The following is a 56,863-nucleotide window of genomic DNA, read 5'->3' on the forward strand; positions in this document are numbered from 1 at the left end:
GCAGCGGACGTCACCACTTCTTTCCCAGCAGATCCTTCAGCGCGACGTTGTCCAACATGGCGTCGGCGAGCATGCGCTTCAGCTTGGCGTTCTCATCCTCGAGCGCCCGCAGCCGTTTGGCCTCCGACACATCCATCCCGCCGAAACGGGCCTTCCACTTGTAGATGCTGGCGTCACTGACCCCGTGCTTCCGGCACAGGTCCGAGACCGGCACCCCAGCCTCGTGCTCCTTCAGGATGCCGATGATCTGCTCTTCCGTGAAGCGGCTGCGCCTCATGTCCTGGTCCTCTAAATGGGCCAGAACGAACTTCAATCTGGATTAGACAGGAGGGGCAACGTCACGTGCGCCGGCGCGAACAGCGCCGGGACGCAAGGCAACGGTAGGGCCGGTCAGCACCGTCGACCGGCGCAGCAGGGAGGACGCCGAAACGGCGTGCGGAAGGACAGGATCGGGGCGACTTGGCGTACCATAGGTTTGCGGAACACGCCTCCGTCCGGCGCGCCATACGGCGCACCCCTGAGTGGTCCAGGTTTGTCAGACGAGGGCGCTGCGCGAGGCGGCACCGTTGTCAGACGAGAGAAAACACCAGCGGCGGTTCGCACGGATGATGCGCGTCGCGGGACGGCCAGACCGGTCGGCGGCAAGGGGCAGCCACAGCCAAGTAGACGGGAGCATACAACGCCGGGCAATCAGCTCGGCGACCAGGACCGGCGGCAGGGCGAGATCGACGCGCAAGGTGAAGAGCGGGCAATGGGGAACGGCGCGCACTCCCAGCCAATTGCTTCCCCAATGCCCAGCCATTCCCAGAACCCCGCAGGGATCATGGCATCGGCAGCAGCGCTTGCACAGGGTTAAAAGACCCTTGAGCGGCCCCTTGGACATTACGTCCAAGTCCGCGTAGCAGCGTTATGCAGGCGGTGATCAGCAGGGAAACGGGAGGCGCAAGGCGCCTCCCTGCCGTAGCTGTCACGCCGCGTCGTAAAGCCGACGCTCGAACAGCGGGGTGCCGCGCAGGCCATGCAGCGCCTTGGCGGCGGCCAGCACGGCGAGGTCGACCAGCGGCTCGACGATGATCACCAGCATGTAGGCGGCGCCGAACGTGCCGATCGACGCCGCGTTCTCGACCGTAAGCCCGTGGCCGTAGAGGGCCCAGAACGCCACCCAGACAACGATTCCGGCCTGGTAGGTGGTCGAAAGTGCCAGCGCCTGCCTGTACGTGATCTCCACATAGGGCGTGTTCGGCTGGACCAGTCGGGAGGACAGTGAGGCCAGTGCGAACAACGGCACCAGCAGGGTGGTGACGTTCATGCCGTATTGCGGCAGGTCGAACGGCGCGAAGAACACGCCCTGGATCGCGAGGCCGGCGGCAAGGCCGATGGCGGCGGGCGCCACGCCGAAGATGAGGAACAGCGTCGAGCCGAGGATGAGATGCACCTCCGACACGCCGACCGGATGGTGCGGCAGAACCTCGAAGAAGCCGAAGACGAGTGCCGTGGTGGCGAGGCTGCGGGCGATGAGCGAGACGACGCCGCGCTCGGCCACGGCGTCGGCCGCCAGCTTGAGCGTGTAGGCGCCGGCACCGGCCGCCGTCACGTAGCTGAGCCAGATCTTTCCTTCGGCCACAAGGCCGGGTTCGATATGCATGATGTTCTCCTGCGCCGTCTCACCCGACGGCACGTGTTGGATTTGTCATCCATGGCCGGTCTCCTGACTTGCGGGTCACAGCATGCCTTCCGCCTTCCCGGTCCGCGCCCGAGGGCGTGGTCCAGTGGCACAGTGGAAGGCCGCTCACCGCTTACAGTCGCGGGGGCGGTCGGGGCTTCGGGCGAGGGACCTCGCGGTCCTCGTGCCCTACCCCGTTCCCGTTTCATCCGGAAAGGTTTCCCCTCCGGACACCATGGAGAATCGATGGGTGCATCGACACCATGCATAAAACAGCGGGCTGTCACCTTACGCAAGCGGCGCTGATGTCGGCGGCGACGGGAGACACGGGCTCCGCCATTTTCACCGCGCGGCTCGCGGTCTATGCTGGCGCCATGTGCGCGGCCGAGGCCATCCTGCCGATGCGCCGGCCGCCGGCCCGCTCCTGAAAGGGGAAAGCCGCCATGCCCCACCTCGTTCGCTTCCTGATCCGTCACGCGCTGATCGGCGTCGGCCTCGGCGCCCTCTTCGTCGGCACGCTGGTGCTGCTGGACGTGGCGCGGCTCGGCACGCTGATGACGCAGTCCTCGTCCGGCCTCATCGCGCTGATCGTGCTGATTTGCGCGGTAGGCATCACCTTCGGCAGCGTGCAGATGGGGTTCGCCATCATGCTGATGGGCGATGACGAGGAGACCCCCGGCAAGGGCCGCCGGGCGCGGGCGCACGCCGCCCTGATGAAGCCGGTACTGGCGCGCATCCGATCCCGCAGCGGAGCCACCGGGCATGAGTTCCATCGCTCCCGACACCTGTAGCGGCGGGCGAGGGCGCCCGTTATCTGCGGGGACGCCCTGGGCACCGGCTGGACGGGCGCCCCACCTCGCTGAAGAACCTCGAAGCGGAGCGGATCCACGAGACGCTGGTGGAGGCCGACTTCAACATCTCCGAGACCGCGCGGCGGCTCGGCGCACCGGCGCACGCTGGCGCGCTGGCTGGAGAAGCGGCAGGTGAAGTGAAGGGCGCCGCGCGTTCAGCCCTTCAGCCGGTACAGCCCGACATCGATGGCGCCGGCGCGGAAGCCGCCTTCGCAATAGGAGAGGTAATATTCCCACAACCGCCGGAAATCGGTGTCGAATCCAAGCGGCTCGATCTGGGGCCAGGCGCTGAGGAAGCGGGCACGCCAGGCGCTGAGCGTCTGCGCATAGCCCTCGCCGAAGCACTGGGTTTCCACCAGTTCGAGCCCGGCCTGCCGGGCGTGCTCGGCGATATGCGCCTTGGTCGGCAGCATGCCGCCTGGGAAGATGTGGCGCTGGATGAAATCGGTGTTGCGGCGATAGGCTTGGAAGCGGTCCTCGGCGATGGTGATGACCTGCAGCACCGCCGTGCCGCCCTCATTCAGGCAGGCACGCAGCTTGGCGAAATAGGTCGGCCAATAGGCTTCGCCCACTGCCTCCAGCATTTCGATCGAGACGACGCGGTCGTAGCGCTCGGCGACGTCGCGATAATCCTGCAGCCGCAGATCGGTGCGCCCCTCAAGGGCGGGATCGGCGGCGAGCATTTCCTGCGCATAGGCAAGCTGCTCGCGCGAGAGGGTGATGCCGGTGACCTGCGTGCCCGCCCGCGCCAGCGCGGCGGCGAGCGCGCCCCAGCCGCAGCCGATCTCCAGCACGCTCTGGCCGGGCTGAACCTCCAGCATGTCGACGATATGGGCGAGGCGGGCCTGCTGCGCGGCCTCCAGCGTCTGGCCGGGCGCGACGCGGATGGCGGAGGAATAGCTCATGCCCGCATCCAGCCACGCTTGGTAGAACGCGTTGCCGAGGTCGTAGTGGAACGAGATGTTGCGGCGGCTGCCGGTACGGGAGTTGCGGCGCAGCCCATGCCGCAGACGGTTCCACAGCCGCACCGGCGGCAATGCGTCGATGCGGCCGGCGAGAACGGGCAGGTTGTGGGCGGCCAGCTCGATGAGGGCCGGCAGGTCCGGGCTCGACCAGTCGCCGGCGATGAAGGCATCGGAAAAGGCGATGTCGCCCCCCGTGACCAGCCGGCGCAGCGCGCGCCAGCGGTGCAGCACCAGCGTTGCCTCCGGCCCGGAACGGCCCCCGCGCCCGATGAGCCGGCGGCCCTCCGGCGTCACCACGATGAGGCTGCCCACCGCAAGCTGGCGCAGCAGCCGCGCCAGCACGGCCTCGCGCCAGCCATGGCGCACGCTCCTGGCACCGGCGCGCGCCGCCGGCGATTCGAGGGTGTCGGGCACGTCGGTCGGGAGATGGGCGAGAGTATCGGCGTCACGCGGCATACGGCTCTTTCCTCAGGGTCGGTGCGCGGGCGAAATGCTGACGGGCGAATCGGGTGCTTTCGGGCGCGGGCGCAGGCCGATGCCCTTGGCCCATATCCTCAACGCCTCCCAATGGATTCCGGCGATCACTTTAAGCGTCAACAGCGGATAACTTAGCATGACCCGCAAAAGCTGGCGGTCGTTCAAGGGGCGGCGCGTGGCGGTCTGCACCGCGCTCAGCACCGGCCCCTGCGCATCGCTGGCCAGGATGGCGATGCGCAGGCCCTGGCCGGGCGGGGTGATGCGGAAGGAATAGGTCAGGCCCATATCCATGAAGGGCGAGACATAGAACCGCTTCTCCGCCTTCTGGCGCAGGGGTGCCGTCTCGTTCGCGCCGACCGGGATCAGGTAGGAATGGCGCTGGCCGAAGGTGTTGTTGACCTCGTAGAGCAGCGCGATCAGCGAACCGTCGCGGCGGTAGCAGAAATACACGCTCAGCGGGTTGAAGGCGTAGCCGAACAGGCGCGGCAGGGTGAGCAGCCGGATCGCCCCGCCATCGGGCTCCAGCCCGGCATCGGCGAGCAGGTGCTCGACCTGCGCCTTCAGCGGCCCGGCCTCGGGATCGGCGTAGTCGCGGTCGTGGAAGCTGAACACGTTGAAGCGGTTGCGGGAGAACAGGCGCAGCCTGGCGTCCAGCCCGGCGATCTCGTCGAGATCGAGCAGCAGCGAGAACAGGCGATAGGCCAGCCGGTGACGGCGCGGCTTCAGCCGCACATGCATCACCTCGCCGGCATAGAGCGCCGAGGCCTCGCTCATGCGACAAGCTCCGCCAGGGGCTGCACCGCCGCGTCGCGCGGCAATGCGATGCGGCCGGATTCGTCTGCCACCGTCCATGGACGCCGTACTCCACCCAGCGCCTCGGCCACCGCGAGCCCGGCCTGCAGCCCATCCTCGTGGAAGCCGGCGCCGAAATAGGCCCCACAGTACCACATCCCGCCTTCGCCCTGCAGCGACCAGAGCCGCTGCTGCGCCGCCATCGCGCCGCTGTCGAACAGCGGGTGCTCATAGCTCGCGCGGTAGAACACCTTGTCGTCGGCGGGCGGCTCCACCGGGTTGAGCGTGACGAAGAGCGGGTTGCTGTCGGGGATATCCTGCAGACGGTTCATCCAATAGGTGACGCACAGCTTTTCCCCGGCACGCCGGTCGGCGAGGTAGTTCCACGCCGCCCAGGCCGCCCGGCGCCGCGGCATCAGTTGGGGATCGGCATGCAACACCGCCTCGTTGCGGCTGTAGCGGAAGGCACCGAGCAGGTCGTGCTCGCGCGCGGTCGGCGCCTCCAGAAGCGCGAGGGCCTGGTCGGCATGGGTGGCGATGACGACATGGTCGAAAGGCCGTTCATGGCCGGACGCGTCGGTCACGCTGACCCCGCCGGCGCTGCGGCGCACCGCGCGCACAGGGCCGCCAGCGACGACGCGGCCGCCAAAAGCCTCGCGCAGGCGGGCGACATAGCAGCGACTGCCGCCGGTCACGGTTCGCCACACCGGGCGATCGGTCAGCTGGAGCAGGCCGTGATTATCGCAGAAGCGGACAAAGGCCGCGACCGGGTAGCGCCCGACGTCGGCGGCCGGGGTCGACCAGATCGCCGCCGCCATCGGGTACAGGTGATCGTGACGGAACGCCGCGCCATAGCGATGGGCGTCGAGATAGGCCTCGAGGCTCTGGTCGCCCATGGTGGCGAGATGGCGCGGCGCGTTGCGGTAGAAGCGCAGCAGGTCGGCCAGCATCGAGCCGAAGCGGGGCGAGGCCAGGTTGCGGGGCTGGGCGAACAGGCCGCGCAGCCCCGAGCCGGAATATTCCAGCCGGCCGCCATCCAGCGACACCGCGAAGGACATGTCCGAGGCGTTCGTCATCACGCCGAGATGAGCGAACAGCGCGGTGAGATTGGGATAGGTCTTTTCATTATAGACGATGAAGCCGGTATCGACCGCAACGCCCTGCGCCTCCACCGTGTTGGAATGGCCGCCGAGCCGGTCCTCGGCCTCGAACAGCGTCACGTCGTGGGCCTTGGACAGCAGCCAGGCCGCGGACAGCCCGGAGATGCCGGCGCCGATCACGGCGATGGTTTGCGCCGCGCCGGGCACGAAGTCCTGACGAATGTTCATGGAGCGAAAAATCCAGACGGTGGAGCCGGAAGCGAAGGTTGTCTAATGTGTACGCCACCGGCACGGCGCTGGATCACTCGCGAGCGGAATGATCCAGCGGCAGAGCCGGTGCGTAGAAGGGTGCATGAATGCCTCGCTCGAACATGTCCGGCCCACGGAGCCACGCGCAACTTCGCCCCAGCGGCGGAGGCCGGAGGTGACGCGTCTCATGAAAGATGATGGCGTGCCGGATGGCGCGGAGCTGGCGCGGCTGATCGACAAGGTCGCCACGGAACGCGACCGCCAAGCCTATGCCCGTCTCTACAGCTATTTCGCCCCGCGCCTGAATGCCTTTCTGCGGAAATCCGGCCTGCCGCCCAACACGTCAGAGGAGATCGCCCAGGAGGTGATGCTCTCGGTCTGGCGCAAAGCGTCCTATTTCGACCCGACGCGGGCCGGGGCGGCGACGTGGATCTTCACCATCGCCCGCAATCTGCGGATCGACCATCTGCGGCGGATCAGGACCGCCGCCGCCGGCGAAGACGAGCAGGGTGAGGTCGAAACCGCCCCGTCGGGGGAAACGCTGCTGCTGACGGCCGAGCGCGAGGCGCGGGTGCGCGAGGCGCTGAAGACCCTTTCCGACGAACAGGCTACCGTGCTGCGCCTCTCCTTCTTCAGCGAAAAAGCGCATTCGGAGATCGCCCGCGAGCTCGGCCTGCCGCTCGGCACCGTCAAATCCCGCGTGCGCCTTGCCCTTGGGCGGCTGCGCGTTCTGCTGGAAGGCCAATCATGACGATCCGTCATCACGCGACCGACGAAACACTGATGCGCTATGCCGCCGGGCAACTGCCCGCCGGGCCGGCGCGGGTGCTCGCGGTCCATCTTGCCGGCTGCCCGTGCTGCCGTTCGCGCCTCGGCGAGTTCGAGGCGGTGGGCGGGGCGCTGCTGGAGGCGATGCCCCCCGCCCCCATGGCGCCGGACGCGTTTGCCGCCGCGCTGCGCGCGATCGACGCGCAACCGCAGCCGCTCGCCACTGCGCCGCTCGCGCGCGCCCGCACGAAGCCGGACGCCCCGGTGACACTGCCCGGTGGCGCGCCCCTGCCCGCCGCGCTGCGCGATTGCGAGATCGGTCCCTGGCGCTGGATCGGCCTCGGCGTGCGCGCGAGCACGGTGAGGCTGCCGGAGGATCGGCAGGCGCGGCTGACGCTGCTGCGTGTCGGGCCGGGCCGCAAGCTGCCCGAGCACGGCCATGTCGGCACCGAGTTTACCCAGGTGATTTCCGGCTCCTTCTCCGACGGCTATGGCCGCTACGGGCCCGGCGATCTGAGCGAGATGGACCAGGAGATCGAGCACCAGCCGATCGTCGACCCCGAAGGCGAGTGCATCTGTCTCGCCGCGCTGGAGGGCAGCATGCGGCTGAACGGCTTCTTCGGCCGGCTCGTCCAGCCCTTCGTCCGGCTCTAGGCATGCGCGCGGCGCTGCTGCTCGCCTTCGCCCTGTTGATGATGGCACCCGCCCGCGCTGCCGAAGGCCCCGTTGCCCTGCTCAATGCGCTGGCGCGGCTTGAGCCGGTGCGCGTTACCGAAGACCTTGCTTATGCCGACGGCGCCCGGCATCGGCTCGACGTCTACGCGCCGGTGTCGGGCGTTACGAAGGGCCTGCCGGTGGTGGTGTTCTTCTATGGCGGCAGCTGGGATTCCGGCGAGCGGTCCATGTACCGTTTTGTTGGCTCGGCGCTGGCGAGCCGGGGCATGGTCGTGGTCATTGCCGACTACCGGCTCTATCCGCAGGTGCGCTTTCCGGCCTTTGTTGAGGATGGCGCGCGGGCGGTGCGCTGGGCGCGCGACAATGCGAGTGCCTATGGCGGCGCCCCTTCCCGCCTCGTGCTCATGGGCCATTCGGCCGGCGCCCAGATCGCCGCGATGCTGGCCTTTGACCGGCAATGGCTGGGCAAGGTGCGACTCGATCCTCGGCGCGATGTCGCCGGGCTGGTGGGACTTGCCGGACCCTATGATTTCCTGCCGCTGAAAAGCGCCACGCTGAAAGACATCTTCGGTCCGCCGGCCGGGCGCGGGCGCAGCCAGCCGATCAACTTCGTCACCGGCGAGGCGCCGCCCGCCTTTCTCGCCACCGGCGCCCGCGACACCACCGTCGATCCCGGCAACAGCACGCGCCTCGCTGCGCGCATCCGCGCCGAGGGCGGCGAGGCGAACCTCAAAGTGTATAAAAGGGCGGACCATCGGCTGATCATCGGCGCGTTCTCCCCGCCGTTGCGCCTCATTGCCCCGGTGCTGGACGATGTGACCGGCTTTGTCGGGCGGGTGACGGCGCCGGAGACGAGCCGATGATGCTGCTCGCCTCCTTCGCCGCCCTGGCCCTCGGCCTCTGCCTCGCCATGGCGGGCGCGTGGTGGGCGGCCGAGCGCAGCGGCAATCATGGCTGGGTGGATACGGTGTGGTCTTATTCCACCGGCGTCGCCGGGGTGGCGGCCGCTCTGCTGCCGTTGGGCGACGAGCCTTGGGCGCCGCGCCAGTGGCTTGTGACGGCGCTGGTGGCGCTGTGGTCGGCGCGGCTGGGCACGCATATCCTGCAGCGCACGCTGCAGGGCCATGACGATCCGCGCTATGCCGATCTGCGCCGGCAATGGGGCGCGTCGGCCTCGCAAAGGCTGTTCCTGTTCCTGCAGGTCCAGGCATTGGCCGGGCTGGTGCTGGTCGTCGCCGTGGCGGCGGCGGCGCATAACCCGCTGCCGTTCTGGCGGGCGGGCGACGGGCTAGGGGTGGCGCTGTTCCTCGGCGCGGTGGCCGGCGCGGCGATCGCGGATCGACAGCTGGCGCGCTTCCGCGCCGATCCGGAAAATCGGGGGCGGGTGTGCGATGCGGGACTGTGGGGCCTGACGCGCCACCCCAATTACTTCTTCGAGTGGCTTGGCTGGACCGCCTATCCCGCCATCGCGCTCTCGCTTGCCTATCTGCCGGGCTTGGCGGCGCTGCTCGCGCCCGCGCTGATGTATCTGCTGCTGGTGCACGCCTCCGGCATTCCGCCGACGGAAGCGCATATGCTGCGCTCCCGAGGCGAGGCGTATCGCGCCTATCAGCGCCGCGTCAACGCCTTCTGGCCGGGCTGGCCGGGTCGTTCCCCTACTCGGTGACGGCTCGGGTGATGAGCATGCCGGCCGTCGTCGCCATGGCGGTCGCGAAGGTGCCCCAGGCGAGATCGATCGCCGTCATTGCCGCCGGCCAGTTGCGCAGGGTCGCATGGTTGGTGAGGTCATAGGTGCCATAGGCGACGAGGCCGAGAAAGGCACCGAGCATCAGCGCCGTGGTCCAGCGGCCGGAGGCCAGCGCCGGCTGCACCGCGAACACCACCACGCCGGTGACATAGAGCAGATAGAACAGCACCGCCGGCGGCCAGTTCGGCTGCTCGGCCATCAGATCACCGATCAGCGGGCGATAAACGCGGTTTGCCATGAAGCCGAGCCAGAGCGCGTCGAGCGCGAGGAAGACAAGCCCGGTCGATAGGTAAGCGACGAAGAACTGCATATGCGCGCCTCTGGAGCGGTGAAGGGTGATCAGGAGGGTACGGGGCGCCGCATCGCCCGGATCAGTTCCCGCCATCGGCGGAAATAGCGCGTTCCGGACGCGGGAACGAAGTGTCACAGCCTTTGTTGTCGGCCGAGGCTTGGGACATCACGCGACGGAGACCGACATGGCTGAAAAGAACCTTGAAACCCTGTTTCACGAGACCCTGAAAGACATCTATTACGCCGAGCGCAAGATCCTGAAGGCGCTGCCGAAAATGGCCCGCGGCGCGCAGTCGCCGGAGCTCAAGGCGGCGTTCGAGAAGCACCGCGACGAGACCGAAGGCCAGATCGAGCGCCTGCAGCAGGTGTTCGAGCTGATCGGCAAGCGCCCGCAGGGCAAGACCTGCGCCGCCATCGAGGGCATCCTTGAAGAAGGTGAGGAAATCCTCGAGGAATTCAAGGGTCAGCCCGCGCTCGACGCCGGCCTCGCCGCCGCCGCGCAGGCGGTGGAGCACTATGAGATCAGCCGCTACGGCACGCTGAAGCGCTGGGCGCAGGTGCTCGGCATGAAGGAGGCCGTCAAGCTGCTGGACGCCACGCTGAAGGAAGAGTCGATGACCGACGACGCCCTCACCAAGCTGGCCGACCAGGTCGCCAACCAGAAGGCGCTCAAGGCGGCGTGAGGCGGCGGAGCGGCGCGCAGACGGCACGGGATTCTGTGCCGGCAAAGCAATCCGGGCCGGCGCTCCGCGCCGGCCGATGCCCGCCGGACTAGAGACGCCCATGTTCTCGCCCATCTATGTGCGCCTCGCCCTGGGCACGCCGTCATCTGGGTCGTCAGCTCCTTCTCCGTTCTGGAGGATGAGCCCCCGCAGCAGTCTCGGCCGCCCGCTCATATCGTCGCCATGACCGCGGCCGTCTGACGGCTGGGGGTCGACGGCCTCGAAGGCGCGCGCCCGGCGAAGGGAACGGATCGCGCTTTGGCCGGTTAGTCCAGCATATGCGCTCGGCTTTACCTTTTCCGTCGCCATCAGCGATGGTTTCGGCCGGTCCTTTCCGTCCTGGGTCGGGCGCCACGCGCCCACCTCAGGTCCGAAAGGCTCGCTCATGCGCTTCCCCTTCTCCACCTTGGCCACCGCGATCCTGCTCGCGCTTGTCGGACTGTTTCTCGCCGGCGGCGGACTATGGCTCGTTAGCCTCGGCGGCAGCTGGTTCTATGCGGCACTCGGATTCGGCCTGCTGATCTGCGCGGCGCTGGTGGCACGGGCGCACCCCGCGGCACGCCTGGTGTTTGCCGCGCTCCTGGCGGCAACGCTGGGCTGGGCACTGTGGGAGGTTGGCTTCGACTGGTGGCCGCTCGCCGCGCGCGGCGGGGTGGTGGTGCTGCTCGGCCTGTGGCTGCTGACGCCATGGGCGCTGGGCGGCCTGCGCCGCTGGGACGGAACGCGGATCGCCCTCGCAGCCACGCTGCTGGTCTGCATCGGCGTCGCCGGAGCGGCGCTGCTGCGCGATCCGCACGCCATCGAGGGCCGCCTGCAGGCGCAAACCGGTGGCGCGACCGTTCCCGACGGCAATGTGCCCGACGGCGAGTGGCACCATTACGGGCGCACCCTCGCCGGCCAGCGCTACACGCCGCTGGCGCAGGTGACGCCAGAAAATGTCGGCGAGATGGAGGTGGCGTGGACCTACCGCACCGGCGACATAAGGGGGCCGGAAGATGTGGCTGAGACCACGTATCAGGTAACGCCGCTCAAGATCGGCTCGTTTCTCTACCTCTGCACCCCGCACCATATCGCCATCGCCCTCGACGCCGAAACCGGCGAGGAACGCTGGCGCTTCGATGCCAATGACGGCCTCGATCCCAACCGCCAGCACCAGACCTGCCGCGGCCTTTCCTATTATCGCGATCCCAGCGTGATCGAGACCGATCTCACGGCCGCCCCCGCCTGCACGGCACGGGTCTATCTGCCCACCTCCGACGCAAGACTGATCGCGCTCGACGCCCTGACGGGAGCCATTTGCCCGGGCTTCGGTAACAACGGCACGGTGAATCTGTGGGCCAACATGCCCAACCAGCAGAGCGGCTTCTATTACTCCACCTCGCCGCCGACGATCGTGAACAACCGCCTCATCATTGGCGGCTCGGTGAACGACAATTACGATGTGAAATCGCCCTCGGGCGTCATCCGCGCCTATGACGCGCTGACCGGCGACCTTCTCTGGGCGTGGGATTCGGGTAATCCCGACCGCACCACCCCGCTCGGGCCGGACGAAACCTACACCGCCAATTCGCCCAATAGCTGGTCGGTGTTCAGCGCCGACCCCGCGCTCGGCCTCGTCTACATCCCGCTCGGCAATGCGACGCCGGACCAGTACGGTGCGAATCGCAGCCCGGCGGTGGAGCGCTTCTCCTCCTCCGTGGTGGCGCTCGACATTGCCAGTGGCGCGGTGCGCTGGGTGTTCCAGACCGTGCATCACGACCTCTGGGACATGGACGTGCCGGCGCAGCCGGTGCTGGTCGACCTCGCCACCGCGCAAGGCACCACGCCGGCGCTGGTGCAGGCGACCAAGCAGGGCGACATCTATGTGCTCGACCGGCGCAGCGGCCAGCCGATTCTCCCGGTGAACGAGGTGGCCGCACCCGACGGCGCCGTCGAGGGCGACTGGACCGCGCCGACCCAGCCGGTCTCGGCGCTGAGCTTCGCGCCCGAACCGCTGCGCGAGACGGACATGTGGGGCGCCAGCCTGCTGGACCAGCTGGCCTGCCGCATCATGTTCCGCCAGCTGCGCTATGAGGGGCGCTACACCCCGCCCTCTCTGGAAGGCACGCTGGTCTATCCCGGCAATTTCGGTACCTTCAACTGGGGCTCGGTGGCCGTCGACCCGGTGCGTCAGGTGTTGTTCGGGATGCCGACCTATCTCGCCTTCACCTCGCAGCTGGTGCCCTCGGACGAAATCGACGCCGACGAGCAGGTGAATGCCGGCGAGGCGGGGCTGAACGTGAACGCGGGCGGCGAATATGGCGTGCGCATGGGCCCCTTCGTCTCGCCGCTCGGCCTGCCCTGCCAGGCCCCGCCCTGGGGCTATGTCGCCGGGGTGGACCTGCGGACGGGCACGAAGGCCTGGATGCACAAGAACGGCACCATCCGCGATGCCGGGCCGTTCCCGTTGCCGCCCATTCCCATGGGCGTGCCCGGCATTGGCGGGCCGCTGCTCACTGCCTCGGGGGTCGCCTTCCTCGCCGCCACCATCGACGACTATCTGCGCGCCTATGACGTCGCCACCGGCACCCAGCTCTGGCAGCAGCGCCTGCCGGCGGGCGGCCAGGCGACGCCGATGAGCTATGAGGCGGGCGGGCGCCAGTTCATCGTGCAGGTGGCCGGCGGGCACGGTTCCATCGGCACCAAGGCGGGCGATTATGTGATCGCCTATACGCTGCCGCGCTAGAGCATTCTTGAACCACGTGGGCTTCCGGTTCGCGTGACGAAAATGCTTAAAAAGCAAAGACTTGGCGCACATCCGGTGAACCCGGCTCACTGGATGTGTTTTCGCGGAGCAGCCGGCGGGACGCCTGGAGAGGGGTTGCGCCGGTGCCGGCGCCAATGCTTGGATGGCGCACTCTCGGCAGGTCGCTCTCGGCTGAACATGCGGAGGGGGCGGGGGCGCCATCAATAGGATGAGTTTGCCATGGCCGCAGGGGACACACGCGAAGAACGCCACTCTCCCAACCTGGTCGGCACCGAGGACGAGCGGATCGCGCAAGCGCCCTCCGCCGGTCCGCATGTCGTGATCGTCGGCGCCGGCTTCGGCGGGCTGCAGGTGGCGCGGGGCCTCGCCGGTGCGCCGGTGACTGTGACGCTGATCGACCGGCACAATTATCACTGCTTCCAGCCGCTGCTCTACCAGGTGGCCACGGCCACGCTCTCCCCGGCCGATATCGCCTGGCCGATCCGTCACATTCTCTCCCGCCAGACCAACATCACCATGCTGATGGCCCGGGCGGAGGGCGTGGACCTCGCCCGCCGCGAGCTGCTCACCAGCGAGGGCCCGCAGCGCTTCGATTTCCTCGTCCTGGCCACGGGGGCGACGCACTCCTATTTCGGCCATGAGGAATGGGCGCGCCATGCGCCGGGGCTGAAGGATATCGAGGACGCCACCCAGCTGCGCCGGCGCATCCTGCTGGCCTTCGAGCGGGCGGAGGTCGCCTCCGATCCGGACACCCGCCGGCGGCTGCTGAGCTTCGCCATCATCGGCGGCGGGCCGACAGGGGTGGAGCTCGCCGGCTCCATCGCCGAGATTTCACGCCACGCGCTGGCGCCCGACTTCAAGCGCGTCGATCCGCGCACCGCGCGCATCCTGCTGATCGAGGCGGGCGAGCGGCTGCTGCCCGCTTTGCCGGAACGGCTTTCCGCCCATGCGCGCGAAAGGCTGGAGGCGATGGGCGTGGAGGTGCTGACGGGCCGGCCGGTCATCGACATCGGGCCCGACCATGTGACCCTTGAGGGCGGCGAGAGCCTGCCGGTCTCGACCAAGATCTGGGCGGCGGGCGTGCGCGCCTCGCCGGCAGCGCAATGGCTGGGAGCCGAGACCGACCGCGCCGGGCGGTGCCGCGTCGAACCCGATCTCAGCGTACCGGGCCAACCGGATATTTTCGTCATCGGCGACGCCGCCGCGACGACCGACGCCAAGGGAAAGCCGGTGCCCGGCATCGCCCCCGCCGCCAAGCAGATGGGCACCCATGTCGCCCGGGTGATCAAGGCGCGCCTTGCCCGCACGACGGCGCCGGGCTTCCACTACCGGCACGCCGGCGACCTCGCCACCATCGGGCGCAACGCGGCGGTGGTGAAGCTGGGGCGCTTTGAGCTGACGGGTTTCCTCGGCTGGATGTTCTGGGGGATCGTGCACGTCTATTTTCTGGTCGGCGCGCGCAACCGCATTACGGTCGCCATGTCCTGGCTGTGGAACTACCTGACCTATCAGCGCGCGGCGCGGCTGATCACCGGCGACGTCGAGCCGCCGCCCGTGCGTGAACGGGAGCAAAGTCCGGAGAGCGGGCACCCGCCGGCGTGAGCCGACCGCTGGACTCAGGCGAAGCAGCGGGCCAGCGTCGCTTCGTCGTCCAGCACCTCGAAATGCAGCACGTTTCCGGCCATGTCGGTGGGGCGGATGGAGATCCAGCGCCCGGCCTCCGTCACCAGCAAGGCGCGGCCGGCGCTTTTGGCCTCGGCAATCACCGCCACTTCGGAGCGCACCTCGCCCACCGGCCCCTGGCTCTCGAACCGGATCTCAAACCGTGCCGTGGCGGAGCCGAAGCCGCTCGTGCGCAGCCATCCCTTGGCTTGGATCGTCCTGACCATCTGCTTGGCTCACGCTGGAGACTCGGAATGATCGCACCACGTGCGCTCTACGAACACGGTGCCGCTGCGGATCAATTTCGCGCCAGAAACGCCTGTCCGCGTCGCCGAAGGCCGCGACCCTTGTTCCCCCGTCACCTGCGGCAATGCGGTTGGCCGCTGGCGGGTTCCCCTGTGCTGCAAATGAGATAGCTGGAAAAGCGCGACGCGGCCGGTCCGACGGCTGCGACAATCGCAAGGCCGACGGGGCAATGGTATCTCCGGCCCACCCGCGCGGGGTGGGCGCATGTTAGAGTTCGCTATCGTCGGTGAAGACAAGCAGGCTGGCGACTGAGAGACCACGGGGCCGTTCTCGTCGCGCTTTCGCAAACTCCAAAGCGAGGAGCCGGCGCATGCCTTTCGAGATTTCGGAGCTCACCAGCCCCTTCGCCATCGACGAGGCGCTGGCCGGCGCCGCCTATGAGCCCGAGGACGTGGAACTGCTCGACACGGCGTTCGCCCGGGCCTGCGATCAAGTCGCCGAACGGCTGGTCATCGGCGAGGGCATTCGCAGCCTTCTGGCCTTCGCAATTCTCGAAGGGGCCAAGTCCGGCCTGCGCGACCCCGAGCATCTCACCGCCTTCGCCCTGCGCGCCCTGCCCAGTTTCCGCGCGCAGGAAGAGATTCGCTAAGGCCGGGCCGCGCGATCAGCCGCCCGTTGGCTCGAAGATCGCCTTCGCCACCCGGGCATGGATGCCCCAATTGCCGTCGGCGACCTGGGTGACGCCGAAATCGACCGCCACCGACATCAGCGAAATCGCCTCATCCTCGTCCAGGCCGTAGCGTTCCATCAGGAAGTTGCGAGTGGCGCGCGAGGCGCTGCGCAGCGCCCGGCTGAGCGAGGAACGCTTGAACACTTCGGACTGGGCGTTGCGGCCGAGCTCGCGGAGATAGTTGGTGTAGCTGAAGCCGTGCAGCAGCCAGGCATCCGGCGTCTCGATGAGCGGCGCCGCCAGCCCGTTGAGAAACACCTTCTCCGTCTCACCGCGCTTGTGCAGCACGAGCCGCACCTGCCCGGTCAGCGAGCATTCGAGCGCCGTGCCGCTGATCTCGCCATCGCCCTGTGCGAGATGCGGATCACCGAGTGAGAGCAGCGCCCCCGGTACCGCCACCGGCAGATAGACCCGCGCGCCCTTCCCCGCCCGCCAATTGTCGATATTGCCGCCGAAATAACCGGGCGGCACCGAATCGACGATGTCGGTCTCGCGCGGGGCGACCGCGATGAAGCCGAGATGCGGGCGCACCGGAATGCGGGCGCCCTTCAGCACGCCTTCGCGCTTCTCGATGCGGGAATGGTCGACCGGCACGCCGGGATAGTCGATCGTCTCGTGCACGACGCCGAACGGGTCGGTCTGCGGCACCCAGCGGAAGGAATAGACCGCCTCGGCAAAGCCGCTCTCGCCAGCCGCGTCAGTGCGGTAGACGGTGATCACCTCGCGCTTGCGCGGCTCGTCGAGAATGTCGTCATGGTGGAAGCCCCAGGCGGCCGCCGCATTGGAGCCGAAGGCCTGACCCGCATAGGCGGGGTTGGCGCAGGGACGGGGGCGCAGATCGAGGATCTCCACCTCCAGCACATCGCCCGGCTCGGCGCCGTGGACGAAGATCGGCCCGGTGCAGATGTGGACGCCGAAGCCCTCGCCCGCCCCGCGCCCGAAGATCGAGGCGTTCACCGGGCCGGCGCCGCGCCGGTCCACGGCCTTGAAGTCGCGCGTCCAGCGAAAGACGCTTTCGGCGCCGGCATCAAACTGGATCATCCGCTCGGCATCGTCCGAAGCATGCTGGGTCAGGGTCTCGACCGTCACCCGCGCGCCCGAGCGCACCCGCAGCACCGGCGGAATGGTGCGCGAGAGATAGCCCCAATGCACGGTGTCGCGCGATACCGGCAGATGATGCTCGCCGGGCGATCCCGGCTCCGGCGACGTCCGTCCCGCCACGGCGCTCTCGGGCGCGGCGGCGTCCGTCCCCTCCGCGTTCGGCCCGGTGGGCGCGGCGGAGAGCGGACCCGGCCGGACCGGGCGCGAGCCCGAATGCATGGGACGGCCCCGGGTCCAGCGGGTCTCCACGGTGGAACCGGCGGACTTGCGGTATTCGCGCGGCGAGATGGCGTAGGCGGTGCTGAACACCCGGCTGAAATGCGCCTGGTCGGCAAAGCCCCAGCGAAAGCCGATCTCGGCGATCGAGCGGTCGGCATGCTGGGGATTGACCAGATCGAGCCGGCACTGCTCCAGCCGGCGGTGGCGGACATAATCGGAGAAGGAACGGTCCTGGCCTTCGAACAGGCGCTGGATATAGCGCGCCGACAGGCCCTCCGCCTTGGCGATATCCGCCACTGACAGGTCCGGCTCGCGCAGCCGCGCCTCGATCTGCCCGCAGACACGGGCGAAATGAGCGGCCTGGACCTGGGTGGCCGTGTCCTCCTCCGGCCGCGCCTCGGCCAGCAGGGCGGAGAGCACCAGCTCGGTGATGGCCGGCTCGGCCGCCATCACGTCGCCATCCTCCATCATGGCGAAGTTGGCCGCGAGGGCGCGCATCATCGGCCGGGCGGCGAGCGCGGAAATCGATTCACCCAGCACCAGGGTCGGCACGGTGGCGGCGCGGCCGAGCCGACCCACCAGCCTCTCCCGCGGCAGGCGCAGCAGCAGCAGCTCGAAATCATTGCGGAACTGAACCGAGAAGCGCGTCGCCGGATCGCAGACCCACAGATCGCCATCGGCGAATTCCGCCGCGCGGCGGCCGGAATCGGTGAGGTGGCCGCGACCATAATTGACGAAGCCGATCAGGATCTGCGGCTCGGCCTCGGCCAGAGGGACGAGATCCTGCGCTCGCGAGCGCAAAAGGGCGAAGGTGGCCTGGGTCGGCGACCGCTTGATCGACACCTCGCCGAAATGGAACACCGCGTCCTTTGGCATCCGCGCCGCCAAAGCGAGCCCGGCCAGCGTCTCGCGCCAGGCGGCCTCCTGCTTGCTGGCGGGAAAGGCGTTGATCGAAATCGGAGCGGCTCGGTTCATGCGGGCGGTCTACACGGTGGGAGGCGATTTCCGCAGTGAAGCACTTTGACGAACGGCGCACAAAAACTTGTCGCAGCCCCGTAGCCCGCCGGCGCACAAAATCGCGTCAATCGACTATATGTAATTGTTTCTACAAATTTATTTTTCCTGAGACCGGGAACACTGTAGTGCTCCTTACCCAACCGCTGCCCCCAATGGGGCATTGCCCGCACCGAAAGGCAGCGCTTCTCTAGCGCCGATCAGGACGCGCCGCAGGCACTCGGCGCCCATCGTATCAAGGGGAACAACATGGATCGCCGTGGATTTCTGGGGGCCGGTCTTGCCGGCACCGCCGCTGCCGTCACGCTCGCCGCGCCGCACGTCGCCCGTGCACAGGAGACGTTCAGCTGGAAGATGACCAACGCCTATGGTCCCGGCGCGCCCTTCTATGTCACCGGGCCGGGCAGCCCGACCTATTTCTGCGATCTGGTCGGCAAGATGTCGGGCGGGCGCCTGACCATCCAGCATTTCGCGGCCGGCGAACTGATCCCGGCGCTTGAGGGCTTCGACGCCGTGTCTTCCGGCACGGTCGAGATGAACGCCGCCAATTCCTATTTCTGGGCCGGCAAGGTGCCGGCGGCGCAGTTCTTCACCTGCGTGCCGTTCGGCCTCAACTTCCAGGGCCAGAACGCCTGGATCTACCATGGCGGCGGCCTCCAGCTGTGGGAAGAGCTCTACGACCCCTTCAACCTCGTGCCGATGCCGCTGGGCAATACCGGCGTGCAGATGTCCGGCTGGTTCCGCAAGCCGATCGAGAAGGTCGAGGACTTCAAGGGCCTGAAGATGCGCATCCCGGGCCTGGCCGGAAAGGTCTATGCCCAGCTCGGCGTCGACGTGAAGCTGCTGCCCGGCGGCGAAATCTTCCCGGCGCTGGAACGCGGCGTGATCGACGCCGCCGAGTTCGTCGGCCCCTATCAGGATCGCCGGCTGGGCCTGCAGAAGGCCGCCAAGTACTACTACACCACCGGCTGGCACGAGCCGAGCAACGTCACCGAGCTGATCGTCAACAAGATTGCCTGGAACTCGCTTCCGGACGATCTCAAGGAAATCGTCCGCGCCGCCGCCGCCGCCTGCAACGTCATCAGCCACACCTGGTGCGAGGCGACCAATGGCGAGGCGATGACTGACCTCGTGAAGAACCAGGGCGTGATCGCCGGCCCCTACCCGACGCCTGTCGTTGACAAGCTGCGCGAGGTGACGGCCACCACGCTGCAGCAGCTCGCCGACTCCGACCCGAAGATCAAGAAGGTCTACGACTCCTTCAGCAAGTTCGCGGCGGAGCACAGCCAGTGGGCCGGCTTGTCGGAAGCGGTGTACCAGACCCAGATCCGCAGGGGCTCATGAGCGGCACGCTTGAAAAGATCGCCCGCGGCCTCGACGCCATCGTCGAGGCCTGCGGCTGGGTCGCGGCGTGGACGGGCTTCGCGCTCGTCCTCGTCATGGCCGGCAATGTGTTGATGCGCTACGTCTTCAGCACCGGCTCGGTGGCGATGCAGGAGCTGGAATGGCACCTGATGGCACCGCTGACGCTGCTGTGCATCGCCTACACGATCAAGCATGAAGGCCATGTGCGGGTGGACATCTTCTATGCCCGCCTGCCCCGGCGCGTGCGCCAGTCGATCGACCTGTTCTCGGCGCTGTGCGTGGTGGCGCTGTCGGTCATCGTGATCGTGCTGTCCTGGCGCTATGTGATGCAGTCCTACCGCATCGCCGAGGGTTCGCCCGACCCCGGCGGACTGCCCTACCGTTTCATCATCAAGGCGATGATCCCGGCCGGCTTCGCGCTGCTGCTCCTCCAGAGCCTCGCTGCAAGCCTGCGTGCGCTGATCCCCTTCCTCGGCGGTGAGGCTGAGCCTCCCGCGCAGGTGCCTGCCAATGCCCGTCAATGAAATCCTGGCGATCGCCTGCATCGCCTCCTTCTTCGTCATGCTGCTCATCGGTGTGCCGGTGGCGCTCACACTGGCGATCAGCGGCTTCTTCTTCGGCTGGCTCGGCTTCGGCACCACGTTGTTCGCCTTGCTGCCGGCCCGCATCTATGGCGTCACCGCCAATTACACGCTGATCGCCATCCCGCTCTTCGTGTTCATGGGCGTGATGCTGGAGAAGTCGCGGCTCGCCGACGAGCTGATGGAGGTGATCGGCCATCTCTCGGGCAGCCTGCGCGGCGGCATGGGGCTGGGCATTGTGCTGGTCGGCATGCTGATGGGCGCCACCACAGGCATTGTCGGCGCGACCATCGTCACGCTCGGCCTGCTCACTTTGCCCACCCTGCTGCGGCGCGGCTATGACCGCAGCCTGTCCTGCGGCGCCATCTGCGCCTCCGGCACGCTCGGCCAGCTCATTCCGCCCTCGACCATCCTCATCCTGCTCGCCGACATTCTCGGCGAATCGGTCGGCACTCTGTTCGCCGCCGCCCTCATGCCGGGGCTGCTGCTCACCGGCATCTTCTGCGCCTATATGCTGCTCGTCGGCGTCATCTGGCCTGAAAAGGTGCCGGCCATTCCGCTCGCCGAGCGCCAGGCGATGCCGCGCCGGCAGCTCTGGCTGACGGCGCTGAAAGTCGGCCTACCGCCGATCGGCCTCGTGCTCGCCGTGCTCGGCTCTATCATCGGCGGCATCGCCGCGCCGACGGAAGCCGCCAGCATGGGCGCGCTCGGCTCCATCCTCGTCGCCGCCTTTGCCGGACGTTTCACCCTGCGCACCCTGATCGACACGGTGCAGACCACGGCGCGCATCACCGCGATGATGTTCTTCGTGCTGATCTGCTCGCAGGTCTTCGCGCTGGCCTTCCGTGGGCTGGGCGGCGAGCGGCTGGTGCATGACGCCTTCTCGATGGTGCCCGGCGGCACCGACGGCATTCTCATCTTCATGCTGCTGATCATCTTCGTGCTCGGCTTCTTCATCGAGTGGATCGAGATCAGCTACATCGTGGTGCCGATGTTCCTGCCGCTCATGCAGGCGGCCGGCGTCGACCTGATCTGGGCCGCGGCGCTGATCGCCACCGTGCTGCAGACCTCCTTCCTCACCCCGCCCTTCGGCTGGGCGCTGTTTTACCTGCGCGGCGTGGCGCCGCCTGAAGTGACGACCGGCGACATCTATCGCGGCGTGCTTCCCTTCATCGGTCTTCAGATCTGTGCCGTGGCGCTGGTCTTCACCTTCCCGGCGGTAGCGACCTGGCTGCCGAAGGCGATCGGCTGGTAGCCGGAGTTTACGTGACATGCTGAACACTGTTCGTGCCCGCCGTGGCATGGTGACATCACCGCATCATCTCGCCAGCGAGGCGGGACTGCGGGTGCTGCGCGAAGGCGGCAATGCGGTTGAGGCGACGATCGCCATGGCGGCGGCGCTGGCCGTCGTCTACCCGCACATGACCGCGATTGGCGGCGACGGCTTCTGGCTGATCGGCGCGCCGGGCGAGACGCCCGTCGCCATCGACGCCTGCAGCCGAGCGGCGGCGGCGGCGATGCCGGAACTCTATTTCCGCGCCGGGTTGGAGGCGATCCCCCAGCGCGGGCCGCTCGCCGCCAACACCACCGCCGGCACGGTCGCGGGCTGGGGCGAGGCACTGGCGCTGAGCGGGGAGCGCGGCGGCACGCTGCCGCTCGCGCGCCTGGTCGAGGACGCGGTCTGGCACGCCCGCAACGGCTTCGCCGTCACCGCCAGCCAGAGCGAACTGACCGCGCAGAAGCTGCCGGAACTCGGCCATATCTCCGGCTTTGCCGACACCTTCCTCACGAACGGCGCCGCGCCGGCGACCGGCTCCACCATGAAGCTGCCGGCGCTGGGCGAGACCCTGCACCGGCTCGGCATCGAGGGGACCGAGAGCTTCTATCGCGGGGCTCTGGCGCGCGAGATCGCGCAGGATCTTGCCGCCGCTGGCTCGCCGGTGACGCTGGACGACCTCGCCGCGTGCCGCGCCAGCCGGGTAACGCCGCTATCGGTGAGGCTGCCGGGCATCCAGCTCTTCAACTTTCCCCCGCCGACGCAGGGGCTGGCCTCGCTGATGATCCTCGCTCTGTTCGGCCGGCTCGGCGTGAGCGAGGCCGAGGGCTTCGCCCATCTGCACGGGCTGGTGGAGGCGACCAAGCAGGCCTTCCTCGTGCGCGACCGGCTTGTCGGCGATCCCGATTCAATGCCGGGCGACCCGCGCGACTGGCTGACCGATCAGGCGCTCGACACCCTCGCCGCCCGGATCGACCCGGCGCACGCCCGGCCCTGGCCGGCGCCGCCCTCCGCTGGTGACACGGTCTGGCTCGGCGCTATCGATGGCGACGGGCTGGCGGCCAGCTTCATCCAGAGCATCTATTTCGAATTCGGCTCAGGCATCGTGCTGCCACAGACCGGCATCGTCTGGCAGAATCGCGGCTCCAGCTTCGCCCTTGCCGGCGACGGGCCGCGCGTGCTGGCGCCCGGCCGCAAGCCGTTCCACACCCTCAACCCCGCCATGGCGCAGTTCGAGGATGGCCGGCACATGGTCTATGGCACCATGGGCGGCGAGGGCCAGCCGCAGACACAGGCCGCGCTGTTCTCGCGCTACGGCCTGTTCGGGCAGGAGCTGCAGGCGGCCATCACCGCCCCGCGCTGGCTGCTGGGCCGCACCTGGGGCGCGGAAACGGTGACGCTGAAGCTGGAAGACCGCTTCCCCCCCGCCGTCACCGACGCCCTGCGCGCGGCGGGGCACGAGGTGGAGACGGTGGCGCCCTTCGATGCCATGATGGGCCATGCCGGCGCCATCGTCCGCCAGCCGGACGGAAGGCTGGAAGGCGCGAGCGACCCGCGCAGCGACGGCGCCGCCATGGGGTTCTAGGCCCCGGCCTCACGCCCCATGAGCGTGTGGAAGCCTGCAGGACAAGAAAAAAGGGCCGCGTTTGCGGCCCTTTCAAATCGCCCAGAGGAGAGAGGCGCTCAGAACTTGTAGTTCAGGCCGACCTTGGCGGTGTGGAAGGTCGTCTTCGTGTCGAGCGTGCCGGTCACGCCCTCGGCCAGGAAGCCGCTGAACGCAGACGTCTCGCCGAGATCGACATAGAGATACTCGGTCTTCAGCGTCCAGTTGTTGTTGATGGCGTATTCGAAACCGGCACCGGCGGTCCAGCCCCAATTGGTGTCGTCAGCGGATTCGCTGAGCAGGAAGCCCGGTCCGGCGACGCTGATGCTCGACTTCACCTTGCCATAGGCCGCGCCACCCGTGCCGTAGACCAGCAGGTTGTCGAAGGCGTAGCCGAGGCGGGCGCGAATGGTGCCGAACCACTCGACTTCCGAGCCGGCATTCGCCGAGAAGCCCGCCGGGAGGAGCGGAATGGCCAAGCCGGCGTCCAGCTTGCCCTCAATGCCCGACCACTGGAAATCCGCCTCGACACCGAGCACGACATTGTTGGCGAACTGGTAGTTGTAGCCGATCTGCGCGCCGCCGAAGAAGCCGCTCGAATCGAGCGTCGCCGAGCCGCTCGCGACAGGCACGCCGTCCGACGCCACCGAGAACGGGTATTCGAACTCGTTGCCGCCATAGCCCACATTGGCGCCAAGGTAGAAGCCGGTCCAGGAAAACACCGGCTCGACCACAACCACTTCAGCCTTGGTCGGATAAGGCAGATCAGCCGCGATGGCAGCGACCGGCATGGCGGCGCTCATCAGGACAGCACCCAGCAGTATATTCTTCATTTCGCGTCCCCCAGTCAGATTACATTGCGGCAATTTACCCATTCTGAGGGATTCGCGTAGTGCAAATATGCAACACCCGCTCAAATTGAAACCATATTCAGTGCAACACCGTACCATAGTACGTCATATTGTATTATTTTACCTCGCTCAATTATTGTCCATTGCATGGTGCCATGATGCCTCTTGCCATTCGGAGAGTCCGCTGATTTGAGCGTCATGATGACTTACTCAAAGGCATCGCGAGAGCATTCCTAGAGAGCGGCGCGGGTGCCCCCAGTGCCGCACTGGCACCGCTTTTGCTAGCTTCGGCGTCCGGCCGCGCGCATGAAGGGCCGCACGCCACTTCCATGCTCGAACAGGCCATCCATGGGACCCCAAGTCGTACCCGTCGCTTCCGATCCAACCTGCCCGCCCGACGCCGATGTCGTCATCGTCGGCGGCGGCATCATCGGCACAACAAGCGCGCTCTATCTCGCCGAGCGCGGCCTCAAGGTGGCGCTCTGCGAGAAGGGCCACATTGCCGGCGAGCAATCCAGCCGCAACTGGGGCTGGTGCCGGCAGGCCAAGCGCGACCCGCGCGAATTCGAGCTGATCCGCGAGGCGCTGCGCCTATGGCGCGGCATGGACGCCCATATCGGCGCCTCGACTGGCTTTGCCACGACAGGCATCCTGTTCGCCGCCAATGACGCGAAGAAGGAAGCCTCCTTCGCCGAATGGGTAAAGGACGCAGCCGGCGCCGGCATTGCAGCCGAGATGCTGTCGGGCAGCGCGCTCGCCCGGCATATGCCCGGCGATACCAAGCCGCCGCCGGCCGCGCTCTGGTGCGCGTCCGACGGGCGGGCCGAGCCGCAAAAGGCGGCGCCGGCGATCGCCGAGGCGGCGCGCAAGCGCGGCGCCATCATCCTCACCGATTGCGCGGTGCGCGGCGTCGAGACCGGCGGCGGCCGCGTGATCGCCGCCGTCACCGAGCGCGGGCGCATCTCTACGCCCAATGTCGTGGTCGCCGGCGGAGCGTGGACGCGGCGTATTCTCGCCGATGTCGGCATCGCCCTGCCGCAGCTGAAGGTGCGCGCCAGCGTGCTGCGCACCTCGCCCGTGCCGGGCGGCCCGATGCCGGCGCTGTGGGACCATGATTTCGCCTTCCGGCGCCGGGAGGATGGCGGCTACACCCTCGCCAACGGCCATGTGAACGTGGTGCCCATCGTGCCGGACAGCTTCCGTTTCGCCCTCCCCTTCCTCCCCGCGCTGCAGATGGAATACGCCTCGCTGCGGCTGCGGCTCGGGCCGCGCTTCATCACCGAATGGCGGGAGAGTGCGCGGCGCGCCTTCGATGAACCTTCGGTCTATGAAGCGGCGCGGGTGCTCGATCCGGCGCCGGACCACGGTTATCTCCAGCAGGCCTTCGCCGCGCTGCAGCGGCGCTTCCCGGCCTTTGCCGGGGCGCGGATCGTGCAGAGCTGGGCCGGCTTCATCGACGCGACACCCGATGCGGTGCCGGTCATTTCGCCCGTCGACACTGTGTCCGGCCTGATCGTCGCCACCGGCTTTTCCGGCCACGGCTTCGGCATCGGCCCGGGCGCCGGCCATCTGGTCGCCGATCTCGTCACCGGCGCCACGCCAATCGCCGACCCGCAGCCCTATCGCCTCTCGCGCTTCTTCGACGGCTCGCGCCCGCGCCCGATGGCGGGGCTTTGAGAACACCGGCCCCGAGCGGAGACATCTGATGGTCGAGACCCTTGCCCGCCGCCCCATGCCGCGCTCGCTCTACCGGGAGACCGCGCCGCCGGCGCCGGAAACCGCCGCGCTGGCGGGCGATGTCACGGCGCAGGTGGTCATCGTCGGCGCCGGTTTCACCGGCCTCTCCGCCGCGCTGCACCTCGCCGAATCCGGCATCGACACGGTGGTGCTTGAGGCGAGCCAGATCGGCTGGGGCGCCTCCGGCCGCAATGGCGGACAGGTCAATCCGGGGCTGAAATGGGAACCGGAGGAGTTGGAGCAAGCCTTTGGCGCCGATCTCGGCGGGCGAATGGTGCGGCTCGGCGATGAGGCGCCCGGCCTCGTCTTCGACCTCATCGCCCGTCACCGCATCGACTGCGCCCCCCGGCGCGGCGGCACGCTGCGGGCCGCCCTCTCCGAACGCGCCGCCAAGGGGGTGCGCGAGTTCCAGCGGCAATGGGCGGCACGCGGCGCCGATGTGGTGATCGCGGAGGGCAAGGAGATGGCCCGCCTCACCGGCACCGGCTTCTATCCCCTCGGCGCCCATGACCGGCGCGGCGGACAGGTGAACCCGCTCGCCTATTGCCGGGGCCTCGCGCGCGCGGCACTCGCGGCCGGCGCCCGACTGTTCACCGATACGCCAGCCACGCGGCTGGGGCGGAGTGCCGGCGGCTGGGAGATCGCGACGCCGAACGGCCTGGTGCGCGCCGAGCGGGTGATCCTCGCCACCAATGGCTATAGCGACGACCTCTGGCCCGGCCTGCGGCGCAGCGTGATTCCGGTCTATTCCTCGGTCACCGCCACCGAGCCGCTGCCGCCGGAGCTGGCGGCGCCGCTCATGCCGAACGGCGTGGTGCTGTACGAGATGTCGGCCTCCTATGCCTATTACCGGGTCGATGACGCCGGCCGCTTCGTCATGGGTGGGCGCAGCGTGTTGCGGCCGGCGACCGCTCGGCAGGATTTTCGCGCGCTCGTCGATCACGCCACCCGGCTGTTCCCGGTGCTCAAGGCGGTGGAATGGACGCATCGCTGGAATGGGCAGGTCGCCGTCACCTGGGATAACCTGCCGCATCTGCACGAGCCGGAGCCGGGGCTGACCATCGGGCTCGGCTATAATGGCCGGGGCGTCGCCATGGCCACCGCGACCGGCCGCATGCTCGCCCGGCACGCCGCTGGCGGCGGGCGGGAGGCGCTCGACCTCCCCGTCACCCGCATCAAGCCGATCCTCGGCCATGCCGCCTGGCCGCTGGCGGTGAAGGCGCGGCTGAAATGGGACCGGCTGCGCGAGACCTTCCAGCGCTGAAGCTCTCGAGCGCGGAGGGGGCGGCGCCGCCGTCAGCCACCGGTGCCGCGCAGGCGCTCGGAGCGGCGGCGCAGCAGTTCCAGCGTCAGCATCAGCAGAGCGGCGAAAAAGACCAGCAGCGTCGCGGCGGCGGTAATGGTTGGCGAGATCTGCTCGCGAATGCCGGAGAACATCTGCCGCGGCAGGGTGCGCTGGTCCGGGCTGGCGAGGAACAGCGCCACCACCACCTCGTCCCAGGAGGTGACGAAGGCGAACAGCGCGCCCGATGTCACACCTGGGGCGATCAGTGGCAGGGTGATGGTGCGGAACGTCGTCCAGGGCGAGGCGCCGAGCGAGGCGGCGGCCCGGGTCAGCGTGCGGTCGAAGCCGGTGAGGGTCGCCGTCACGGTGATGACGACGAAGGGCGTGCCGAGAATGGCATGGGCGAGGATGAGGCCGAGATAGGTGTTGTTCAGCCCCACCGCCGCGAAGCCGAAGAACATCGCCACCGCCACGATCACCACCGGCACGATCATCGGCGAGATCAGGATCGACAGGATCAGCCCGGCAAAGGGGACATTGCCGCGCGACAGGCCGAGCGCGGCGAGCGTGCCGAGCCCGGTGGCGATCAGCGTGGCGAATACCGCGACGATGCCGCTGTTCTGCAGCGCGATGCGCCAGCGCTCATCGGTGAAGAAATCGACATACCAGCGCAGGCTGAGGCCCGGCAGCGGATAGGTGAACCAGGGTTCGCTGGAGAAGGAGAGCGGCATGATCACCAGGATCGGGCCGATCAGGAACAGGAACACCAGGGCGCAGAAAACCGCGAAGAGGAAATAGGTCAGCTTCTCGCGCGGGGTCGCATAGGAGGGTGCCAGCATGTCGATCAGCCCAGCTTGACCTTGTCGATTCCGACGAAGCGGTTGAACAGCGCGTAGAGCGCCAGCGTGATCAGCAGCAGAATGGCGCCGAGCGCCGAGGCCTGCCCCCAGTTCATTTCGCGATTGGTGTAGAGCGCGACGAAATAGCTGACCATCTGGTCCTGCGGCCCGCCGACCAGCGCCGGGGTGATGTAGTAACCCAGCGACAGGATGAAGGTGAGCAGGCAGCCGGCACCGACTCCGGGCAGGGTCTGCGGCATGTAGACCGAGACGAAGGCGGTGAGCGGCCCCGCGCCGAGCGAGCGCGCCGCCCGCAGATGCGAGGGGGGAATCGACTTCATCACCGAATAGATCGGCAGGATGGTGAAGGGCAGCTGGATATGCGTCATCGCCAGCACCGTGCCGAAACGGTTGAAGATGAGCTGCACCCGCTCGGTGGTCAGGTTCAGCGCCAGCAATATGTCGTTGAGCACGCCATTGCTCTGCAGCAGCACGATCCACGCGGTGGTCCGCACCAGGATCGAGGTGGTGAAGGGCAGCAGCACCAGGATCATCAGCACATTGGCGTGGCGAGGGGGCAGGATCGCCAGCAGATGCGCCACGGGATAGCCAAGCACCAGCGTCGCCAGCGTCACCAGCAGGCTGATCCAGATGGTACGGATGAAGATATCGACGAAGATCGACTGGTCGGCGAAATTGCGGCTCACCGCGCCTTCGGCATCCTGGCGCAGGTCGAGCGAGGTCAGCAGATAATAGGGCGTGAAGGTATTGCCGGCCCGCTTCATGATCGCCCAGAAATCAACTGAACCCCATTCGGGATCGGCGGCGATGAACTTCTCCCGCCACGGCCCACCGCCGCCGGCATCAATCAGCCTTCCGGCCTTCAGGAAGCGCGAGCGGGCGCCCGGTACTTCGTAATTGATGCGCTTGCCGACCAGCGCCGTCGTGCGGTCCTTCTGCGTCTGCACCAGATCCTCGGCGAATGCCGCGAACACGTCCTCGCCGGGGGTCTCCCTTCCGTCCCATGCGTCCAGTGCCGCGATGGTACGCGGCATCGTCTCGCGCACCTCGGTGTTCTCTACCGCACGCAGCAGCATCAGCCCGATCGGCAGCGCGAATACTGCCAGCACGAACAGCAGCAGCGGGGCGACGAGCGAGAAGGAGCGCGCGCGATTGACGCGCTCGGCGCGCCTGAGCTTGGTCTTGAGCGAGGTGCGGTCCACGGCGGGTCCCGCCTCGCCTTCCAAGGTGGCCACGGTCATAGGAAATCCCCCTCGGCTGGTGCCGCGCCGTCCGCCCCTGGAGCCGGTTCGATCGGGTGGAATGACCTGATCGAACCGAAGGGAGTCGGCAGCGCGATCGATTTCCGGCCGGGACACCGAGAGTCCCGACCGGCCGTCACATCATGGCGCGTTCGGGGGAGACCCCGGCGCGCCAGGGATCACTGGGCGATCCAGGTGTTGAAGCGCTTCAGCAGCTCTTCCTTGTTGTCGCCCCAGAAGACGGGATCGTTGGCGAGCGCGGTCTTGGCATTTTCCGGCGCGGTCGGCAGGTCCTTGAGGATTTCCGGCGAGACCAGCGGGGTGGCGGCGAGCAGCGCGGGGCCATAGGAGATGTATTTGGTCTGCGCCGCCTGCGCCTCGGGGCTGGAGGCGAATTCGATGAACTTGTAGACCGCGTCGAGATCCTTGACGCCCTTCGGGATCGCCCACAGGTCGTAGTCGAGCAGCTGGCCGTCCCAGACGATCTTGAAGTTCTTCTTGTCCACCTTGTTGGCGTTGAAGATGCGCCCGTTCCAGGCGGTCGCCATCACCACTTCGCCCGAGGCGAGCAGCTGCGGCGGCTGGGCGCCGGCCTCCCACCACACGATGTCGCTCTTGATGGTGTCGAGCTTCTTGAAGGCGCGATCGACGCCTTCCTTGGTCTTCAGCGTCTCATAGACCTTGTCGGCGGGCACGCCGTCGGCCATCAGCGCGAATTCGAGATTGCCGAAGGGCGTCTTCTGCAGCGAGCGCTTGCCCGGCCACTTCTTGGTGTCGAACAGGCCGGCGATGGTGGTCGGGCCGTCCTTAATCTTGTCGGCGTCATAGGCGTAGATGGTCGAATAGATGATGGTCGGGATGCCGCACTCGAAGGTGGAGCCCTTCACGAAGGCGGCCTCGCCGCCGAATTTGGAATAGTCGATCGGCGTCAGGAACCCCTCGTCGCAGCCCTGCTGCGCGGTGGCGGCGTCGACGTCGACGGCATCCCAGGTGGTGTTGCCGGATTCGACCATGGCGCGGATGCGCGCCGCCTCGCCATTATACTCTTCCTGGACGATCTTCACCCCGGTCTTGGCGGTGTAGGGCTTGTAATAGGCCTCCTCCTGGCTGGTCTGGTAGGCGCCGCCCCAGGAGGTGATGGTGAGGCTGTCCGCTGCGAAGGCGGCCCCGCAGGTCGCCGAAAGGGCGAGCGCGGAGAGGGTCATCGTCAGCGACTTCAGCGGCACGAGCGACTTCAACTGCATGGTCATTCCCTTCGGATCGGTTGGCGGGAGGCGTCAGGGGGCAGGCGTCAGGCCGCGTCGAGGGCGCGGCAATCCTGCGCGCGCCATCCAAGCGGTATGCGGGAGCCGACAGAGAAGACCGGCCGGTCCTCGACATTGCCGACTTTCACGACCACATCGGCGCCGCTGTCGAGCACGCAGCGCACGCGCACATGGTCGCCGAGGTAGATCATCTCGGCGACCACGGCCTCGAAATGGTTGTCGAGGGGACCGCCGGGCGGGGCGATCTTGACCCGCTCGGGACGGATGGAGAGCAGGCAGTCCTCGCCCACCCGCGCCGCATCGGTGAGGGTGGCGGTGACGACATCGCCATTGGCCAGCACGACCGAGCACAGCGTGCCATTGGCCGCCTCGATGCGGCCGGGAAGCCGGTTGTTTTCGCCGATGAACTGGGCGACGAAGGAATTGGCGGGGCTTTCATAGAGTTCGGCCGGCGGGGCGACCTGCTGGATGATGCCGGCATTGAACACGGCGACGCGGTCCGACATGGTCAGCGCCTCGCTCTGGTCGTGGGTGACATAGACCACGGTGATGCCGAGGCGCTCATGCAGATGGCGGATCTCCATTTGCATGTGCTCGCGCAGCTGCTTGTCGAGCGCGCCGAGCGGCTCGTCCATCAGCACCAGCTTCGGCTCGAATACCAGCGCCCGGGCGAGGGCGACGCGCTGCTGCTGGCCACCGGAGAGCTGGCCCGGCATGCGCGTGGCGAAGCTGCCCAGATGCACCATGTCGAGCGCCTTGGCGACACGCTCGGCGATCTCCGACTTCGGGAGGCCCCGCACCTTCAGGGGATAGCCGACATTCTGCGCCACGCTCATATGCGGGAACAGCGCGTAGTTCTGGAACACCATGCCGATGTTGCGCTTCTCGGGCGGCAGCGAGTCGATGCGGGCGCCGTCGAGCATGATGTCGCCGGAGGTCGGCGTCTCGAAGCCGGCGAGCATCATCAGCGTCGTGGTCTTACCCGAGCCCGACGGCCCCAGCATGGTGAGGAACTCGCCGCGGCGGATGCGCAGGCTGAGGTCCTTCACCACAAGCACTTCGCCGTCATAACTCTTCTGGACGCCGGCGAACTCGACGAAACTCTCGCTGGCACTGACCGGAAGCTTCATGGTTCCTCCTCAGACATGCCGGGCGAGGAACGTTTCGTTCCCTGCACGGCGCATCAGCCTTTCCGCATGTGCCGGATTCGCCGCAGGTGCCGACATACGGCCAGACCCCCTCGGCTTGCGCACCCCGTTCCTTCCGCAAGCGGCATGCCAAGCTGAGCCGAGCGTGCCGCCCGACCAGCCCAGGGGGCGATAAAATCGTTATGTAATAGCTACTTGTCGTATAATTTCTGGGGGCGTCGCAGGCGGAAATCGCAGCAGGATGTCCGCGTGGGCGCGTGGGACGGCGCCGATTGCGGCACGCATGCCCCGGCGTATCTGGCCCGCCTGGAAGCGCGAGAAGCTGATGCTGATTAATAAATGAGCTAGCCTGTTTTACGGGCTAGGCGTGCGAGGATACCGCGGGAACCCGCTGATTCCGCCCGTCCGGCGGACACGAGCAAAGGCCGCCCGCGGCGCAGGCACGGAACAGGAAGCATCAGGCGGCATGCCCAATCCGTCATTCCCGCTGAACACAGGCGACCTCCGCCTAAGCTGGCGGCGGCAACCGGGAAGAATGACCCTTTTCGATGCGCCGGCGGGGAGGTCGGGGAGGCTGGCGACCAAGGGGGCACCCAAGCACGAACGGCCCGACCGCCGGGCGGTCGGGCCGTCTCGTCGTTTGGCGGCGACGGCTTTCGGATGCCGTCAGAGCAGCGATTTGGCGAGCAGCATGTGGACGCCCTTATTGCCGTCCACCATCTGCGTCACCCGCAGGTTACCGGCCAGCGAGCACAGCATGTAGGCCTGGTTGCGCGAGAGATTGGTCCGCTCGCACACATGCTTGACCATTTCCCGCGTCGCCTGCTTGGCGGCATCGTCGAGATCCTCGTCAAGGCCGATCGACATCAGGTGGGTGGCGCTCTCGGCGAAGGGCCAGTCGAGCCGCATGTCCTTGCGCAGGGTCAGGCGGAACGTGCCGGTGACGCCGGTTTCCAGCGCGGTGATGCACACCTCGCCATCGCCCTGCACGCCGTGCCCGTCACCGGCGAAGAACAGCGCGCCCTCGTTGAAGACAGGCAGATACAGCGTGGTGCCGGCGCGCAGTTCCTTATTGTCCATGTTGCCGCCAAAGGCACGCGGCACCGGCGAGCCGCAGCGGCCCCAGGCCGGCGGCGGGGCGGTGGCGATGATGCCGAAGAACGGGTCGAGCGGAATCTCCGTGCCCCACGGCATGACGCAGACATTCCGCGCGTGATCGACCACCGGGTGGATGGTCTCGTAGTCGGTGAACTCGTCCGGCAACGTGCCGAGCAGCGGCAGGATGGAGACGAAGCCCCAGTCCTGGCGCACCTTCACGTCGAGAATGTCGACCTGCAGCGTATCGCCCGGCTTGGCGTCCTGCACATAGACCGGGCCGGTGATGAAATGCGGCCCCGGCCCGGGCGGCAGCGTGTCGAGGGCGGCCATGTAGTCGGCAGGAACCGGCAGGTTGTCCGGCAGCGTCTCCTTGCCGCCCGCGGGGAAGGAGTGCAGCGTCACCACATCTCCGGAGGCCACCTCCAGCACCGGCGGCGTGGAGCTGTCGAGATAGCCCAACACCATGTTCTCCGGTGTGGCGGGGATTTCGAAGCGGCGCGACATTGGAAGCTCCTGGGAATCTCTGGGATAGGGGTTCAGACGGCGATGAAGCGGGAGAGGTGATCGCGCGTCATCGTCTCGGCGCGGCCGGCCTCGACGATGGCGCCACGCGAGAGGATGACAAAGCCATCAGCCGTGTCGATGGCGAAATCGAGATATTGCTCGACCAGCAGGATCGACAGCCGCCCCTTCAGCGCCCGCAGCACCTCGCCGATCAGGGCGACGATGTTGGGCTGGATGCCTTCGGTGGGCTCATCGAGGATCAGCAGCTTCGGCTGGGTGACGAGGGCGCGGGCGAGCGCCAGTTGCTGCTGCTGCCCGCCCGAGAGCGCACCGCCGGGCCGCCTCCACATTTCGCGCAGCACCGGGAACAGGTCGATCGCCTCGTCCATGGCTGGCGTGCCATAGGTGCCGTGCGCGCGGGCGGCGGCCTCGACATTCTCGCCCACCGTCAGTTCGGAAAAGATCTCGCGGCCCTGCGGCACATAGGCGAGGCCGGCGCGGGAGCGCCGGTGCGGCGACCAGGCGGTGGCGTCCGCGCCGTCGATGCGGATGGTACCGGCGCTCGGAGCGAGCAGGCCCATCAGGCATTTGAGCAGGGTCGACTTGCCGGCGCCGTTGCGCCCGAGCACGGCGAGACACTCGCCCGGCGCGATCTCGAAGCCGATCTGGCGCAGCACCTGCGCCGAGCCGTAATGCTGATCGAGACCTTCCACTGAGAACCGCATACTCATCGCCCCAGATAGACTTCGACCACCGCCGCGTCGGCCCGGACCTTGTCCATCGAGCCTTCGAACAGCGTGCGGCCCTCGTGCAGCACGGTAACGCGGTCGGCGATGCGCTCGACGAAATCCATGTCGTGTTCGACCACGACAATGGCGCGGTCCGGTCGCTTCAGAGCGCGCACCAGCGCCGCCGTGCGCTCGGTCTCCTCGTCGGTGAGGCCGGCGACCGGCTCGTCGAGCATCAGCACCTTGGGGTCGGAGGCCAGCACCATGCCAATCTCCAGCCATTGCTTCTGGCCATGCGAGAGCTCGCCGGCGAGGCGGTGGGACTGGTCGACAAGCCCCACAATCTCCAGCACCTCGCCGACGCGATCCTCCAGCGCGGGGGCGTCGAGGCGGGTGCGGAAACCGACATCGGCGCCGATGGCGATGTGCTGACGCACGCTTAACCCCTCGAAAACGCTCGGCTTTTGGAACTTTCGTCGCAGGCCGGCGCGGGCGATGGCGGCTTCGCTGAGGCCAGTGAGATCGATGGCGCCATCGAACAGCACCCGCCCCTGCTTCGGCCGGGTGATGCCGGAGATGACGTCGAGCAGCGTGGTCTTGCCGGCGCCGTTCGGGCCGATGATGGCGCGCACCTCGCCATAATCGATCGCGAGCGACAGCTCATCCAGCGCGCGGAAACTGCCGAAGCGAACGGTGAGGCCGTCGACCAGAAGCGCGGTCAGGCTCATGGCCGCGCCTCGCCCATATCGGCGGCCAGGCGCTTGGGCCCCATGGGACGCATCAGCTTGAATTTCGCGAGGTCCATCAAGCCGTTGGGGAAGACCAGCACCACCAGGACAATCAGCCCGGAAAGGATGAACGGCCAGATCTCGGGCGCGGCGAAGGACAGCCAGAACTTCACCGCATTGACCAGCAGCGCGCCGATCACCGCCCCCACCAGATGGCCGCGCCCGCCGATCGCCACCCACACCGCGATTTCCAGCGACAATTCGGGCGAGAGCACGCGCGGATTGATGATGCCGACCTGCGGCACATAGAGCATGCCCGCCAGCATGGCGATGAGGGCGGAGAGGCACCAGACGATGAGCTTGAGCCGCAGCGTCTCGTAACCCATTGTTCTCAAGCGCGTTTCGTCGTCGCGCGTCGCCAGCATCAGCGCGCCGAAGCGGCTTTTCACCAGTCCGTTGCAGCCGGCCAGCACCCCCGCCAGCACGAGAAGCGAGACGACGGCGAGGGCGGTGATCATGCCTGACGTGCCCATTGGCCAGCCGAACAGGACCGTGAACCCGGTCATGCCATTATTGCCGCCGAAGCCGGTGTCGTTGCGGAACATCAGCAGCATGGCGACATAGACCAGCGCCTGGGTGATGATGGCGAAATACACGCCGCCGACCCGCGAGCGGAACGAGACATAGCCGAAAAGACCGGAGATCAGCGTGGTTATCACCACGGCGGCGGCCAGTGCATAGGGGAAGAACTCAAATCCGTCCCAATAAAACGGGAACTCCTTCCAGCCCATGAACTGCAGGAAATCGGGCACCGTGCCGGTGATTTCAAAGGAATGCTTGAGAAGATACATGGCGATGAGGTAGCCGCCCAGCGCGAAGAACAGTCCGTGGCCGAGCGACAAGATGCCGAGATAGCCCCAGATCAGGTCGAGCGAGATCGCCAGAACGGCGAAGGCGGCGAGCTGGCCGATGGCGTTGGCGAGGTAGCGCGACAGCGCGAACTCGGTTCCGGCCAGTCCCGCCATGGCCAAAGCGACCAGGACGATGAGGCCGATGAGGTGGACGATCGGTGCGGTGAGGCTGAACAGACCGAAGCGGTTCATTTGCGGCGCCCCTTCACGGCGAACAGGCCCTCGGGCCGCCATTGCAGGAAGGCGATGATCATCAACAGCACGATCACCTTCGCCGCCACCGCCCCCCAGAGCGGCTCGATCAGCACGTTGATCTGGCCGATGCCCAAGGCTGCCACCACCGTGCCGGCAATGGTGCCGACCCCGCCGAGCACCACCACCATGAAGGCGTCGATGATGAAGTTCTGGCCCATTTGCGGGTTCACCGAATAGATCGGCGACAGCGCCAGCCCGGCGAGCCCCGCAAGGCCCGAGCCGAGGCCGAACGCCATCATGTCGACCCGCCGTGTCGGGATGCCGATGCAGGCGGCCATGTCGCGGTTCTGCGTCACCGCGCGGATGTTGAGCCCGAACGGCGTGCGCCGCACCAGCCCCCAGGTTAGCGCCAGCGTGACGATGGCGAAGGCGATGGCGAACATGCGGTTCCAGGTGAAGATGAAGTCGCCGATCACGGGCACGCCGCCGGTGACATAGAACGGCGTCTCGAATTGCAGGTTCTGGGTGCCGAACACCACCCGCACCAGGTTCATCAGGAACAGGCTCACCGCCCAGGTGGCGAGCAGGCTCATCAGCGGGCGCTTGTAGAGATGGCGCAGCAGGCTCGCTTCCAGCGCGATGCCGATGGCGGCGGTCACAAAGAAGGCGACCGGGATGGCGAGCACCAGATACCAGTCGAGCAGCGAGGGCGCCGCCACCCGCAGCCCCTGCTGCACCAGCCAGGTGACATAGGCGCCGATCATGATCAGCTCGCCCTGGGCGAGATTGATGACGCCCATCAGCCCGAAGATGATGGCGAGCCCGATCGCCGCCATGAACAGGATGGAGGCGAAGCTCAAGCCATTATAGAGCGTCGCCAGCACGTCGCCGATGGCGATGCCGCGTTCGATGCGCAGGGTGGCGTCATCCACCGCCGCGCGGAAGTCCGGGCTGGCGGCATAGGCGGGATCGGTGGTGAGCGCGGACACCTTCGTCAGCGCGCGTCGGCTCGGCGTGTCGGCAATGCGGGCCAGCGCCCTTATGCGGGCGGCCGGGTCGGCGGCATTGAGCGCGGCGGTCTGGGCGAGGGTTTCGATGTCAGCCTTCAGCCCGGCATCGGTCTCCGAGGCGGCGGCGGCGTCGAGCAGGCCCTCGGGAATCAGCGCCGGGCGGCGCTCCAGCGTCTTCAGCGCCGCCGCGCGCTGGGCCGGCTCGGGTGCCGCGCGCAGGGCCAGCGCCGCGTCGGCAAGCTCATAGGTCGCCCGGTTCTTCAGGCTGAGAACGGGGGTGCGCGCCTCCCCCGCCGCCGGGCGCGGGGCGCGGGTCACGGCGTCGAGGCCGCTCTCGGTCAGCACCGCGCCGGCCTCGTCGCAGGCGAGCTTGCGGTCGATCACCGCGCGGGCGAGCGGCACGGCGAAGGCGCGGTCGGCCGCGTCGCCGGACATGGCGAGCCCGGTGAGCACGGCGGCCGCCTCGCCCATCGCGCTCGCATTGCCGCACAGATTGCCGATGAGGCCGGCGCGGTCGAGCGCCTGCGCCCGCGCCGTGGGGGCGAGGAGCGGGCCGCCGGCGACAAGGCCGACGAGGAAAAGAACAAAACGCGCCAGCTTCATCGGAAACTCAAGGCGGCGCATGGCGGTGGAAGGCCATGTGCGGCGGGTGAAAGGCAGGGACGGCACGGCGCCGTACCAGAATGGCCGAAGGCCGTACCGGGATCGACCCAAGAAGACGGCGGGCAATCCCGGCTCTCCGCCTCCGGCGCGGCCGGGAGGACGGCGTGCTGGCTTACTCAGCCATAGGGGCTGAACGGCACCGGCTTGGGCGTATCCTTCGACTGCCAGAGAATGTCGAAGCCCTGGGCATCATTGACCGAGCCGATGAACACGCCGCGGGCGACGTAATTGTTTTCGCCGGTCATCGAGATCTTGTAGCCCGAGGGGCAGTCGAAGGTGAGGCCGGCAAAGGCCTTGGACACTTCCGGCACGTCGAAGGAGCCGGCCTTCGCTGCCGCCATCGCCCACAGATGCACCGAGTCATAGGCCGAGACCATCGGGTCGATCGACACCGTGCCGGAGAACGGCACGTTCTTGGCCTTCACATAGGCGGCCCAGTTCTTCAGGAACGCCTCGTTTGCCGGGCCCTTGGCGTTCTGCAGATAGGCCCAGCAATTGAGATGGCCGACCAGCTTGGCGGTGTCGAGGCCTTCAAGGTCGGCCTCCACCATGTCGAGGCCGAGCACCGGAATATCGGTGGCGAGAATGCCCTGATTGGCGAATTCGCGCATGAAATCGGGAATCGAATTGCCGACCACGGTGAGCACCACCACCGGCTGGCCGCCGCCCTCGTCGGCGAAGGCGCGGATCTGGTTCACAAGGGTCTGGAAATTGGAGAAGCCGAAGGGGACATATTCCTCCTTCCAGGCGCTTTCCGGGATGCCCTTGGACTTCCAATAGCCCTTGAGCTGCTTGTTGATGGTGCGCGGCCACACATAGTCCGAACCGAGCATGAAGAAGCGCTTGGCCGAGACGCCTTCCTCGCCCATCAGATAATCCACCGCCGGCAGCACCGAGCTGGCGGGCGGCGAGTTCACATAGACGACGTTCTTGGAATTCTCGTCGCCTTCGAAATGCAGGGGGTAATAGAGCAGGCCGTTCTCCTGCTCGACCACGGGCAGCACGGTCTTGCGCGACACCGAGGTCCAGCAGCCGAACAGGGCGGAAACCTTCTCCTGCTGCAGCATCTGCTTGGCCGACTGGGCGTAGAGCGGCCAGTCGGAGGCGGGATCGGAGACCAGCACGTCGATGGTGCGCCCGTTCACCCCGCCCTTGGCGTTGATCTCGTCGGCGGCCATCTTCACCACATAGTTCAGCCGGCCTTCGAGATTGGCCATGGTGCCGGAGGAGGAGAACAGGCAGCCGAGCTTGACCGGGCCGGACTGCGCCTGCGCGTTGCGCAGGAAGGCCGGGGCACTGAGCGGGGAGGCCAGCCCGACGGCGGCAAGGCCGCTGGCCTGAAGGAGGGAACGCCGCGTGATATTGACCATGGACCACACCTCAATGTTCGGAAGGTGGGCGGATTGTGTGGAGGCGGGGCGCGGGCGCAACTTCATATAATGTTCAGCCCTGCCCAAAGCGGCGCCATAGCATGGCCCCGACGCGGCTTTCTGGCAGGATTGCCAGATAGGCCCCGTGCCGGCCGTGCCGGAGCCCGGCGGACGGGCCGGATGTCGACGCGCGGCGATGCGCGGCACGCAGCGGGCGCGGTGGCGCCCGGCAAGGTGAGGCGCCGGCCCGGCAGAGGCAGCTGAGAAAGTGCATTCACCTCGGCGGATCGCGGGTCTATAGTGCTGCTCACGAGAAGCGCACGCTGAAATTATGTGCGCCAACCGACGCGGGCCGCGGGGGCGGGGCCCGGCGCGCGTCGGCTGATCGCGATGATCTATCCGTGTCCGAATCCTGAGGACGAGCCGATGCGACGTTCGCAGTTCACCGACAACGAGATCCTCCACCTCATCCGCGAGGCCGATGCCGGCGTGTCGATCCCCGAGATCTGCCGCACCGCGCAGGTGTCGCTGCGCACCTTCTACCGCTGGCGCCGGCGCTTTGGCGGGCTCGACCAGGCGGCGGTGGCGCAGATGAAGGAATTGCAGGCAGAGAACCGGCGGCTGAAATCGCTGCTGCAAAGCCTCTCGCGTCCGCAGCGCCCGCCGGCCGGCGGCGAGGCCGGCTATCCCGGCGACGCCCGCCTCCAGCCCGCCCGCGCCTCGGCACTGGCGGCCGAGCGCTGCGGCGGCGCCGTGGTCGGCCGCTTCGCCTCGGTGCGGGTAACGCGCTGAGCGCCGTCCCTTAGCCGGCTACGCCTCTTCGCCCCGACCGCGTGTCTGGGCGTGGAAGATCAGCCGGTTGCACACCAGGATCGCCAGCAGCGAGCCGACCCCGACCAAGGTGAAGATGGCGTTGACCGAGGGGGTGAAGCCGAAGCGCATCTGATTCCACACCCAGATCGGCAAGGTGGGCGAGGTGCCGGCGAGGAACAGCGTCACCATCACGTCGTCGGCCGACAAGGTGAAGCCGAGCAAAGCCCCGCCGATGATCGCGCCCCGTATCGAGGGGAACAGCACATGGACGAAGCTCTGCCAGTGATTGGCGCCGGAATCCATCGAGGCTTCCAAGAGCGCCCCGTCCAGCCGGCGCAGCCGGGCGAGGATAATCATCAGCATCACAGGCATCACGAAACTCGCCTGGCCGATGACAATGCGCCCGACGCCGGAGGGAATCTGCGCCAGCTGCGTCGCCAGCACCATGACGATGCCGAGCACCACGCCGGGGATCGCCACCGGCACCGCCAGCGCGAACTCGAAGAAGCGCGCCCGCCGCACCCGGCCATAATGCAGCGCGAAGGCGAAACCGGTCGCCGCCACGCCTGAGACCAGCACGACCAGGAAACCCACGATCAGGCTGCGCTGCACCGCCGCGAGCATCGGCTGGTCGCCCGCCAGCTCGGCGTACCAGCGCAGCGTCGCCCCGCTGAGCGGGAAGGCCTGCACGGTGGAATCGTTGAACGACATCAGCACCATGATGGCGAGCGGAGCGTAGAGGAAGAGATAGGGCAGCGCGAACAGCACCCTTCCCCCCGCCCGCAGCAGGCGCTTGCCGGAGGTGAGCCGGTGCGTGGCCGCCGGCGGGCGGGCGCCCTCGTCGCCCGTCAGCACGCCCCGCGTCTGCCCGGCCCACATGACGAGGGCCAGGACCACGCCGACGCTGACCATCAGGCACACCGCGATCGCCGCGCCATAGGGCCAGTTATTGGCGATGCCGAATTGCGAGGCGATGACCATGCCGATCATCGTGCCGTCAATGCCGCCGACCATGGAGGGGGTGACGTAGTCGCCGACCGTCATCAGGAAGGCGAGCGAGAAGCCGATGGCGACGCTCGGGCGCGAGAGCGGCCACACCACATGGCGGAAGGTCTGCCAGGACGAGGCGCCGCTGTCCTGCGAGGCCTCGATCAGCGCGTGCGGGATCTTCTCCAACCCGGTGAAGATGGCGATGAAACAGAACGGAATCGAGATGTAGGTGTAGGTCAGCAGCACCGAGAAGCCGGTATAGAGAAACGCCTCGCTCGGCTGGTCGAGCAGGCCGCTGCCGACCAGCGCCGAGTTCAATATGCCGTTCTGGCCCAGAATCATCCGCCAGGCGAAGACCCGCATCAACAGGCTGATCCAGAGCGGGATGATGACCAGCAGCACCAGCACCGAGCGGTTCTTCTGCACCACGCGCGCAGCGTAATAGGCCATGGGATAGGCGATGAGGCAACCGATGGCGGCGGCGCCGAAGCTGGTGGCCAGCGTCTTCACCAGCAGGAACTGGAAGCTCGATGACTTCCATAAGCGGAGATAGCTGGCAAAGGACGGGTCGAAGACGATGAACCCATTGGAGGTGCGCAGGAAGCTGGTGCCGATAAGCAGCAGGTTCGGCACCAGCACGAGGGCGATGAACCAGGCATAGACCGGCCAGCCGAGGACGCTGATCCGGTGGAAGCGCAGGGAGCGTGCGGGGGCGAGGGGCATGTCGGAGGCGATGTCAGCCATGGAACACCGTCGCCTGGCCGGGATCGAACATCACCCGCACCGGCCGGCCGGGACGGTAGCCCTCGCCGCCCATTGTGGGCACGGCGGCGATGATGCTGTGGTCGCCGCAGCGCACATTCACCTCCAGCGCATTGCCGAGGAACAGCACGTCCTCAACCACACCCTCGATAGCGCAGGCCTCGCCTGAAGGATGGCCGGCATCGGCGAGGCGCACGCATTCGAAGCGGATCGCCATCCGCGCCGGGCCGGAGCGCGGCACCGACACACCGGGTAGCACCCGCCCGCCGAGCAGGGCGGTGAGGTTGCCCTCATGCGGCGCCGCCTCGATCGGCAGCAGGTTGGAGCGGCCGACGAACTGGGCGACGAATTCGGAGGCCGGGTCGAAATAGATCTCCCGCGGCGTGCCGAGCTGGGCGATGCGCCCCTCGCTCATGACCGCCACCCGGTCGGACATGGACAGCGCCTCGCCCTGGTCGTGGGTGACATAGACGAAGGCGATGCCGAGCTCGCGCTGCAGCGAGACCAGCATGTGCTGCATCTGCTGGCGCAGGCGCAGATCGAGCGCACCGAGCGGCTCGTCGAGCAGCAGCACGCGCGGCCGGCAGACGATGGCGCGGGCCAGCGCCACACGCTGGCGCTGGCCACCCGAGAGCTGATGCGGCATCCGGGCGGCGAAGTCGCCCATGCTGACGAGCGCGAGACAGTCGCGCGCCTTGGAGAGGCGCTCGGCCTTGCGGGCGCCGGCCATGCGCAGAGGATAGGCAACGTTCTCCAAGACGCTCATATGCGGAAACAGCGCATAGGACTGGAACACGGTGCGCACATCGCGGCGGAAGGGCGGGACATCGGTGATGTCCACGCCGTCCATCAGCACGCGCCCGACATCGGGCCGCTCGAAGCCGGCGATCATGCGCAAAAGCGTGGTCTTGCCCGAGCCGCTGGGCCCGAGGATGGAGAAGAACTCGCCCGGCGCCACGGTTAGGGAAATCCGGTCGAGCGCCGGCCGGGCCGCCCCGTCATAGGTCTTGTCGATGCCGGCGAGCGCCAGGATCGCCTGCGAAGTCTTCGCCATCTCTCGTGCTCCGAGTTGCAAGGTCAGCAGGCGCGCGTCAAAGCGTGCCGGCCTTGAAGTCGTTCCAGATCTGCAGGCGCCGCTCGAAATCTTCCGGCTTCTGCAGGATCACCAGCTTTTCCCAGAAGTCGCCGGCCTGCGAATCGGGAATGTTGGTGCGCTTGAGCGTCGCTTCGCTCACGCCGCCGGCCTTGGCTTCGGCAAGGTCGAGCACGCCATTATTGGTCGAGGCCTCAATGAATCGGGCCTGCCACTTGGTCGAGAGATTGTCGTTGATGAACTTGTAGACGATGTCGCGGTCGCCCTTCTTCGAAACGCCGGTGCAATCGATCCAGGTGGGCGTGCCCTCCTTAGGCAGCGAATAGGCGAAGTTCTTGCCCTTGTCCTGTAGCGAGGTGACGACCGCGATGTTCTGGCAGTAGCCGAGAAGCGCCTCGCCGGCGGCATAGATGGTGACGGCATCGTCGAAGCCGCGGGCAATGGTACGGATCTGGGGGCGCAGCGTGCGCAGCGCCTCCTCGCAGGCGGCGAAATCAGCGTCCGTGAGGTTGAACGGGTCCTTGGCGCCGACCGAGAGCGCGATCATCGGAAAGCAGATGGTGCAATCGTCGAAGATGTTGACCTTGCCGCGATATTTCTCGTCCCACAGCGCCCTCCAGCTGTCCGGGGCGGCCATCGCGTCGGCATTGTACATCAGCGGTTGGGTGCCCCAATTATAGGGCACGGCGACGACCTCGCCGCCCACATCGGTATATTTCTTCCAAGCGAGATTGGGGGTGATGTTCGCGATGTTCGGCACCTTGGCGGTGTCGAACGGCACGATCAGCCCCGCTTCCTTGAAGCGCGGCAGCGAGCCGGTCTCGATATACATCACATCCGGCTGCACGGCGCCGGAGAAAGGCTGCGAAAACAGCTCGTCGACCGAGCCGATAACCACCGGCTTCACCTCGACGCCATTGGCCGCGCTCCATTCCTGGCACCAGGCGGGATCGTGATAGGTTTCCCAGGTCAGCAGCACGATCGGCTCCTGCGCATAGGCCCGGCGCAGAACGCCGGGGGCGGCCAGCGTGGCGACGGCCGCGCCCATGCCCTTCATGACGTTGCGCCGCGACGGCGCCCACTCTCCAGTATGGAAGGTCATTTTTTTCCCCTGTGTTCGGCCTTTGCGGCCGACATCCGGTTCGGCAACTCTCGTGCCATCCGGATTTGTCCTAATCTTTGAAGATGATTCCAAATTTATGGTGGCTTTGAATAGCTGATACAAAGCTTAAAAGAGGCTATTTCGCCTATGTTGCCGGCTGATGGAGACGAAATACCACTCATTATTGCGACAGTGTCGCATCGCGACGCAACCGTGAGACAGGATCGCGCGAAGGCGGCGCTGTTTCAAGGATGAGCCGGCGGCTGTCGCAACAGCGCGACAGCCGCCAGCGACACGGCGGGGCGGCTCAGCTCACGATGCGGTAGCGCTGGAGCTTGCGGTACAGCGTGGCGCGGCTCAGCTGCAGCGCGGCGGCGGCGGCCTTCACATTACCGCCACAGCGCGCCAGTGTGGCGACGATGGCGTCGCGCTCGGCGCAGGCGATGGCGTGGCGAGCGCTGCCGGCCTCGGCGGTCCTGTCTTCGCCCGTCTCGCCTGGCACGACGGCGCCGGCCATGACGGCGCCGGGCGCCGGTGGGACCGGCGGCGCGGCCAGGCCCGCCGCCGGGACGGCCGGACGGATGGCGATGTCGGCGGGGCCCAGCACCGTGCCTTCGCAGAGATGGACGGCGCGGTTGAGTGCGTGGCGCAGCTCGCGCACATTGCCCGGCCAGTCATGCGCCATGAGCAGGGCGAGCGCTTCCGGCGACAGAGTGAGCCCGCGCCCGGCATCGAGGCTGGCCAGCACGTTTTCGATCAACGCCCGCCGGTCGCTGCGCGCGCGCAGGGCGGGAATGTCGATCACCGCGCCGGCGAGCCGGTAGTAAAGGTCCTGCCGGAACTGGCCGCGGGCGACCTGGGCTTCCAGGTTCTGGTTGGTGGCGGCGATCACCTGCAAATCGACCCGGCGCGGCTTGCCCGTGCCCAGCGGCGTGACCTCGCCGGATTCGAGCACATGCAGCAGCCTTGTCTGCTGGCTGACCGGCATGTCGCCGATCTCGTCGAGGAACAGCGTGCCGCCATCGGCCTCCACCAGCCGGCCCGCATTGCCCTCGCGCCGAGCGCCGGTGAAGGCGCCGCTGCCATAACCGAACAATTCGCTGTCGATCAGCGTGTCCGGCACGGAGGCGCAGTTGAAGGCGACGAAGGGCGCAGCCCGGCGCGGGCTTTCCTCATGGATGGCGCGGGCGAAGGCGTCCTTGCCGACACCGGTTTCGCCGAGCAGCAGGATCGGCAGCGAGCCACCGAGCACGCGCCGCACGAGGCGCACATTGGCCGCCATGCGGGCATCGCCGCCGGCGCAATCGTCAAGGGTGAGCACGCGCGGCGCCGCGCGGGGCGGCAGCGCCGCAGGGGCGGGCGCCGGGCGGGGGCGGGCCTCGGCGACCGGGGCGGCTCCGGCGAAACGGTGGCCGGCGCCAGCCGTCGGTGCCGGCGCTTCCAGCGGCCCGCTGAGCGAGACGGAGATGGCATCGCCACCCTTCTGCAGATGCAGCGTTAGCTCGGTGCCGCCGAGCCGGGACAGGTCGGCGAGGCGGTGGTCGCGCTCGAACACCGCCCACAGGCTGCGCACGCGGGCAAGCTGGATGCGGTCGCGCAGCATGTCGCGGGCGGCGTGGTTGAGCCCGACCAGCTGAAAGTCGCCGTCCACCGCGATCAGCCCGTGATCGACCGCGCCGATGGCGAACTTCAGAATGAAGCAGCGGCGGAAGGCCTGGCGGAACATGCGCTCGCCGATGCGGTCGGCGAGGCTGGAGGACAGGCCGAGCACCACTTTCAGCGTCTCGCGCTGCAATTCGGGATTGCGGATCGAGATGTTGATGGCGCCGATAAGCTCGGCATCCGGGCCGAACAAAGGCGCGCTGGCGCAGGAGAGCGCGGAGAATTCGTAGAAGAAATGGTCATTGGTGAGCACCCCCACCGGCCGGCGCTCGACCAGACAGGTGCCGATGGCATTGGTGCCGGCGGAAGGCTCGGCCCAGGCGGTGCCAGGCCGCTCGACCTCGCTGTAATAGTCGGGATGGTAATTGGCGCGCTCGGTGATGATGTAGCCATCGACATTGCCGAGGCTGATGGAGAAGCCGGACACCGAAACGGCGCCGAACAGGGCGTCGATTTCCGGGCGGGCATAGTGGATCAGTTCGTCATTGGCCTCGCATTGCCGCTTCAGCTCGGCATCGCTCACCGCCTCGATGCGGAACTTGGCGCCGGGATCGAAGCGGTAGCCATCCATGCAGCGCCGCCAGGAGGCGGCCATGGAATCGGCGGCGCGGGGCGCCTGGAAATCGCCGCTGGCAGGCGCAAGCTGGTTCGCACTCGACACGATGCGCGCGACATGGCTGCGCAAATCCAGCATCGCCGCCTCCGGTTCCGAGCCCCCGCCTGATAAGCCCTCGCTTAAATTGTGCGCAGCACAAAGTTTAATCGTCAACCCGCTTCCTCCTCACTCGGCGCGGAAACGAAGAAGGGCCGGCAGAGCCGGCCCTTCACTCAGGCGAAGAGCATGCGCAGGTGGTCGTTGAGGAAGACCCCGTCCGGGTCCATCTCCCGGCGCAGCCGCTTGAAGGCGTCGTATTTCGGGTAGAGCCGCTCCAGCCGCTCCGGCGTCATGAAATGGTGCTTGCCCCAGTGCGGGCGCCCGTCATAGCGATCGAGAATGGCATCGGCGTCGCGCAGCATGGCCCAGCTCGCCTCCTCGAGCGGGCCGGAAATGGACAGGGCATAGCCGTCGCGCTCCGCATAGGCGGAAAGATAGGTGTCGTCGCCCTTCACCGCCCGGCACTCGACGGGATAGACCGCCTCCGGATACTTCGTCTGGAACATGTGCCGCACTTCGGCGAAGCACTCCTCGAAGCGGCCGAAGGGTACGGCGTATTCGATCTCGCGGAAATTCGGCACGTAGTCATTGGGGTAGATGATGGAGGAATGGTCGAACTCCTCCCCCGGCCCCAGTTCCGGCGCCGGATCGGCCACCGGCACCGGGTTGTAGGTCCGCATGTGGCAGAAATCGAAGTCGCGCGTCGTCTTCGAAGGCACCGCGCCGCCCGGCAGCTCATAGAGATCGGCCGATTCCTTCCGCGGCAGCCAGAAGAACCAGAAGGTGCGGTTCGCCTCCAGCAGCGCATGCAGGTTACTGAGGCAGTCCTCGGTGTTGGTGTTCCAGGAGCGCTTGTGGATGTTGTAGGACGGCACCGCCTGGAGCGTCAGCGACACCACCAGCCCGAACATCCCGATGGAGGTGCGGAACGCCTTGAACAGCTCGCCATCGGCAGCGGTGAGGTCGCGCAGCTCGCCCTCCGCCGTGACAATGCGGGCGCCGATCAGCTGGGTCGACATGCAGGCCAGCGTCTTGCCGGCGCCATGGGTGCCAGTCATCAGCGCGCCGATCACCGCCTGACGGTCAATGTCGCCCTGGTTGTTAAGTGACATGCCCTGTTCGCGCAGATACTTGGTCAGCGCGCTGACGCGCAGGCCCGGGCGCACCGTGACCTGCAGCTTCTCCCGGTCGACCGAGACCACCTGATTGAAGGCGTCGAAGTCGATATGCACGCCCGGCGTCGGCACGATGGCCGGGTTGGAATGGCCGGCGCCGCTGGCGCGGACCGGCAAGCCGAGCCTGCGCGCCTCTCTGACGATGGCGCAGACTTCCTCCTCGCTGGTCGGACGGGCGGTGTAGCGCGGCACGAAATACTGCTCGCCAAACCAGTTCCACCAGAGTTTTCCGGGCTGCAGCAGCCCGGCCGTATCCGCGCTCGACATCTTCGTTCTCTCCAACGTTTCAGACGGCGATCGCCGGCAGATTCTCGCCGAGCGCCGCATTGACGATGGGCATCACGCGCCTGGCAAGCAGTTCCATCGAGCGGCGCATGGCCGGCTTGTCCTCCCATTCATGCGAGGTCATCATCAGCGTGCCAAACGGGCCGACCTCCTCGCGCAGGGCGAGGATCTTGCGCGCCACCGTCTCCGGGCTGCCGTAAATGACGAAATGATCGCGCACCATCTGCGGCGTGATGGTGGCGGGATCGGTGTCGCGGAAGGGGGCGAGCAGGCCCGCCGCGCCCATGCGCTGATACACCTGGAACATATAGTCATAGTACCAGTCATAGGCGCCGCCGGCCTTCTTAACCACGCGCTCGGCCTCCTCATCGGTGTCGGCGACATGGATTGAGCGGGCGACGCGCCATTTCGAGCCATCCGGCGTCTTGCCGAGCTTGGCGAGTTCGTCGCAATAGGTTTCCCAATGGGTCTTCACTACCCAGGAGGCGACGAAATTGGCTGAGATCGGCATAAAATCGTTGCGCGCAGCGACGCGCATCGAGCCGGAATAGGGGCTCGACACCGAGACCGCCAGCGGGGGGTGCGGCTTGGTCAGCGTCTTCGGCAGGATGCCGACGCCAAGGTCCGGCCAGTAGCTCTTGGAAAGCTTCACGTTCCAGAATTTGCCCTCGATGTCATAGGGCGGATCGGAGGCCCAGATCTTCTTCATGATGGCAATGGAATCGAGCATCATCGCATTACGGTCGGCATCCTCCATGCCGAACACCTCGAAATCCGAGCCGAGGCCGCCGGTGCCGATGCCCAGCAGCAGCCGGCCGGGCGCGAGATGGTCCAGCAGCGCGACATGCGAGGCCGCCATCACAGGGTGATAGAGCGGCAGCGGCAGCACGCCGGTGCCGAGCTTGATGCGCTTGGTCTGCGGCGCCATATGCGCCAGGAACATCAGCGGCGAGGAAATCTGCTCGATCTCCGCCGAATAATGCTCGCCGATCCACGCTTCCTCGAAGCCCAGCTCGTCCGCCAGCTTGAAGGCCTCGATATCCTCGGCCAGGGCGGTGGGATAATGCCTGTTGACCGAATGAAGCGGCATCATGAAGAAGGAAAGCAGCACGACGGTCTCCCTTGACTGCGACCGGCAACGTGCCGGCAAAGCACCCTTCGGCAAGGCCCGTGCCAGAGACTTAAACCTCTGATTTAGAACCACTCTTCACGATGAACCCGCCACCCCGGCGCCGGCCTGTCTCATTGCGGAGAAAGCCGGCGCGCGGCTGCGAATCCCCGCTCTCAGAACCGCGTGGCGGCGAAGGGGGCGAGATCGAAGGCGGGCGGGCGCCCGGCGACGAGGTCGGCCACCGCCATGCCGGTGCGGGCGGCGGAGGCGAGGCCGACATGGCCATGGCCGAAGGCATAGACCACCTCCGCGCAGGCGCTGGCCCGGCCAATGACGGGCAGCGAATCCGGCATGGAGGGGCGGAAGCCCATCCAGCGCGACACCCGCGCTTCCGGGTGGTGCGGGGCGAGCCCGGGAAACAGCCGCCGGCCGAGGGTGAGCAGATGCGCCGCCCGCTTCCAGTCCGGCGGCGCCTCCAGCCCGGCGAACTCCACCGTGCCGGCCATGCGCAGCCCGGTTTCCATCGGCGTCGAGACGAATTTGGCGCTGGCGTCGAGGATCGGCCGCGCCGGCAGCGTTTCGGGATCGGCGATCAGCACGTGATAGCCGCGCTCGGTGTCGAGCGGCACGTCATCGCCGAGGCCGGCGGCGAGCGGGCGGGAATGGGCGCCGCAGGCCACCACCGCCGCCTGGGCGGGAATGAGGCCGGCATCGGTTTCGATGCCCCTGAGCCGTCCGCCCTCCACGGCGAAGCCGAGCGCGCGGGCCTGTATGACGCGCCCGCCATCGCGCTGGAAGGCGTCGGCGACGGTCCGCACCAGCCGGTTGGGGTTGATCGTATGGCCGCATTGGCGGAACAGCGCGCCGATCGTGTAGTCGCGGGAGATCGCCGGCTCGAACGCCCACAGCTCCGGCCCGCGCAGCACCTCGTAGGGGATGTCGTTGGCGCGGCGCAGCTGGTAGCCCATCGCGTCGCCGGCGAAATCGGCTTCGCTGCGGTAGACGGCGAGGAAGCCCTCGCGCCGGATCAGCGCCTCATTGCCAGCATGGCGCACCAGCGGCAGCCAGGCGCTGTAGGAATCGTCAAGCAGGGGCTTCAGCGCCCTTGCCTGCGCTTCCACCCGCGCCCTGGTGCCAGCCTTGACGAAGCGGACGAGCCAGGGCGCCAGTGTGGGAAGATAGCGCCAGCGGATGGAAAGCGGGCCGAGCGGATCGAGCAGATATCCCGGCACCTTCATCAGCGTGCCGGGCATCGACATCGGCACCACCGAGGAGGGGGCGAGCACGCCGGCATTGCCGAAGGAGGCGCCCTCGCCGATGCCGCCGCGCTCGACCAGCACCACGTCGTGCCCCTCGCGCAGGAGGAAGCTGGCGGTGGCGACGCCGACCGCGCCGCCGCCGATGACGGCAACGGTGCGTGCGCTGCCGGGCTTCAGGTAAGATGTCATGGTTCAGGCCGCCTTGATGAACCGGCGCGGCATTCGCCGGGGGTGATGAAGCGCGCGCGGAAGCCGCCGGGAAGCGGCCTGCGACGCGCGCTGACATCTACGCCGAGCCACGCAATGGAAAACGGATACGATACCGATTAGATAAAAGCTTGATCGATCCAAGTATAGATGAAAAATAAACTTCGATTTTTTCTCACAGCTGAGACAGCAACGTCTCAGGCGTGAGACGTGGGGTCGCGCGGCGGATGGCGGCCGGCAGGGGGCGTCGAGCGCCAGCGAGAGGCGGGACCGGGGTGGGAGCTCCCCTCGCTGGCGCCGCCGTCGGAGAGGCGCTAGCGACGCCACCGACAGCCCGGATGGCACCCGTCTCGGGCGCGCATCACGGGTATACGGCTACGGGTCGCTGGTGGTTCACAGCGCGGCGGTGGCCATCATCTCCACGCGGTTGGCACCCTCCCCGGCGAGGCGGGATTCCACCGTGGCGCGCGCCGGGGCGTTGGCGGCATCGACCCAGCCGTCCCACACCGCGTTCATCGCATCGAAATCGCCGATGTCGTGCAGCCAGATGGTGACGCGCAGCAGCCGGCTGCGGTCGGTGCCGGCATCGGCGAGAAGCGCGTCAATCTGCGCAAGCACGTCGGCGGTCTGGGCGGCGACATCGGGCGTCTTCTCCCGGGCGACGACACCGGCGAGATAGACCGTGCCGGCATGCACGACGGCACGCGCGAGCCGGCCAGTGGAGGAAAGGCGCTGGATGGAGTGATCGGACTTCATGGCAACCCTGAAGCTGGACGAAGAGAAAGGACGCGTCGGCGCGCCCGGCCCGCCCAGCGCAATGGCCGTGCCAGACGCGCGATCGCCGCGCGTGCAAGGTTTTGCCGGAAGCATGCGGCGCGCCGGGATACGGGATGAGACACGGGCTGTGAGACCGGCGCGCGGCTGCGACACCGGGTGAGACACGGCCCCGCCCTGCGTCGCCGTCCGGGGCCTCGTCGCCATGCCCCTTGCTCGCGGCGGCCGGGCGGGCGATGACACGCCGGGGCACGGGCGCGCTGGCACGCATCGTGCCCAAGGCCCGCCGCAGTGGCGGCCTTTCGGCCGGACGGGGTGTTGGGAAGACGCATGAGTGAGTTGTCGGTCGCGGCTGAACGGCGTGCGCTGTTCGCCTCGCGCGTGGCCGTGAGTGCCATTTTCTTCGTCGGCGGCTGCGGGCTGACGCTGTGGGCGACCTATATCCCCATCCTCAAGGCCCGCGCCGGGCTCGACGACGCGCAGATCGGGCTGGTGCTGATGTGCGTCTCGCTGGGCTGCCTGTGCGGCATGCCGGCGGCGGGATTCCTGCGCCCGCGGCTTGGCCCGCTGCGCGCCGGGGCGCTGGCCGGCCTCGCCTTCGCCGCCGCAAGCTTCGGCCCGGCGCTCGGCGTCACCCTGCCGCTGCTGGCGCTGGCGGCGGCGGTGTTCGGCCTGTGCTTCGGCTTTCTCGATGTGTGCATGAACTCGCATGTCTCGGCGCTGGAGCGCGAACTCGGGCGGCCGATCATGTCCTCGGCGCATGCCTTCTTCAGCCTTGGCACCGTCGCCGGGGCGCTGGCCGGCGGCACGCTGATCGGCTTCGGCTTCGCTCCCCCGCTCGGGATGGGCCTGGCCAGCGCGGGGCTGGTGCTGCTGGCGCTGGCGGCGATGCCCTGGCTCTGGCTACCGGAGCACCATGTGCGCGAGGCGGCCGACACCTCGGTGTTCCGCCTGCCCAACCGCACCATGGCGGGGATCGGCGTGCTGACCGTGCTGGCCTTCGTCATCGAGCTGGCGCTGATCGACTGGGGCGCGCTCTATCTGGTGCAGGCGATGGGCGCCGCCCCGGCGCTGGCGGCGTCGGGCGTCGCCGCCTTCTCGGTCGCGATGACCACCGGCCGGCTGCTGGGCGACCGCGCCACCCGCGCGCTGGGAGCGGTGACGACGATCCAGATTTCCGCCGCCATCGCCTTTGCCGGCGTGGCGCTGATCGTCTTCGCCCCGACCACGCTGGCGACGCTGCCGGGCTTCGCCATTGCCGGGCTCGGCATCGCCAATCTGGTGCCGATCCTGTTCTCGCTGAGCGGGCGCATGCCCGGCATTCCGCCCAATGCCGGCATCGCCATGACGGTGACGATCGCCTATGGCGGCGGGCTGTTCGGCCCGCCGCTGATCGGCTTCGTCGCCCATGCGCTGGATCTGCGCGCCGCCTTCATGATGCTGACCGTCGGCGCGCTGGTGATCGTCGTGGCGGTGCGCGCGGTCATTCCGCGTGCCGTGCGCCATTGAAGGCAGAACGGGCCTAGGCCAGCTTCATCACCACGGATTTGGTCTCCAGATAGGCGTCGAGGTGCTCGGTGCCGGATTCGCGGCCATAGCCGCTCGCCTTGTAGCCGCCGAAGGGCACCACCGGGTCGAGCCCCCCATAAGTGTTGACCCAGACCGTGCCGGCGCGGATCGCCTTCGCCATGCGGTGGGCGGTGGAGAGGTTGGTCGTCCACACCCCGCCACCGAGGCCGAAGGGCGTGTCATTGGCGATGGCGGCCGCCTCTTCCGGCGTGTCGAAGGGGATGGCGGCGGCGACCGGGCCGAAGATTTCCTCCTGGGCGATCCGCATGGCGTTGCTGACGCCGGACAGCACGGTCGGCTCGAAGAAATAGCCGTTCTTCAGCGCGCCCTCGGTGAGGCGCCGGCCGCCCGCCGCTGCGGTGACGCCCTCACTGATGCCGATCTCCATATAGGAGGTGATGCGCTCCAGCTGCCGGGCATTGACGATCGGGCCTATCTGCGTCGCCGGATCGAGGCCATTGCCGACCTTGAGCGCGCGGGCATAGGCGGAAACGCGGGCGACGAATTCCTCATAGATCGGGCGCTCGACCAGCAGCCTTGTGCCGGCGACGCAGATCTGCCCGCTATTGGCGAACACGCCCATGGCGGCCCCGGCGACGGCGGCCTCCATGTCGCAATCGGCGAAGATGATGTCGGGCGACTTGCCGCCCAGTTCAAGCGTCACCCGTTTGAGATTGGTCTTCGAGGCCTCGACGATCTTGCGGCCGGTGAGGTCCGAGCCAGTGAAGGCGACCTTGTCGACATCGCTGTGCCGGGCGAGCGCGTCGCCGGCGGTCGGACCGAAGCCGGGCACGATGTTGACGACGCCGGCCGGCACGCCGGCTTCCAGCAGCAATTGCCCGAGCCGCAGCGCAGTGAGCGGGGAGTCCTCGGCAGGCTTGAGCACCATGGTGCAGCCGGTGGCGAGCACAGGGCCCATCTTCCAGAGGGTCGAGGTCAGCGGCGCGTTCCACGGCGTGATGGCGCCGACCACGCCGACCGGCTCCTTCAGCGTGTAGGTGAACACCTCGCCGGGCAGGGAATTGGGCAGGGTGCCGCCCGCAATGACGGTGCACATGCCGGCATAGAACCGCGGCAGGCCGATCGCGCGCTGGCGGCGGGCCTGCATGGCGGAGATCGGCGCGCCCATATCAAGCACGTCGATCAGCGCCAGCGTGTCGAAGTGCTTCTCCACCAGATCAGCGAAGCGCAGCAGGCACTGCTGGCGCTGGAACGGGGTGAAACGGCTCCACGGCCCGGTGAAGGCGCGGCGCGCGGCGGCCACGGCCAGGTCGATATCGACGACGTCGCCCTCGGCGACCTCTGCCAGCACCTCGCCGGTGGCGGGGTTGAAGGTCTTGAAGGTCTTGCCCGAGAGCGCCGGGACGAACTGGCCGTCGATCAGCAGCCCCTTCGGCAGGGGAGCGATGATGTCGGCAATGGGGTTCACGGTGAGGGTCATGTCAGGGCTTTCGGCAACGATCAGGGATGCGGGCGATGCCGCAAGGCCCGTGCCAGCGGTGGTCGGCGGCGCGGGCGGGGGCCGCGCGGGCGGGTGCCGGCGGGGAAGGCATTGGCGTCACTGGGTTTTGGTAGCGCTGGAAGGCAGTTCACGCGGCCGGCATGGCGCGGCGCACCCGTCTCAGAACAGCGACATCTGTCGCAGCACGGCGCCTGACGGGCGGGCGGCGGACGGGGATTTTGCCGGCAAAGTCAGGACAAACGGGCAGCCGCGCGGCTGGCACGCGGCTTGCGGTTGCCTCCACGATGCGGCCAAGGCGCGCCGCGAGGTGGAGTTCGCCATGATCGACCCGACAGATTTCAAACAGGGCATGCGGCGCCTCGCCGCCGGCGTGTCCGTTATCACCACCATGGAGAACGGGCAGCCGCACGGCTTTGTCGCGACCTCCGTCACCTCGGTGGCGGTCGATCCGACGCCAACGCTGCTGGTCTGCGTCAATCGCAACGTGTCCTGCCACGACGTGATCGGCGCTTCGCGCAGTTTCTGCGTCAACCTGCTGGCCGAGCCGGATCTGGAGCTCGCCAAGGTGTTCGCCTCCTCGGCGCACCGGCATCTGCGGTTCAGCACCCATGAATGGCGGGCGCTTGCCACTGGGGCACCGGCGCTGATGGGCGCGCTGGCGAGCTTCGACTGCGAACTGGCGGAAACGGTGAGCGTCCACAGCCACAGCATCTTTCTCGGCCGGGTGGTCGCGCTCCATCTGCCGGAGGGGCCGCTGCACCCGCTGATCTATGCCGGCGGGCAGTTCGACACGTTGGGCTCGCGTGCCCGGACGCTGTAGCGCGGGCACGACGGGCTGGCGCGCCCGGACGCTTTAGGCGCTGCGGCGTCCACAGGCTGTGCCGGGCGCAAGATGGCGCATGGCGAAGGGCGGCAACGTTGCATACAATGCGCTGTCCGCCGCCCTTTTTCTCGCCACCCTTTCCCCAGCCGTTTGCCAAGGGTCTTGCCGATGCCGCGCGATCTCACCTTCACCCTTGACGCGCTGCGGGCTGCCTATGCTGGGGGGCTGCGGCCGGAAGCGGTGGTGGAGGAGGCGTTCGCCCGGCTCGACGCGCTCAATGATCCCGGCATCTTCCTGCATCAGGCGCGCGCCGGGGCGCTGGCCGAGGCGCGCGCGCTCGGCAGCCCGGACGGGCGCCCGCTCTGGGGCATTCCCTATGCGGTGAAGGACAATATCGACGTCGCCGGCATGCCGACCACGGCGGCCTGCCCCGGCTTCGTCCATCTCGCCGGGGCGGATGCCTTCGTGGTGGCGCGGCTGCGGGCTCTGGGCGCGATCTGCCTCGGCAAGACCAATCTCGACCAGTTCGCCACCGGGCTGGTGGGGGTGCGCACGCCCTATCCGGTGCCGCGCAACGCGATCGACCCGGCGCTGGTGCCGGGCGGCTCCTCCTCCGGCTCGGCGGTGGCGGTGGCGCGCGGGCTGGTGGCGTTCAGCCTCGGCACCGATACGGCCGGCTCGGGCCGGGTGCCGGCGGCGTTCAACGACATTGTCGGGCTGAAGCCGAGCCTCGGGGCGCTGTCCTCGGCCGGCATGGTGCCGGCCTGCCGCACGCTCGACACCGTCTCGCTCTTCGCCCAGAGCGTCGCCGAGGCGTGGGAGCTGTTCGCGCTCACCGCCGGCTTCGATGCCGCCGATCCCTGGTCGCGCCGGATGCCTGCTCCGCCCACTCCGCGCCTCGCGCCGCTGCCGCTGCCGGCGGCGACAGTGGCGGTGCCGGACGAGGCCAGCCTGCGCACCTTCGGCGACACCGCGCAGGCGAGCCATTTCCGCGCCACGGTGGAACGGCTGCACGCAAGCGGGGCGCGCATTCGCGAGATCGACCTCGCCCCCTTCTACGCCGTGGCCGAGCTGCTCTATGCCGGCCCCTGGGTCGCCGAGCGGGTGGCGGCGGTGGGCGCGCGGCTGACCGAGGCGCCGGAGACGCTGCACGCCACGACGCGGGCGATCCTCGCGCCGGGGCTGAAATTCTCCGCCGTCGACGCCTTCAAGGGGCTCTACCGGCTGGAGGAGCTGCGGCGCAGCTGCGCGCAGGCGCTGCAGGGGGCGAATCTCCTCTGCGTGCCGACCATCCCCTGCTTCGTCACGCTGGAGGAGGTGGCGGCCGACCCGTTCGGGCCGAACAGCCGGCTCGGTACCTACACCAATTTCGTCAACCTGCTGGATATGTGCGGCATCGCCGTGCCGACCGGGCCGCGCCCGGACGGGCGCCCCGGCAGCCTCACCGTGCTGGCTCGCAGGGGCGAGGACGCGCGTGCCGCCGCGCTGGCGCTGTGGGTCGAGCGCGGAGGGGCCGCCGCGTCCGCCGCCGTCGGGCCGACGGAAAGCGAGATCGCCGAAGACGAGATCGCGGAAAGCGAAATCGCGGCTGTGGAGATCGCGGAAGACGAGATCGCCCTTGCGGTCTGCGGCGCCCACATGTCCGGCCTGCCGCTCAATGGCGAGCTGACCTCGCGCGGCGGGCGCTTTCTGCGCGCCGGCCATACCGGCCCGAACTATCGGCTGCACGCCCTCGACGGCGGACCGCCGGCCCGGCCGGGGCTGGTGCGCGTCTCCGAGGGGCGCGGCGGGCCGATCGCGGTGGAGATCTGGGCGCTGCCGCGCACGGCTTTCGGCGATTTCCTCGCCGGCATCCCCTCCCCGCTCACCATCGGCACGGTGGAGTTGGAGAACGGCAGCACGGTGAAAGGCTTCCTGTGCGAGCCGCACGGCCTGCGCGGCGGGCGCGACATCACCGCGCTGGGCGGCTGGCGGGCGGCGCTGGCCGAGGGTTAGGCGCCGCTAGCCCTTGGCGCTAGCCCTTTGCGCCCTGCCCGCGCGCATAGACATCCTCGTAGCGGATGATGTCGTCCTCGCCGAGATAGGTGCCGGTCTGCACCTCGATCAGCACCATTGGCACCTTGCCGGGGTTCTCCATCCGGTGAACGGCGCCGAGCGGGATATAGACCGACTGGTTCTCGGTCAGCAGCCGCGGCTCGCCATCAATGGTGACGCGCGCCGTGCCCGAGACCACGATCCAGTGCTCGGAGCGGTGGTAATGGCTCTGCAGCGACAGCGCCGCGCCGGGGTGGACGACGATGCGCTTGACCTGGAAGCGCTCGCCCAGCGCCAGCGTCTCGAACCAGCCCCAGGGCCGGTGGTCCCTCGGGAAATGCTCGGCCTGCCGGGCGCCGCGCGCCTTCAGCGCGGTCACGGCCTGCTTCACCTCCTGCGAGCGCGAGCGATCGGCCACCAGCACCGCGTCCGGCATGGCGACGACCAGCATGTTGGTGAGGCCGATGCCGACCAGCTCCAGCCCCTCCGCCTCCGAGCGCAGCAGCGAATCGGCGCAGTCGATGGCGGTGACGGGGCCATGGGCGACGACATTGGCGCCGTCCGCCACGCCCTCGCGCATCACCGAGGCCCAGTCGCCCAGATCCGACCAGTCGCCGGCGAAGGGCACCACGTCGAGATTGTCCGAGCGC

Annotated in this window: 47 protein-coding genes, 2 pseudogenes and 1 riboswitch (1 of these 50 cut by a window edge); of the genes and pseudogenes, 20 read left to right on the forward strand and 29 right to left on the reverse strand. The window is 67.9% G+C overall.

The window, feature by feature from the left end; translation table 11 throughout:
- Positions 1–16 precede the first annotated feature (16 nt).
- Positions 17–277: pseudogene (locus BLO63_RS17325) on the reverse strand (transposase); the annotation flags it as partial.
- A gap of 690 nt (positions 278–967) precedes the next feature.
- Positions 968–1,645, reverse strand: coding sequence for an energy-coupling factor ABC transporter permease (locus tag BLO63_RS17330; protein ID WP_091443175.1), 678 nt, complete (start codon positions 1,643–1,645; stop codon positions 968–970).
- A gap of 36 nt (positions 1,646–1,681) precedes the next feature.
- A riboswitch (cobalamin riboswitch) is annotated at positions 1,682–1,916 on the reverse strand.
- A 190-nt stretch (positions 1,917–2,106) separates the two neighbouring features.
- Between BLO63_RS17330 and BLO63_RS17335 the strand changes: the two genes are divergently transcribed.
- Together BLO63_RS17335 and BLO63_RS21360 are read left to right on the forward strand one after the other, a co-directional pair.
- Positions 2,107–2,454: a hypothetical protein gene (locus tag BLO63_RS17335; RefSeq protein ID WP_091443177.1), complete on the forward strand. Its 348-nt coding sequence runs from the start codon at positions 2,107–2,109 to the stop codon at positions 2,452–2,454.
- A gap of 47 nt (positions 2,455–2,501) precedes the next feature.
- Positions 2,502–2,655: pseudogene (locus tag BLO63_RS21360) on the forward strand (helix-turn-helix domain-containing protein); the annotation flags it as partial.
- 14 nt (positions 2,656–2,669) lie between these two features.
- Here the strand turns inward: BLO63_RS21360 and BLO63_RS17345 are convergent.
- From BLO63_RS17345 to BLO63_RS17355, 3 genes are read right to left on the reverse strand one after another with little or no spacing between them, the layout of a single operon-like run.
- The gene (locus BLO63_RS17345; protein WP_091443178.1) at positions 2,670–3,935 is read right to left on the reverse strand and encodes an SAM-dependent methyltransferase; all 1,266 of its coding nucleotides are present in this window, start codon (positions 3,933–3,935) and stop codon (positions 2,670–2,672) included.
- Between the two features lie 12 nt (positions 3,936–3,947).
- Positions 3,948–4,730 carry a DUF1365 domain-containing protein gene (locus BLO63_RS17350; RefSeq protein WP_091443179.1) on the reverse strand — a complete coding sequence of 261 codons (783 nt, stop codon included), beginning with the start codon at positions 4,728–4,730 and terminating at the stop codon, positions 3,948–3,950.
- Positions 4,727–6,076, reverse strand: a complete 1,350-nt coding sequence (locus BLO63_RS17355) for an NAD(P)/FAD-dependent oxidoreductase (protein WP_091443180.1) — start codon at positions 6,074–6,076, stop codon at positions 4,727–4,729. Before BLO63_RS17355 ends, BLO63_RS17350 begins: the two co-directional genes overlap by 4 nt.
- Positions 6,077–6,284: 208 nt before the next feature.
- Here BLO63_RS17355 and BLO63_RS17360 point away from each other — a divergent pair, with 208 nt between their 5' ends.
- The 4 genes from BLO63_RS17360 to BLO63_RS17375 are packed head-to-tail and all read left to right on the forward strand — an operon-like array spanning position 6,285 to position 9,206.
- Positions 6,285–6,848, forward strand: coding sequence for a sigma-70 family RNA polymerase sigma factor (locus BLO63_RS17360; protein WP_091443181.1), 564 nt, complete (start codon positions 6,285–6,287; stop codon positions 6,846–6,848).
- Positions 6,845–7,519, forward strand: a complete 675-nt coding sequence (locus tag BLO63_RS17365) for a ChrR family anti-sigma-E factor (RefSeq protein WP_091443183.1) — start codon at positions 6,845–6,847, stop codon at positions 7,517–7,519. Before BLO63_RS17360 ends, BLO63_RS17365 begins: the two co-directional genes overlap by 4 nt.
- A gap of 2 nt (positions 7,520–7,521) precedes the next feature.
- Positions 7,522–8,403: an alpha/beta hydrolase gene (locus BLO63_RS17370; protein WP_091443185.1), complete on the forward strand. Its 882-nt coding sequence runs from the start codon at positions 7,522–7,524 to the stop codon at positions 8,401–8,403.
- A complete protein-coding gene (locus BLO63_RS17375) occupies positions 8,400–9,206 on the forward strand; it encodes a DUF1295 domain-containing protein (protein ID WP_091443187.1) in 807 nt (268 codons plus the stop codon). Before BLO63_RS17370 ends, BLO63_RS17375 begins: the two co-directional genes overlap by 4 nt.
- On the opposite strand, the gene BLO63_RS17380 is transcribed toward BLO63_RS17375, so the two are convergent.
- Complete coding sequence (locus BLO63_RS17380) at positions 9,196–9,597, reverse strand: DUF2177 family protein (RefSeq protein ID WP_091443189.1); 402 nt, start codon at positions 9,595–9,597, stop codon at positions 9,196–9,198. The genes BLO63_RS17375 and BLO63_RS17380 overlap by 11 nt on opposite strands.
- A 166-nt stretch (positions 9,598–9,763) precedes the next feature.
- Between BLO63_RS17380 and BLO63_RS17385 the strand changes: the two genes are divergently transcribed.
- The 3 genes from BLO63_RS17385 to BLO63_RS17395 all read left to right on the forward strand — a co-directional run bounded on the left by BLO63_RS17385 (position 9,764) and on the right by BLO63_RS17395 (position 14,648).
- Positions 9,764–10,261, forward strand: coding sequence for a YciE/YciF ferroxidase family protein (locus tag BLO63_RS17385; protein WP_091443191.1), 498 nt, complete (start codon positions 9,764–9,766; stop codon positions 10,259–10,261).
- A gap of 424 nt (positions 10,262–10,685) precedes the next feature.
- Positions 10,686–13,025, forward strand: coding sequence for a glucose/quinate/shikimate family membrane-bound PQQ-dependent dehydrogenase (locus tag BLO63_RS17390; protein WP_091443193.1), 2,340 nt, complete (start codon positions 10,686–10,688; stop codon positions 13,023–13,025).
- Positions 13,026–13,265: 240 nt separating this feature from the next.
- Complete coding sequence (locus tag BLO63_RS17395) at positions 13,266–14,648, forward strand: NAD(P)/FAD-dependent oxidoreductase (protein ID WP_091443195.1); 1,383 nt, start codon at positions 13,266–13,268, stop codon at positions 14,646–14,648.
- A 14-nt stretch (positions 14,649–14,662) separates the two neighbouring features.
- On the opposite strand, the gene BLO63_RS17400 is transcribed toward BLO63_RS17395, so the two are convergent.
- Positions 14,663–14,935, reverse strand: a complete 273-nt coding sequence (locus tag BLO63_RS17400) for a hypothetical protein (RefSeq protein WP_091443199.1) — start codon at positions 14,933–14,935, stop codon at positions 14,663–14,665.
- A 389-nt stretch (positions 14,936–15,324) separates the two neighbouring features.
- On the opposite strand from BLO63_RS17400, the gene BLO63_RS17405 reads away from it, so the two are divergent.
- Positions 15,325–15,603 carry a hypothetical protein gene (locus BLO63_RS17405; protein ID WP_091443202.1) on the forward strand — a complete coding sequence of 93 codons (279 nt, stop codon included), beginning with the start codon at positions 15,325–15,327 and terminating at the stop codon, positions 15,601–15,603.
- Positions 15,604–15,618: 15 nt separating this feature from the next.
- Here the strand turns inward: BLO63_RS17405 and BLO63_RS17410 are convergent, their stop codons facing one another.
- Positions 15,619–17,979: an acetamidase/formamidase family protein gene (locus BLO63_RS17410; RefSeq protein WP_091443206.1), complete on the reverse strand. Its 2,361-nt coding sequence runs from the start codon at positions 17,977–17,979 to the stop codon at positions 15,619–15,621.
- 288 nt (positions 17,980–18,267) lie between these two features.
- Between BLO63_RS17410 and BLO63_RS17415 the strand changes: the two genes are divergently transcribed.
- The 4 genes from BLO63_RS17415 to BLO63_RS17430 are packed head-to-tail and all read left to right on the forward strand — an operon-like array spanning position 18,268 to position 22,825.
- The gene (locus tag BLO63_RS17415) at positions 18,268–19,362 is read left to right on the forward strand and encodes a TRAP transporter substrate-binding protein (RefSeq protein WP_091443210.1); all 1,095 of its coding nucleotides are present in this window, start codon (positions 18,268–18,270) and stop codon (positions 19,360–19,362) included.
- A complete protein-coding gene (locus tag BLO63_RS17420) occupies positions 19,359–19,907 on the forward strand; it encodes a TRAP transporter small permease subunit (protein WP_091443214.1) in 549 nt (182 codons plus the stop codon). The genes BLO63_RS17415 and BLO63_RS17420 overlap by 4 nt, the downstream gene beginning before the upstream one ends.
- Positions 19,894–21,219: a TRAP transporter large permease gene (locus tag BLO63_RS17425; RefSeq protein ID WP_091443216.1), complete on the forward strand. Its 1,326-nt coding sequence runs from the start codon at positions 19,894–19,896 to the stop codon at positions 21,217–21,219. Before BLO63_RS17420 ends, BLO63_RS17425 begins: the two co-directional genes overlap by 14 nt.
- Positions 21,220–21,235: 16 nt before the next feature.
- Positions 21,236–22,825 carry a gamma-glutamyltransferase family protein gene (locus BLO63_RS17430; protein ID WP_091443219.1) on the forward strand — a complete coding sequence of 530 codons (1,590 nt, stop codon included), beginning with the start codon at positions 21,236–21,238 and terminating at the stop codon, positions 22,823–22,825.
- A gap of 98 nt (positions 22,826–22,923) precedes the next feature.
- On the opposite strand, the gene BLO63_RS17435 is transcribed toward BLO63_RS17430, so the two are convergent.
- The gene (locus BLO63_RS17435) at positions 22,924–23,676 is read right to left on the reverse strand and encodes an outer membrane protein (protein WP_091443222.1); all 753 of its coding nucleotides are present in this window, start codon (positions 23,674–23,676) and stop codon (positions 22,924–22,926) included.
- A 366-nt stretch (positions 23,677–24,042) separates the two neighbouring features.
- On the opposite strand from BLO63_RS17435, the gene BLO63_RS17440 reads away from it, so the two are divergent.
- Together BLO63_RS17440 and BLO63_RS17445 are read left to right on the forward strand one after the other, a co-directional pair.
- Entirely contained in the window at positions 24,043–25,371 is a 1,329-nt protein-coding gene (locus BLO63_RS17440; RefSeq protein ID WP_091443225.1) for an NAD(P)/FAD-dependent oxidoreductase, read from the forward strand.
- A 28-nt stretch (positions 25,372–25,399) separates the two neighbouring features.
- Positions 25,400–26,695 (forward strand): NAD(P)/FAD-dependent oxidoreductase, encoded by a 1,296-nt coding sequence (locus BLO63_RS17445; protein WP_091443228.1) that lies wholly within the window; start codon positions 25,400–25,402, stop codon positions 26,693–26,695.
- 32 nt (positions 26,696–26,727) lie between these two features.
- On the opposite strand, the gene BLO63_RS17450 is transcribed toward BLO63_RS17445, so the two are convergent.
- The 10 genes from BLO63_RS17450 to BLO63_RS17495 all read right to left on the reverse strand — a co-directional run bounded on the left by BLO63_RS17450 (position 26,728) and on the right by BLO63_RS17495 (position 38,437).
- Positions 26,728–27,555, reverse strand: coding sequence for an ABC transporter permease (locus BLO63_RS17450; protein ID WP_091443231.1), 828 nt, complete (start codon positions 27,553–27,555; stop codon positions 26,728–26,730).
- Between the two features lie 5 nt (positions 27,556–27,560).
- Positions 27,561–28,817 (reverse strand): ABC transporter permease, encoded by a 1,257-nt coding sequence (locus BLO63_RS17455; RefSeq protein ID WP_091443234.1) that lies wholly within the window; start codon positions 28,815–28,817, stop codon positions 27,561–27,563.
- 179 nt (positions 28,818–28,996) lie between these two features.
- Positions 28,997–30,022: an ABC transporter substrate-binding protein gene (locus BLO63_RS17460; protein ID WP_205409361.1), complete on the reverse strand. Its 1,026-nt coding sequence runs from the start codon at positions 30,020–30,022 to the stop codon at positions 28,997–28,999.
- 86 nt (positions 30,023–30,108) lie between these two features.
- Positions 30,109–31,212, reverse strand: coding sequence for an ABC transporter ATP-binding protein (locus BLO63_RS17465; protein ID WP_091443237.1), 1,104 nt, complete (start codon positions 31,210–31,212; stop codon positions 30,109–30,111).
- Between the two features lie 684 nt (positions 31,213–31,896).
- Positions 31,897–32,832, reverse strand: coding sequence for an acetamidase/formamidase family protein (locus tag BLO63_RS17470; RefSeq protein WP_091443240.1), 936 nt, complete (start codon positions 32,830–32,832; stop codon positions 31,897–31,899).
- A 32-nt stretch (positions 32,833–32,864) separates the two neighbouring features.
- Positions 32,865–33,563: an urea ABC transporter ATP-binding subunit UrtE gene (gene urtE, locus BLO63_RS17475; RefSeq protein ID WP_091443242.1), complete on the reverse strand. Its 699-nt coding sequence runs from the start codon at positions 33,561–33,563 to the stop codon at positions 32,865–32,867.
- Complete coding sequence (urtD, locus tag BLO63_RS17480) at positions 33,560–34,288, reverse strand: urea ABC transporter ATP-binding protein UrtD (protein ID WP_091443246.1); 729 nt, start codon at positions 34,286–34,288, stop codon at positions 33,560–33,562. The genes urtE and urtD overlap by 4 nt, the downstream gene beginning before the upstream one ends.
- Positions 34,285–35,391 (reverse strand): urea ABC transporter permease subunit UrtC, encoded by a 1,107-nt coding sequence (urtC, locus tag BLO63_RS17485; RefSeq protein WP_091443248.1) that lies wholly within the window; start codon positions 35,389–35,391, stop codon positions 34,285–34,287. Before urtC ends, urtD begins: the two co-directional genes overlap by 4 nt.
- A complete protein-coding gene (gene urtB, locus BLO63_RS17490) occupies positions 35,388–37,007 on the reverse strand; it encodes an urea ABC transporter permease subunit UrtB (protein WP_091443250.1) in 1,620 nt (539 codons plus the stop codon). Before urtB ends, urtC begins: the two co-directional genes overlap by 4 nt.
- Before the next feature lie 176 nt (positions 37,008–37,183).
- A complete protein-coding gene (locus BLO63_RS17495) occupies positions 37,184–38,437 on the reverse strand; it encodes a transporter substrate-binding protein (protein ID WP_091443577.1) in 1,254 nt (417 codons plus the stop codon).
- Positions 38,438–38,863: 426 nt separating this feature from the next.
- Here BLO63_RS17495 and BLO63_RS17500 point away from each other — a divergent pair, with 426 nt between their 5' ends.
- Entirely contained in the window at positions 38,864–39,229 is a 366-nt protein-coding gene (locus BLO63_RS17500; protein WP_162841836.1) for a transposase, read from the forward strand.
- Between the two features lie 18 nt (positions 39,230–39,247).
- Here BLO63_RS17500 and BLO63_RS17505 read toward each other — a convergent pair whose 3' ends face one another.
- The 8 genes from BLO63_RS17505 to BLO63_RS17540 form a co-directional block, all read right to left on the reverse strand.
- Entirely contained in the window at positions 39,248–40,984 is a 1,737-nt protein-coding gene (locus BLO63_RS17505; RefSeq protein WP_091443257.1) for an ABC transporter permease subunit, read from the reverse strand.
- Positions 40,977–42,056, reverse strand: a complete 1,080-nt coding sequence (locus BLO63_RS17510; RefSeq protein ID WP_091443260.1) for an ABC transporter ATP-binding protein — start codon at positions 42,054–42,056, stop codon at positions 40,977–40,979. Before BLO63_RS17510 ends, BLO63_RS17505 begins: the two co-directional genes overlap by 8 nt.
- 37 nt (positions 42,057–42,093) lie before the next feature.
- Entirely contained in the window at positions 42,094–43,197 is a 1,104-nt protein-coding gene (locus tag BLO63_RS17515) for an ABC transporter substrate-binding protein (RefSeq protein WP_091443262.1), read from the reverse strand.
- A 307-nt stretch (positions 43,198–43,504) separates the two neighbouring features.
- Entirely contained in the window at positions 43,505–45,553 is a 2,049-nt protein-coding gene (locus tag BLO63_RS17520) for a sigma-54-dependent Fis family transcriptional regulator (RefSeq protein WP_091443265.1), read from the reverse strand.
- 134 nt (positions 45,554–45,687) lie between these two features.
- Positions 45,688–46,956: a D-arabinono-1,4-lactone oxidase gene (locus BLO63_RS17525; protein WP_091443267.1), complete on the reverse strand. Its 1,269-nt coding sequence runs from the start codon at positions 46,954–46,956 to the stop codon at positions 45,688–45,690.
- A gap of 19 nt (positions 46,957–46,975) precedes the next feature.
- Entirely contained in the window at positions 46,976–48,085 is a 1,110-nt protein-coding gene (locus BLO63_RS17530; RefSeq protein WP_091443270.1) for an LLM class flavin-dependent oxidoreductase, read from the reverse strand.
- 173 nt (positions 48,086–48,258) lie between these two features.
- Positions 48,259–49,533, reverse strand: a complete 1,275-nt coding sequence (locus tag BLO63_RS17535) for an NAD(P)/FAD-dependent oxidoreductase (protein ID WP_091443273.1) — start codon at positions 49,531–49,533, stop codon at positions 48,259–48,261.
- A 411-nt stretch (positions 49,534–49,944) separates the two neighbouring features.
- Positions 49,945–50,307: a RidA family protein gene (locus BLO63_RS17540; RefSeq protein ID WP_091443275.1), complete on the reverse strand. Its 363-nt coding sequence runs from the start codon at positions 50,305–50,307 to the stop codon at positions 49,945–49,947.
- Positions 50,308–50,655: 348 nt separating this feature from the next.
- Here BLO63_RS17540 and BLO63_RS17545 point away from each other — a divergent pair, with 348 nt between their 5' ends.
- On the forward strand, positions 50,656–51,834 hold the full coding sequence (locus BLO63_RS17545) for an MFS transporter (protein WP_091443277.1): 1,179 nt from the start codon (positions 50,656–50,658) through the stop codon (positions 51,832–51,834).
- Between the two features lie 13 nt (positions 51,835–51,847).
- Here the strand turns inward: BLO63_RS17545 and BLO63_RS17550 are convergent, their stop codons facing one another.
- Complete coding sequence (locus BLO63_RS17550) at positions 51,848–53,335, reverse strand: aldehyde dehydrogenase family protein (protein WP_091443280.1); 1,488 nt, start codon at positions 53,333–53,335, stop codon at positions 51,848–51,850.
- A gap of 340 nt (positions 53,336–53,675) precedes the next feature.
- Between BLO63_RS17550 and BLO63_RS17555 the strand changes: the two genes are divergently transcribed.
- Both BLO63_RS17555 and atzF read left to right on the forward strand, forming a co-directional pair.
- Positions 53,676–54,176 (forward strand): flavin reductase family protein, encoded by a 501-nt coding sequence (locus BLO63_RS17555; RefSeq protein WP_091443283.1) that lies wholly within the window; start codon positions 53,676–53,678, stop codon positions 54,174–54,176.
- 171 nt (positions 54,177–54,347) lie between these two features.
- A complete protein-coding gene (gene atzF, locus BLO63_RS17560; protein ID WP_091443285.1) occupies positions 54,348–56,174 on the forward strand; it encodes an allophanate hydrolase in 1,827 nt (608 codons plus the stop codon).
- A gap of 19 nt (positions 56,175–56,193) precedes the next feature.
- Here atzF and BLO63_RS17565 read toward each other — a convergent pair whose 3' ends face one another.
- Positions 56,194–56,863: the end of a mannose-1-phosphate guanylyltransferase/mannose-6-phosphate isomerase gene (locus BLO63_RS17565; RefSeq protein WP_091443287.1), read on the reverse strand. It continues 773 nt past the right edge of the window; only the last 670 of its 1,443 coding nucleotides appear in the window; the start codon falls outside the window, past its right edge; its stop codon occupies positions 56,194–56,196.

It is taken from the genome of Ancylobacter rudongensis (assembly GCF_900100155.1).
In the GTDB taxonomy this organism is placed as follows: domain Bacteria; phylum Pseudomonadota; class Alphaproteobacteria; order Rhizobiales; family Xanthobacteraceae; genus Ancylobacter; species Ancylobacter rudongensis.

Bases quoted from the DNA above. Each gene is read 5' to 3' on its own strand.
- BLO63_RS17330 (WP_091443175.1), bottom strand. From the start codon at position 1,645: ATGCATATCGAACCCGGCCTTGTGGCCGAAGGAAAGATCTGGCTCAGC.
- BLO63_RS17335 (WP_091443177.1), top strand. From the start codon at position 2,107: ATGCCCCACCTCGTTCGCTTCCTGATCCGTCACGCGCTGATCGGCGTC.
- BLO63_RS17345 (WP_091443178.1), bottom strand. From the start codon at position 3,935: ATGCCGCGTGACGCCGATACTCTCGCCCATCTCCCGACCGACGTGCCC.
- BLO63_RS17350 (WP_091443179.1), bottom strand. From the start codon at position 4,730: ATGAGCGAGGCCTCGGCGCTCTATGCCGGCGAGGTGATGCATGTGCGG.
- BLO63_RS17355 (WP_091443180.1), bottom strand. From the start codon at position 6,076: ATGAACATTCGTCAGGACTTCGTGCCCGGCGCGGCGCAAACCATCGCC.
- BLO63_RS17360 (WP_091443181.1), top strand. From the start codon at position 6,285: ATGAAAGATGATGGCGTGCCGGATGGCGCGGAGCTGGCGCGGCTGATC.
- BLO63_RS17365 (WP_091443183.1), top strand. From the start codon at position 6,845: ATGACGATCCGTCATCACGCGACCGACGAAACACTGATGCGCTATGCC.
- BLO63_RS17370 (WP_091443185.1), top strand. From the start codon at position 7,522: ATGCGCGCGGCGCTGCTGCTCGCCTTCGCCCTGTTGATGATGGCACCC.
- BLO63_RS17375 (WP_091443187.1), top strand. From the start codon at position 8,400: ATGATGCTGCTCGCCTCCTTCGCCGCCCTGGCCCTCGGCCTCTGCCTC.
- BLO63_RS17380 (WP_091443189.1), bottom strand. From the start codon at position 9,597: ATGCAGTTCTTCGTCGCTTACCTATCGACCGGGCTTGTCTTCCTCGCG.
- BLO63_RS17385 (WP_091443191.1), top strand. From the start codon at position 9,764: ATGGCTGAAAAGAACCTTGAAACCCTGTTTCACGAGACCCTGAAAGAC.
- BLO63_RS17390 (WP_091443193.1), top strand. From the start codon at position 10,686: ATGCGCTTCCCCTTCTCCACCTTGGCCACCGCGATCCTGCTCGCGCTT.
- BLO63_RS17395 (WP_091443195.1), top strand. From the start codon at position 13,266: ATGGCCGCAGGGGACACACGCGAAGAACGCCACTCTCCCAACCTGGTC.
- BLO63_RS17400 (WP_091443199.1), bottom strand. From the start codon at position 14,935: ATGGTCAGGACGATCCAAGCCAAGGGATGGCTGCGCACGAGCGGCTTC.
- BLO63_RS17405 (WP_091443202.1), top strand. From the start codon at position 15,325: ATGCCTTTCGAGATTTCGGAGCTCACCAGCCCCTTCGCCATCGACGAG.
- BLO63_RS17410 (WP_091443206.1), bottom strand. From the start codon at position 17,979: ATGAACCGAGCCGCTCCGATTTCGATCAACGCCTTTCCCGCCAGCAAG.
- BLO63_RS17415 (WP_091443210.1), top strand. From the start codon at position 18,268: ATGGATCGCCGTGGATTTCTGGGGGCCGGTCTTGCCGGCACCGCCGCT.
- BLO63_RS17420 (WP_091443214.1), top strand. From the start codon at position 19,359: ATGAGCGGCACGCTTGAAAAGATCGCCCGCGGCCTCGACGCCATCGTC.
- BLO63_RS17425 (WP_091443216.1), top strand. From the start codon at position 19,894: ATGCCCGTCAATGAAATCCTGGCGATCGCCTGCATCGCCTCCTTCTTC.
- BLO63_RS17430 (WP_091443219.1), top strand. From the start codon at position 21,236: ATGCTGAACACTGTTCGTGCCCGCCGTGGCATGGTGACATCACCGCAT.
- BLO63_RS17435 (WP_091443222.1), bottom strand. From the start codon at position 23,676: ATGAAGAATATACTGCTGGGTGCTGTCCTGATGAGCGCCGCCATGCCG.
- BLO63_RS17440 (WP_091443225.1), top strand. From the start codon at position 24,043: ATGGGACCCCAAGTCGTACCCGTCGCTTCCGATCCAACCTGCCCGCCC.
- BLO63_RS17445 (WP_091443228.1), top strand. From the start codon at position 25,400: ATGGTCGAGACCCTTGCCCGCCGCCCCATGCCGCGCTCGCTCTACCGG.
- BLO63_RS17450 (WP_091443231.1), bottom strand. From the start codon at position 27,555: ATGCTGGCACCCTCCTATGCGACCCCGCGCGAGAAGCTGACCTATTTC.
- BLO63_RS17455 (WP_091443234.1), bottom strand. From the start codon at position 28,817: ATGACCGTGGCCACCTTGGAAGGCGAGGCGGGACCCGCCGTGGACCGC.
- BLO63_RS17460 (WP_205409361.1), bottom strand. From the start codon at position 30,022: ATGACCCTCTCCGCGCTCGCCCTTTCGGCGACCTGCGGGGCCGCCTTC.
- BLO63_RS17465 (WP_091443237.1), bottom strand. From the start codon at position 31,212: ATGAAGCTTCCGGTCAGTGCCAGCGAGAGTTTCGTCGAGTTCGCCGGC.
- BLO63_RS17470 (WP_091443240.1), bottom strand. From the start codon at position 32,832: ATGTCGCGCCGCTTCGAAATCCCCGCCACACCGGAGAACATGGTGTTG.
- urtE (WP_091443242.1), bottom strand. From the start codon at position 33,563: ATGAGTATGCGGTTCTCAGTGGAAGGTCTCGATCAGCATTACGGCTCG.
- urtD (WP_091443246.1), bottom strand. From the start codon at position 34,288: ATGAGCCTGACCGCGCTTCTGGTCGACGGCCTCACCGTTCGCTTCGGC.
- urtC (WP_091443248.1), bottom strand. From the start codon at position 35,391: ATGAACCGCTTCGGTCTGTTCAGCCTCACCGCACCGATCGTCCACCTC.
- urtB (WP_091443250.1), bottom strand. From the start codon at position 37,007: ATGAAGCTGGCGCGTTTTGTTCTTTTCCTCGTCGGCCTTGTCGCCGGC.
- BLO63_RS17495 (WP_091443577.1), bottom strand. From the start codon at position 38,437: ATGGTCAATATCACGCGGCGTTCCCTCCTTCAGGCCAGCGGCCTTGCC.
- BLO63_RS17500 (WP_162841836.1), top strand. From the start codon at position 38,864: ATGCGACGTTCGCAGTTCACCGACAACGAGATCCTCCACCTCATCCGC.
- BLO63_RS17505 (WP_091443257.1), bottom strand. From the start codon at position 40,984: ATGGCTGACATCGCCTCCGACATGCCCCTCGCCCCCGCACGCTCCCTG.
- BLO63_RS17510 (WP_091443260.1), bottom strand. From the start codon at position 42,056: ATGGCGAAGACTTCGCAGGCGATCCTGGCGCTCGCCGGCATCGACAAG.
- BLO63_RS17515 (WP_091443262.1), bottom strand. From the start codon at position 43,197: ATGACCTTCCATACTGGAGAGTGGGCGCCGTCGCGGCGCAACGTCATG.
- BLO63_RS17520 (WP_091443265.1), bottom strand. From the start codon at position 45,553: ATGCTGGATTTGCGCAGCCATGTCGCGCGCATCGTGTCGAGTGCGAAC.
- BLO63_RS17525 (WP_091443267.1), bottom strand. From the start codon at position 46,956: ATGTCGAGCGCGGATACGGCCGGGCTGCTGCAGCCCGGAAAACTCTGG.
- BLO63_RS17535 (WP_091443273.1), bottom strand. From the start codon at position 49,533: ATGACATCTTACCTGAAGCCCGGCAGCGCACGCACCGTTGCCGTCATC.
- BLO63_RS17540 (WP_091443275.1), bottom strand. From the start codon at position 50,307: ATGAAGTCCGATCACTCCATCCAGCGCCTTTCCTCCACTGGCCGGCTC.
- BLO63_RS17545 (WP_091443277.1), top strand. From the start codon at position 50,656: ATGAGTGAGTTGTCGGTCGCGGCTGAACGGCGTGCGCTGTTCGCCTCG.
- BLO63_RS17550 (WP_091443280.1), bottom strand. From the start codon at position 53,335: ATGACCCTCACCGTGAACCCCATTGCCGACATCATCGCTCCCCTGCCG.
- BLO63_RS17555 (WP_091443283.1), top strand. From the start codon at position 53,676: ATGATCGACCCGACAGATTTCAAACAGGGCATGCGGCGCCTCGCCGCC.
- atzF (WP_091443285.1), top strand. From the start codon at position 54,348: ATGCCGCGCGATCTCACCTTCACCCTTGACGCGCTGCGGGCTGCCTAT.